Origin of the sequence: Brachybacterium sp., assembly GCF_052095815.1 — a bacterium.
Classification (GTDB): domain Bacteria; phylum Actinomycetota; class Actinomycetes; order Actinomycetales; family Dermabacteraceae; genus Brachybacterium.
The window spans coordinates 1-56,853 of sequence record NZ_JBQDLF010000001.1; the positions used below are offsets into that span (position 1 = coordinate 1).

At 70.3% G+C, this 56,853-nt stretch carries 49 protein-coding genes and 1 pseudogene (1 of these 50 only partly in view); 33 read left to right on the forward strand and 17 right to left on the reverse strand.

Features of this window, described 5'->3' with window-relative positions; genetic code table 11:
- Positions 1-128: 128 nt before the first annotated feature.
- Both ACTH43_RS00005 and ACTH43_RS00010 read right to left on the reverse strand, forming a co-directional pair.
- Positions 129-1,664 (reverse strand): UDP-N-acetylglucosamine 1-carboxyvinyltransferase, encoded by a 1,536-nt coding sequence (locus ACTH43_RS00005; protein WP_441442879.1) that lies wholly within the window; start codon positions 1,662-1,664, stop codon positions 129-131.
- A gap of 86 nt (positions 1,665-1,750) precedes the next feature.
- Positions 1,751-2,278 (reverse strand): HNH endonuclease, encoded by a 528-nt coding sequence (locus ACTH43_RS00010; RefSeq protein WP_441442880.1) that lies wholly within the window; start codon positions 2,276-2,278, stop codon positions 1,751-1,753.
- A 201-nt stretch (positions 2,279-2,479) separates the two neighbouring features.
- On the opposite strand from ACTH43_RS00010, the gene ACTH43_RS00015 reads away from it, so the two are divergent.
- Genes ACTH43_RS00015 through ACTH43_RS00030 form a run of 4 tightly spaced genes read left to right on the forward strand, consistent with a single transcriptional unit; the run spans position 2,480 to position 5,016 of the window.
- Positions 2,480-3,238: a hypothetical protein gene (locus ACTH43_RS00015; protein WP_441442881.1), complete on the forward strand. Its 759-nt coding sequence runs from the start codon at positions 2,480-2,482 to the stop codon at positions 3,236-3,238.
- 43 nt (positions 3,239-3,281) lie between these two features.
- Positions 3,282-4,577: a hypothetical protein gene (locus ACTH43_RS00020; protein WP_441442882.1), complete on the forward strand. Its 1,296-nt coding sequence runs from the start codon at positions 3,282-3,284 to the stop codon at positions 4,575-4,577.
- A 47-nt stretch (positions 4,578-4,624) separates the two neighbouring features.
- Complete coding sequence (locus ACTH43_RS00025; protein ID WP_441442883.1) at positions 4,625-4,840, forward strand: hypothetical protein; 216 nt, start codon at positions 4,625-4,627, stop codon at positions 4,838-4,840.
- On the forward strand, positions 4,837-5,016 hold the full coding sequence (locus tag ACTH43_RS00030; RefSeq protein WP_441442884.1) for a hypothetical protein: 180 nt from the start codon (positions 4,837-4,839) through the stop codon (positions 5,014-5,016). Before ACTH43_RS00025 ends, ACTH43_RS00030 begins: the two co-directional genes overlap by 4 nt.
- A gap of 10 nt (positions 5,017-5,026) precedes the next feature.
- On the opposite strand, the gene ACTH43_RS00035 is transcribed toward ACTH43_RS00030, so the two are convergent.
- Complete coding sequence (locus tag ACTH43_RS00035; protein ID WP_441442885.1) at positions 5,027-6,517, reverse strand: peptide MFS transporter; 1,491 nt, start codon at positions 6,515-6,517, stop codon at positions 5,027-5,029.
- 62 nt (positions 6,518-6,579) lie between these two features.
- Complete coding sequence (locus ACTH43_RS00040; RefSeq protein ID WP_441442886.1) at positions 6,580-8,103, reverse strand: phytoene desaturase family protein; 1,524 nt, start codon at positions 8,101-8,103, stop codon at positions 6,580-6,582.
- Positions 8,104-8,178: 75 nt separating this feature from the next.
- Between ACTH43_RS00040 and ACTH43_RS00045 the strand changes: the two genes are divergently transcribed.
- From ACTH43_RS00045 to ACTH43_RS00070, 6 genes are all read left to right on the forward strand, one after another.
- On the forward strand, positions 8,179-9,039 hold the full coding sequence (locus ACTH43_RS00045) for a siderophore-interacting protein (protein ID WP_441442887.1): 861 nt from the start codon (positions 8,179-8,181) through the stop codon (positions 9,037-9,039).
- 15 nt (positions 9,040-9,054) lie between these two features.
- Entirely contained in the window at positions 9,055-9,708 is a 654-nt protein-coding gene (locus ACTH43_RS00050) for a DNA-3-methyladenine glycosylase I (RefSeq protein ID WP_441442888.1), read from the forward strand.
- 68 nt (positions 9,709-9,776) lie between these two features.
- Positions 9,777-11,081, forward strand: coding sequence for an O-acetylhomoserine aminocarboxypropyltransferase/cysteine synthase family protein (locus tag ACTH43_RS00055; protein ID WP_441442889.1), 1,305 nt, complete (start codon positions 9,777-9,779; stop codon positions 11,079-11,081).
- A gap of 50 nt (positions 11,082-11,131) precedes the next feature.
- Positions 11,132-12,241 (forward strand): FAD-dependent oxidoreductase, encoded by a 1,110-nt coding sequence (locus ACTH43_RS00060; protein ID WP_441442890.1) that lies wholly within the window; start codon positions 11,132-11,134, stop codon positions 12,239-12,241.
- A 10-nt stretch (positions 12,242-12,251) separates the two neighbouring features.
- On the forward strand, positions 12,252-12,983 hold the full coding sequence (locus tag ACTH43_RS00065; RefSeq protein ID WP_441442891.1) for a PIG-L deacetylase family protein: 732 nt from the start codon (positions 12,252-12,254) through the stop codon (positions 12,981-12,983).
- Positions 12,984-13,104: 121 nt separating this feature from the next.
- Positions 13,105-14,973, forward strand: coding sequence for a transketolase (locus tag ACTH43_RS00070; protein WP_441442892.1), 1,869 nt, complete (start codon positions 13,105-13,107; stop codon positions 14,971-14,973).
- A 13-nt stretch (positions 14,974-14,986) separates the two neighbouring features.
- Here ACTH43_RS00070 and ACTH43_RS00075 read toward each other — a convergent pair whose 3' ends face one another.
- The 4 genes and pseudogenes from ACTH43_RS00075 to metG form a co-directional block, all read right to left on the reverse strand.
- Entirely contained in the window at positions 14,987-16,450 is a 1,464-nt protein-coding gene (locus tag ACTH43_RS00075) for a sugar porter family MFS transporter (protein WP_441442893.1), read from the reverse strand.
- A 70-nt stretch (positions 16,451-16,520) separates the two neighbouring features.
- Positions 16,521-16,667: a hypothetical protein gene (locus ACTH43_RS00080; RefSeq protein WP_441442894.1), complete on the reverse strand. Its 147-nt coding sequence runs from the start codon at positions 16,665-16,667 to the stop codon at positions 16,521-16,523.
- A 103-nt stretch (positions 16,668-16,770) separates the two neighbouring features.
- Positions 16,771-16,896, reverse strand: a pseudogene (locus tag ACTH43_RS00085) (hypothetical protein); the annotation flags it as partial.
- A 77-nt stretch (positions 16,897-16,973) separates the two neighbouring features.
- Entirely contained in the window at positions 16,974-18,773 is a 1,800-nt protein-coding gene (gene metG, locus ACTH43_RS00090; protein WP_441442895.1) for a methionine--tRNA ligase, read from the reverse strand.
- Positions 18,774-19,315: 542 nt separating this feature from the next.
- Between metG and ACTH43_RS00095 the strand changes: the two genes are divergently transcribed.
- From ACTH43_RS00095 to ACTH43_RS00105, 3 genes are all read left to right on the forward strand, one after another.
- Complete coding sequence (locus ACTH43_RS00095; protein WP_441442896.1) at positions 19,316-20,830, forward strand: ATP-binding cassette domain-containing protein; 1,515 nt, start codon at positions 19,316-19,318, stop codon at positions 20,828-20,830.
- Positions 20,831-20,890: 60 nt separating this feature from the next.
- Complete coding sequence (locus tag ACTH43_RS00100; RefSeq protein ID WP_441442897.1) at positions 20,891-22,279, forward strand: UTP--glucose-1-phosphate uridylyltransferase; 1,389 nt, start codon at positions 20,891-20,893, stop codon at positions 22,277-22,279.
- Between the two features lie 331 nt (positions 22,280-22,610).
- Positions 22,611-23,528, forward strand: coding sequence for a hypothetical protein (locus ACTH43_RS00105; RefSeq protein WP_441442898.1), 918 nt, complete (start codon positions 22,611-22,613; stop codon positions 23,526-23,528).
- A gap of 149 nt (positions 23,529-23,677) precedes the next feature.
- On the opposite strand, the gene ACTH43_RS00110 is transcribed toward ACTH43_RS00105, so the two are convergent.
- Positions 23,678-27,145 (reverse strand): bifunctional proline dehydrogenase/L-glutamate gamma-semialdehyde dehydrogenase, encoded by a 3,468-nt coding sequence (locus ACTH43_RS00110; RefSeq protein WP_441442899.1) that lies wholly within the window; start codon positions 27,143-27,145, stop codon positions 23,678-23,680.
- 264 nt (positions 27,146-27,409) lie between these two features.
- Between ACTH43_RS00110 and ACTH43_RS00115 the strand changes: the two genes are divergently transcribed.
- The gene (locus ACTH43_RS00115; protein WP_441442900.1) at positions 27,410-27,778 is read left to right on the forward strand and encodes a hypothetical protein; all 369 of its coding nucleotides are present in this window, start codon (positions 27,410-27,412) and stop codon (positions 27,776-27,778) included.
- A 43-nt stretch (positions 27,779-27,821) separates the two neighbouring features.
- Here ACTH43_RS00115 and ACTH43_RS00120 read toward each other — a convergent pair whose 3' ends face one another.
- Both ACTH43_RS00120 and ACTH43_RS00125 read right to left on the reverse strand, forming a co-directional pair.
- Positions 27,822-28,430: a thymidine kinase gene (locus ACTH43_RS00120; RefSeq protein WP_441442901.1), complete on the reverse strand. Its 609-nt coding sequence runs from the start codon at positions 28,428-28,430 to the stop codon at positions 27,822-27,824.
- 28 nt (positions 28,431-28,458) lie between these two features.
- Positions 28,459-29,691 carry a GNAT family N-acetyltransferase gene (locus ACTH43_RS00125; protein WP_441442902.1) on the reverse strand — a complete coding sequence of 411 codons (1,233 nt, stop codon included), beginning with the start codon at positions 29,689-29,691 and terminating at the stop codon, positions 28,459-28,461.
- Between the two features lie 66 nt (positions 29,692-29,757).
- Between ACTH43_RS00125 and ACTH43_RS00130 the strand changes: the two genes are divergently transcribed.
- The 8 genes from ACTH43_RS00130 to holA all read left to right on the forward strand — a co-directional run bounded on the left by ACTH43_RS00130 (position 29,758) and on the right by holA (position 40,650).
- Complete coding sequence (locus ACTH43_RS00130) at positions 29,758-30,732, forward strand: sugar phosphate isomerase/epimerase family protein (protein ID WP_441442903.1); 975 nt, start codon at positions 29,758-29,760, stop codon at positions 30,730-30,732.
- A 77-nt stretch (positions 30,733-30,809) separates the two neighbouring features.
- Complete coding sequence (locus ACTH43_RS00135) at positions 30,810-31,841, forward strand: 3-oxoacyl-ACP synthase III (protein ID WP_441442904.1); 1,032 nt, start codon at positions 30,810-30,812, stop codon at positions 31,839-31,841.
- 53 nt (positions 31,842-31,894) lie between these two features.
- Positions 31,895-34,528 carry an alpha/beta fold hydrolase gene (locus ACTH43_RS00140; RefSeq protein ID WP_441443053.1) on the forward strand — a complete coding sequence of 878 codons (2,634 nt, stop codon included), beginning with the start codon at positions 31,895-31,897 and terminating at the stop codon, positions 34,526-34,528.
- Positions 34,525-35,517, forward strand: coding sequence for an NAD-dependent epimerase/dehydratase family protein (locus ACTH43_RS00145; protein ID WP_441442905.1), 993 nt, complete (start codon positions 34,525-34,527; stop codon positions 35,515-35,517). The genes ACTH43_RS00140 and ACTH43_RS00145 overlap by 4 nt, the downstream gene beginning before the upstream one ends.
- 71 nt (positions 35,518-35,588) lie before the next feature.
- Positions 35,589-36,296: a vitamin K epoxide reductase family protein gene (locus ACTH43_RS00150; protein ID WP_441442906.1), complete on the forward strand. Its 708-nt coding sequence runs from the start codon at positions 35,589-35,591 to the stop codon at positions 36,294-36,296.
- A gap of 125 nt (positions 36,297-36,421) precedes the next feature.
- Positions 36,422-37,261, forward strand: a complete 840-nt coding sequence (locus ACTH43_RS00155; protein WP_441442907.1) for a helix-hairpin-helix domain-containing protein — start codon at positions 36,422-36,424, stop codon at positions 37,259-37,261.
- Positions 37,258-39,627 (forward strand): ComEC/Rec2 family competence protein, encoded by a 2,370-nt coding sequence (locus ACTH43_RS00160; protein WP_441442908.1) that lies wholly within the window; start codon positions 37,258-37,260, stop codon positions 39,625-39,627. Before ACTH43_RS00155 ends, ACTH43_RS00160 begins: the two co-directional genes overlap by 4 nt.
- A gap of 36 nt (positions 39,628-39,663) precedes the next feature.
- The gene (gene holA / locus ACTH43_RS00165) at positions 39,664-40,650 is read left to right on the forward strand and encodes a DNA polymerase III subunit delta (protein WP_441442909.1); all 987 of its coding nucleotides are present in this window, start codon (positions 39,664-39,666) and stop codon (positions 40,648-40,650) included.
- A gap of 138 nt (positions 40,651-40,788) precedes the next feature.
- Here holA and rpsT read toward each other — a convergent pair whose 3' ends face one another.
- Positions 40,789-41,055 (reverse strand): 30S ribosomal protein S20, encoded by a 267-nt coding sequence (gene rpsT / locus ACTH43_RS00170; protein WP_299303975.1) that lies wholly within the window; start codon positions 41,053-41,055, stop codon positions 40,789-40,791.
- A 272-nt stretch (positions 41,056-41,327) separates the two neighbouring features.
- Positions 41,328-42,014 carry a type II toxin-antitoxin system PemK/MazF family toxin gene (locus ACTH43_RS00175; RefSeq protein WP_441442910.1) on the reverse strand — a complete coding sequence of 229 codons (687 nt, stop codon included), beginning with the start codon at positions 42,012-42,014 and terminating at the stop codon, positions 41,328-41,330.
- 64 nt (positions 42,015-42,078) lie between these two features.
- On the opposite strand from ACTH43_RS00175, the gene ACTH43_RS00180 reads away from it, so the two are divergent.
- From ACTH43_RS00180 to ACTH43_RS00205, 6 genes are all read left to right on the forward strand, one after another.
- Entirely contained in the window at positions 42,079-43,737 is a 1,659-nt protein-coding gene (locus tag ACTH43_RS00180) for a circularly permuted type 2 ATP-grasp protein (RefSeq protein WP_441442911.1), read from the forward strand.
- Positions 43,724-44,641, forward strand: a complete 918-nt coding sequence (locus ACTH43_RS00185; RefSeq protein WP_441442912.1) for an alpha-E domain-containing protein — start codon at positions 43,724-43,726, stop codon at positions 44,639-44,641. Before ACTH43_RS00180 ends, ACTH43_RS00185 begins: the two co-directional genes overlap by 14 nt.
- A gap of 87 nt (positions 44,642-44,728) precedes the next feature.
- Positions 44,729-46,654 carry a translation elongation factor 4 gene (lepA, locus tag ACTH43_RS00190; protein WP_441442913.1) on the forward strand — a complete coding sequence of 642 codons (1,926 nt, stop codon included), beginning with the start codon at positions 44,729-44,731 and terminating at the stop codon, positions 46,652-46,654.
- A gap of 2 nt (positions 46,655-46,656) precedes the next feature.
- Positions 46,657-47,370, forward strand: a complete 714-nt coding sequence (locus ACTH43_RS00195) for an MOSC domain-containing protein (protein WP_441442914.1) — start codon at positions 46,657-46,659, stop codon at positions 47,368-47,370.
- Entirely contained in the window at positions 47,367-48,515 is a 1,149-nt protein-coding gene (gene hemW / locus ACTH43_RS00200; RefSeq protein ID WP_441442915.1) for a radical SAM family heme chaperone HemW, read from the forward strand. The genes ACTH43_RS00195 and hemW overlap by 4 nt, the downstream gene beginning before the upstream one ends.
- A 25-nt stretch (positions 48,516-48,540) precedes the next feature.
- Entirely contained in the window at positions 48,541-48,921 is a 381-nt protein-coding gene (locus tag ACTH43_RS00205) for an iron chaperone (protein ID WP_441442916.1), read from the forward strand.
- A 75-nt stretch (positions 48,922-48,996) separates the two neighbouring features.
- On the opposite strand, the gene ACTH43_RS00210 is transcribed toward ACTH43_RS00205, so the two are convergent.
- Both ACTH43_RS00210 and ACTH43_RS00215 read right to left on the reverse strand, forming a co-directional pair.
- A complete protein-coding gene (locus tag ACTH43_RS00210) occupies positions 48,997-49,698 on the reverse strand; it encodes a DUF4870 domain-containing protein (RefSeq protein WP_441442917.1) in 702 nt (233 codons plus the stop codon).
- A gap of 122 nt (positions 49,699-49,820) precedes the next feature.
- Positions 49,821-50,699: a DUF3097 domain-containing protein gene (locus ACTH43_RS00215; protein ID WP_441442918.1), complete on the reverse strand. Its 879-nt coding sequence runs from the start codon at positions 50,697-50,699 to the stop codon at positions 49,821-49,823.
- Between the two features lie 125 nt (positions 50,700-50,824).
- Here ACTH43_RS00215 and hrcA point away from each other — a divergent pair, with 125 nt between their 5' ends.
- The 3 genes from hrcA to ACTH43_RS00230 all read left to right on the forward strand — a co-directional run bounded on the left by hrcA (position 50,825) and on the right by ACTH43_RS00230 (position 53,874).
- A complete protein-coding gene (gene hrcA, locus ACTH43_RS00220; RefSeq protein ID WP_441442919.1) occupies positions 50,825-51,835 on the forward strand; it encodes a heat-inducible transcriptional repressor HrcA in 1,011 nt (336 codons plus the stop codon).
- Between the two features lie 105 nt (positions 51,836-51,940).
- Entirely contained in the window at positions 51,941-53,065 is a 1,125-nt protein-coding gene (gene dnaJ, locus ACTH43_RS00225; protein WP_441442920.1) for a molecular chaperone DnaJ, read from the forward strand.
- Positions 53,066-53,085: 20 nt separating this feature from the next.
- The gene (locus tag ACTH43_RS00230; protein WP_441442921.1) at positions 53,086-53,874 is read left to right on the forward strand and encodes a 16S rRNA (uracil(1498)-N(3))-methyltransferase; all 789 of its coding nucleotides are present in this window, start codon (positions 53,086-53,088) and stop codon (positions 53,872-53,874) included.
- Positions 53,875-53,878: 4 nt separating this feature from the next.
- Here ACTH43_RS00230 and ACTH43_RS00235 read toward each other — a convergent pair whose 3' ends face one another.
- Positions 53,879-54,607, reverse strand: a complete 729-nt coding sequence (locus tag ACTH43_RS00235) for a TetR/AcrR family transcriptional regulator (RefSeq protein WP_441442922.1) — start codon at positions 54,605-54,607, stop codon at positions 53,879-53,881.
- Positions 54,608-54,720: 113 nt separating this feature from the next.
- On the opposite strand from ACTH43_RS00235, the gene ACTH43_RS00240 reads away from it, so the two are divergent.
- Positions 54,721-54,867 (forward strand): hypothetical protein, encoded by a 147-nt coding sequence (locus tag ACTH43_RS00240; RefSeq protein WP_441442923.1) that lies wholly within the window; start codon positions 54,721-54,723, stop codon positions 54,865-54,867.
- Between the two features lie 15 nt (positions 54,868-54,882).
- Positions 54,883-56,394 (forward strand): GMC family oxidoreductase, encoded by a 1,512-nt coding sequence (locus ACTH43_RS00245; protein WP_441442924.1) that lies wholly within the window; start codon positions 54,883-54,885, stop codon positions 56,392-56,394.
- Between the two features lie 358 nt (positions 56,395-56,752).
- On the opposite strand, the gene ACTH43_RS00250 is transcribed toward ACTH43_RS00245, so the two are convergent.
- Positions 56,753-56,853 carry the final stretch of an NADPH-dependent FMN reductase gene (locus ACTH43_RS00250; protein WP_441442925.1) on the reverse strand. 442 nt of this gene lie beyond the right edge of the window, so the window shows 101 of its 543 coding nt (coding positions 443-543); the start codon falls outside the window, past its right edge; it ends in the stop codon at positions 56,753-56,755.

Below are 56,853 nucleotides of genomic sequence, written 5' to 3' on the forward strand. Positions count from 1 at the left end.
CCTACTCCCACCGCGGAGGACGCCGGATCATCCCACCCAACCCCACCCACGACGAGACCGAACCACCGTTCTAGCCCAGGCCCAGGCCCAGGTCAGGCCCAGGCCCATGCGCAGCAGCAGTCGCGGGCTCAGATGTCCCGGAACGTCTCGATCCGAGCTCCGAGCTTGTTGAGCCGGGCCGCCAGATCCTCGTAGCCACGGTTGATGACGTAGACGTTGCGCAGCACCGAGGTGCCCTTCGCGGAGAGCATCGCCAGCAGGATCACCACGGCCGGGCGCAGCGCCGGCGGGCAGACCAGCTCCGCGCCGCTCCACCGCGTCGGCCCCTCGATGAGCACTCGGTGCGGATCCATCAGCTTCACGTTCGCACCGAGCTTGGTGAGCTCGGTGAGGTAGATGGCGCGGTTCTCGTACACCCAGTCGTGGAGCATCGTCTGCCCCTCCGCGGTCGCGGCGATCACCGCGAAGAACGGAAGGTTGTCGATGTTCAAGCCGGGGAACGGCATGGGATGAATCTTGTCGATCGGTGCCTTCAGATCCGAGGCATGGGTGGTGATGTCCACCAGGCGGGTCTTCCCGTTCTCCGCCAGGTACTCCTCGGAGCGGTCGTACTGCAGGCCCATCTCCTCGAGCAGCGCGAGCTCGATCTCCATGAACTCGATCGGGACCCGGCGCACCGTGATGCTCGACCGGGTCACGATCGCGGCGGAGATGAGGCTCATCGCCTCGATCGGGTCCTCGCTGGGGGCGTAGTCGACGTCGGTGGAGATCGCGGACTTCCCCTGCACGCGCAGCGTGGTGGTGCCGATGCCCTCGATCGTCACACCGAGCTTCTCGAGGAAGAAGCACAGGTCCTGGACCATGTAGTTCGGGCTTGCGTTGCGGATGACGGTCTCGCCGTCGTAGAGCGCCGCGGCCAGCAGTGCGTTCTCGGTGACGGTGTCGCCGCGCTCGGTGAGCACGATCGGGCGCCGCGGCCCGGAGATCGGGGAGGTGCTGGCCTGGTAGTGGTGGTCGGTGGCCACCACCTCGAGACCGAAGTGGCGCAGCGCCGACATGTGCGGCTCGACCGTGCGGGTGCCCAGATCGCAGCCCCCCGCGTAGGGGAGCTGGAACTTCCCGGCGCGATGCAGCAGCGGACCCAGGAACATGATGATCGAGCGGGTGCGGCGGGCGGCGTCCGCGTCGATCGAGGAGAGGTCCAGGGTTGCCGGAACGCGCAGTTCGAGGTCGTTGTCCGCATTGAGCCAGGTGGCCTTCACGCCGATCGACGTGAGCACCTCGAGCAGCCGGTTGACCTCCTCGATGCGCGCGACCTTGCGCAGCACCGTGGTTCCCGTGTTCAGCAGCGACGCGCACAGCAGAGCAACGCCCGCGTTCTTCGACGACTTCACATCGATCACACCGGAGAGGGTGGTCTCGCCCTGCACGCGAAGGTGGCTCGGCCCGGAGGTCCCGAGGCCCACGAGCTCCGAGTCGAGCGCCGACCCGATCCTCGAAATGGTCTCCAGCGTGAGGTTCTGCTGACCCTTCTCGATGCGGTTCACGGCGCTCTGGCTCGTGCCGAGCTCGGTGGCGAGCTGGGCCTGGGTGAGGCCGGAGTGCTGACGGGCGTCACGGATCAGAGTGCCGATCCGTGCCAGGTAGTCCTCGTTCTCAGTCATCCAGCGACCGTAACTCACAGATGAGATATCTGCTGTTGAGTGGGGGTGCGGCGATGCTCACGTTGCCACATTGCGCCTGGTGGCGGTCACCCGCTGATCAGCAGCGGGAACCGGCCCCCGGCCAGGAGCACCCGCTGGGCGAGAGCCGGGTCATAGGGGCGCACCCGCAGTGGCATGCCCGCCTCCGCCGGAGTGCGGTCCGCCTTGCGGTTGTTGCACTCTTTGCAGGCGGAGACCAGATTCGTCCAGGACGACGGGCCTCCGCGAGAGACCGGGAGGATGTGGTCCACAGTGGCGAGCAGGCCCTCGCACGGTGGGCTCTTGGAGACGGGCCGCCCGCAGTACGCGCAGGTCCAGCGATCCCGCTCATGGATCGCCCGATAGGAGAAGCCGATCGAGCGCTGCCCAGCGCCCTCCACCCAGGCCCCGCTCAGCTCACGGGTGAGCTCGAGAGCAGTGGGGAGGATCCTGTCCTGGACGATCGTGAGCTCGACCGGGTTCGCGACCTCCCGCCGGATCATGCCGAAGGCGTGGCGCACGCTGGTGGTGTGCAGGAGCTCGCCGATCCCGGTCTCGGGGTCGAATCCGAGGTTGTAGACCCGCACCTGTGCCATCGAGTCACCTCCGATGTTCGGCTGCTGCGTGCAGCCCGGAACCGGTGTGCAGCTCGTGATGCTCGAGGCCCCGGGCATCTCCAGTGTTGTCGATCACAGCCTCCAGGGCCATCGAATTCTTGCGGACGGTCGGGTGGCCGCGGCCTGCACGGCAACCGAACACTGCGTGTCGCCCTGCGCGCCGCGGTCCTAGGATCAGGGGTGGGAGTCGAACAGCTCGAGCTCGTCGCCGTCGTCGGCGTGCTGCTGATCGTCGCGTCCTCCTACTTCGCCGGGAAGTTCGGAGTTGCCACTCCGATCGTGCTGGTGCTGCTCGGGCTGGGGCTGAGCTTCCTGCCCGGGATGCGGGTCCGCATCGAGCGCTGGTTGCAGCGGCATCATGCCGACTCCCGGTTCTACGCCGGCAATGGGCTGGGCCTGCGCGGCGGGGCCGTGATCGCATGGGCCGGGATGCGCGGTGTGGTCACCCTCGCCGCCGCCCAGTCGCTGCCCCTGGACTTCCCCTACCGTTCGCAGCTGGTCCTGCTCGCCTTCGTCGTGGCACTGGTGACCCTGGTGGGCCAGGGCGGGACCCTGCCGCTGCTGATCCGGGTGCTCGGCATCCGCGGCACCGATGAGGAGCAGGCCCAGCGCGAGCTCTCGCTGCTGCTGGGGGAGCTGCGGGAAGCCTCCGCTGTCCAAGTCCTCGACAACCCGGATCTGAAGCGGCGCGGCGGGGAGCCCTTCGACAGTGCAGTGCTGGAGAAGGTGCGGCAGCTCCACAACCGCTCCGCAGAGCCTGGTCGATCCGGTGCCCCGGAATCTCCGGAGGCGCAGCTGCCGGAGCTCACCCAGCTGCTGCTGGAAGTCCAGCAGGACGCCCTCAATGAGGCGCGCTCGATCGGGGCTTACGACTCCGGCACCATCGCCCGTGCTCAGCGGATGCTCGATGCGGGCGCCGCGCGGCGGGGCGGGCTGTGAGCGGTCGCTGGCATGAGGGGGCTCGTGGCGTCATGCTGGAGGGATGATGGACGAGCAGCAGGCACAGCAGCGCGAGCGGGAGCTGGTGCTGTCGGAGTACGGGACCTGGAGGGTCACGGCTGATGACGATGCCCCGGCCGTCGAAGAGGTCCGTACGCTCGAGACGCTGCTGCGGCTCAAGGCAGATCAGCTGAACAGCGCCGATCCCGGGCATTGGACCGAGGACCTCGTCGTCGAACTGCTCACCGAGGTGGTCCCGCGCACCGTGATCCAGCCACGTGAGCAGGTGATGGACATGGTGCCCACGCTGAAGCGGTTCTTCACCTATCTGCGTGAGACCGGGCGCTGGGATCCCGATTCGATGAGCGTCGACGCGGTGCCCGCGAAGCTCGCCGAGCTCGAGTTCGCGGCCCTCGAGGCGGCCGATGACCCCACCCGCCGCTCCTTCTCCACCAACATCCTGGGCTATGGGATGAGCCTCGGCATCGATCTCGAGGACGAGCAGGAGCTCGCCGCCTATATGCACTGGTACAACTCACTGGCCGACGAGGAGCGTGTCGCCTTGAGCGAGACCGGCCGGCTCGATGCTCCCGCACGGCCCTACGACCGCCTTGCCGCGCTGAGAGCTGTGCAGGAGGAGGCGGAGATACCGGCGGGCTGGCCCTGGTTCCTGCCGGAGCCTTCCGCCTCGCGCGAGGCGCTGATGTCGCTCGACCTCGAGCAGGACGCCGAGGACTATGCGACCAACAGCTTCGTGCGCTGCACCGTCGCACTGCTGGAGTTCGTGGGCCAGGGGAGGCGGGTGACCGCCACCGGTGCGCTCGGGCGGGCGGACGCCGCTGCGCTGTTGGCGCGGTGCGGGCTCGAGCGGAACGTCCGCAGCATGTGGGACCACCCGGAGATCGTCGGCCCCTGGGTGACTCTGCGAGACGGCGGCTGGCTCGAGGTCAGCGCCGGCCGGGTGCATCGGGAACGGGGCCCGATCCCCTTCGTCGCTGCTGCGGAGGATTCTGCCGGGTTCGTCGAGTTCGGCCATGCGGTGCTGACGGCGCTGCTGCTGGGAAGGGATGCCCGGGACGTCGAGGACGGCGGCTTCCGGGGGATGCCGGACACGCTGGCCGCCCTGATGATCGCCTGCCGCGAGGGTGGACTGCGGATGCAGGACCTCCGCAGCGCGGACCCGTCGGTACTCGAGGATCGTGAGGAGGTCGCGCGGTGGATGCGGGTGAGGCACGACCTGGAGGGCCTGGTGGCGCTCGGGGCGCTCGAGCAGGATCAGGACCTCTTCACCGGCTCGGAGGCGCTGCTCGTGGCGGTGGTGGCGCTGCTGCGCGACTGAACAGGTGACTCATTGGACACTTGTCCAAGTCCTCCTAGGGTGGGGAGATGGCATCCACCCCAGAGTCCGTCGCCGTCCCTCCGATCCGCCGCCTCCAGCTCATCGCCATCACCCTGGTCGGGCTGCTCGCCGTGCTGACCTTCCTGCTCTCGATCGCGATCGGCGGAGAGGCGGGAGCGACGCTGAACACGGTCGCCGGCGGGCTCGGGATCCTCTGCGCGGTGATCGGCGTCAGCTTCGCCGTCGTGGGGAATCGGCGATGATCGTCCTGCTCAGCGTCGTCGGCGCGATCGCGGTGCTCTGCTTCGTCCTCTTCCTGGCCCTCGGGCTGCTCAAGGGCTGGGGCGACCCCAGCGCCCGGCTGCTGCTGCGGGCAGCCGGGGGACTGGGCATCGTGTGCGCCGTGATCGGCGTCCTGCTCCCCGTGCTGGGGACCTGAGTCCGGACGCTCAGCGCACGCCGCGCATCGCGGTGCCCACGGGCTTGGCGATCAGCAGCATGAGCAGGCCGATCGCGATCGTGACCGCGCCCAGCGCGCCGAAGTACCCCACCTCGTTCTCCGCCGAGTAGAAGGTCGCCAGCGATCCGGACAGCGAGGTGCCCAGCGCGACCGAGAGGTTGTACAGCGCCATCATCATCACCGGGTAGGCACGCGGCGCCAGCTTGGTGGCGAGCGAGAGCCCGACAGGGGAGAGCCACAGCTCGCCGACGGTGGCGACCAGCATGATCAGCGCGATCCACATCACCGGCACCTTGACCACGGACGCCATCGGCAGGAACAGCAGGAACGCGGTGCCCATCAGGATGATGCCCACGCCGAACTTCCGCGGCGTGGAGGGCTGGCGCGGACCGAGCTTCGTCCAGACCGCCGCCAGCACCGGGGCCAGCGCGATGATGAAGAACGGGTTGAAGGACTGCACCCACGAGATCGGCATCGTCCAGCCGAAGATCTCGCGATCCAGGCGAGTGTCCGAGTACAGGGTGATCACGGTGAACTGCTGCTGGAACAGTGCGAAGAATGCGGCGGTGCCGATGAACAGCGGGATGAACGCGAGCACCCGGGAGTGCTCGTCGGCGTCGAGCTTCTTCGAGGCGAGCAGCAGAGCGAAGATGACGATCGCGCCGACCACCGCGAGGCCCGCGACGACGGTGGCGAGGTTCCCGGCGTTCAGCGTCCCGGTGAGTACCAGCACCAGCACCAGCGCCACGGTGCCCGCGGCGATCCCGGCCCACAGCGGGTACTGCGAGCGCGGCAGGGGATCGGGCACGGCATGGACGCTCTCGGGCAGGCCCTTGCGGGTCAGCGCGTACTGGAGCAGGCCCACGGCCATGCCCACGGCCGCGAGGGCGAAGCCCAGGTGGAAGCCCCACAGCTGCTGTGCGAAGCCGGTGATCAGCGGGCCCAGCAGGCCGCCGATGTTGATGCCCATGTAGTAGATCGAGAAGCCTGCGTCGCGTCGCGGATCATCACGCGAGTAGAGCGAACCCACCAGGGTCGCGGCAGTGGACTTCAGTCCGCCCGAGCCGACGCCCACCAGCAGCAGACCGGTGATCAATCCGGGGATCCCGGGCAGTGCGGCCAGGGCGATGTGCCCCAGCATGATCATCACGGCGCTGCCGAAGAGGGTCTTCTCCGGGCCCAGCAACCGGTCCGAGACCAGTGCGCCCAGGATCGAGAAGAGATACACCGAACCGCCGTAGGCGCCGACGATGCCGAGCGCGACGGTCTCGTCGATCCCGAGCCCGCCCTCGGTGGCGGCGAAATACATGTAGATCGCGAGGATGCCCTGCATCCCGTAGAAGCTGAAGCGCTCCCACAGCTCGACGCTGAACAGGTTCGCCAGCGGTCCCGGCTGACCCAGGAAGCTGCGGCCGGAGGGGTTGTGCGGATCCGCGCCGGGAGGGGTGGGATCCAGTGCAGGGCCGTCTGAAGAATTCACGGTGAGCCATCTTGTGACATGTGGTATCGCAATTCAACACAGGGGGCGGGCTGTGTGATCCGTCAGTCGCCGAGAACGGCAGAACCTCTCTGTGCCGGTGACGGGGAGAGGTCCGGCAGCTCCCGGATGCCGAACTCGTGCGCGAGGGCCCGGCGCGCGGCGTGCCAGCCGGACATGCCGTGCACCCCCGGTCCCGGCGGGGTCGCCTGTGAGCACAGGTACCAGCCGGTCTCCGCCAGGCGATAGGGATCCAGGCGCGCGGTGGGACGGGCGATCATCCCGGTCATCGTGACCCGGCCCATGGAGATGTCGCCGCCGACGAGGGCAGGGTTGTGGAGGGACATCTGCGAGGCGGGGATCCCCTGGGAAGCGACGATCAGGTCGCGGAAGCCGGGAGCGAAGCGCTCGATCTGGCGGGTCACCAGCTCCGTGGGGTCGGTGGTGTCCCCGGCGGGCATATGGGCGTAGGCCCAGAGCGGGCGCAGTCCGCCCTGGATCCGGGAGGGGTCCGCGATCGATGGATCACTGACCAGCGCCATCGGATGCTCGGGCACGCGCCCCGCGGCGACCTGCGCCTCGGCGTGCGCCATCTGCGCGCGAGTGCCGCCGAGGTGCTGGGTCCCGGCCTCACCCACCTCGGGATCCCGCCAGGGCACGGGGCCGGACAGCACGAAGTCGACCTTCGCCGCGGCATCGCCATGGGGGAAACGGCGCAGCGCCCGTTCGAGCGAGGCCGGCAGCCGGTTCGCGAGGATGTCCGCCGCGGCACCCGCCGGGGTGTCCAGCAGCACCGCCCGAGCGGGCGGCACATCACGCCAGGTGCGCACGTGATGGCCGGTGAGGATCTGCCCTCCATGGGCCTGCAGGTCCTCCACCAGGACATCGATGATCGACTGCGAGCCGCCGACGGGGATCGGCCAGCCGACCCCGTGGCCGATCGCGCTGAGCAGCCCCGCGGTCGCCGACAGCGCGAGCGAGGGCAGCGTGCCGATGGCATGGGCGGCCACGCCGCCCAGCAGGGCGCGGGCCCGCTCGGTGCGGAAGGGCAGATTCCACGCCGCGGTGCCCTGGAGGCCGATCAGGGCGCCGAAGACCGGCGCGGCCAGCAGCGTCCGTGGGGTCAGCAGCGCCGATGGGATCGAGCGCTTGTCCCCGAGGGCGATCTCGACGACCAGGTCCTGATGGCGGGCGAGAGTGCCGACGGTGGCGCGCCAGGCGGGGCCGTCGGCGCCGAGACCGTCCACGGTGCGCTCGAGGTCGTGCCAGGCGATCGCCGCGGGCTGATCGTCCAGGGGCTGGGCGTAGGAGGCGGTCGGGGCGATCGCCCGGACTCCGCGGGCCTGCACGTCGAAGGCCTCGAAGAAGGGGCTCGCCAGGGCCAGGGGGTGCGCGGCGGAGCAGATGTCGTGCACGATCCCGGTCGCCAGGCCGAGATCGAGGGTGCGGGCACCGCCACCGATCGTCGGCTGGGACTCGAGCACCTGCACCGAGAGCCCGGCCCGGGCGAGGGTGACGGCGGCGGCGAGGCCGTTGGGTCCTGAACCCACCACGACCGCGTCGACCTCTGGCAGGGACTGTGTGCTCATCGGCCCAGCCTAGAGGAGGTGCGATCTCCCTCCCCATTCATTTACGTAAGCGGCACGTAGCGTAAACTGGACCACATGCAGACCACCACTGAATCGCCTGCCCCCGCCGAGACTGCCGCGGAGCGCTCCGCGCGCCGTCCCCAGTCCCAGGCCGTGCTGGAGGTGCTGAGCAAGACCCGCATCTCGCCACGCCTGCTGCGCCTCACCCTCGGCGGCGAGGGCTACGCCGCGCTGAACCGCAACGAGCACACCGACGCCTACGTCAAGCTGCTCATCGCGGACCCGGCGTCCGGCCTGCAGCCCCCGTATGACATGGAGGCGCTTCGCGAGCACAGCCCGGAGCTGCTGCCTGCGCGCCGCACCTACACCGTGCGCCGCTGGGATGACGAGAACCAGCGTCTCGAGCTCGACGTCGTCCTCCACGGCGACGGGCAGGACAACGGCGTCGCCGCCCGCTGGGCCGACGAGGCACAGCCGGGGGAGCGCATCGCCATGTCCGGTGCCGGCGGTGGCTACACCCCGCAGCCGGAGACTCGCCGTCACCTGATGATCGGCGACCACGCCGCCGTCCCCGCGATCGCCGCCGCCCTTGAGACGATGGCCCCCGGTGCGGTCGGCACGGTGCTCATCCAGCTCGAGAGCGAGGAGGACCGCCTCACGCTCGAGCATCCCGCCGGGGTGGAGCTGAACTGGCTGATCGGCGAGCGCGAGCTGCTGGTCGATGCGGTCGCCGCGCTCGACCTCACCGACCACGACGGCCTGCAGGTGTTCTGCCACGTCGAACGGGGCATCACCAAGCAGCTGCGCCGGGTGCTGGTGAAGGAGTCCGGCATCCCTCGCGCGCAGATCTCGATCTCCGCCTACTGGGCTCTGGGACGCATCGAGGACCAGTTCCAGGCGGAGAAGCGCGAGCCGGTCGGCAGGATCGACGACTGAGACGGAGCACCCGTCATGGACCTGATCATCGGACCCGACGAGCTGGCCCGCCCTGCCTGGGCGTCCACGCACGATGACCTGCGCCTCTATTACGACACCGAGTGGGGGATGCCGGTGCGGGACGAGCGCGGCGTCTTCGAACGGCTCGCGCTCGAGGGCTTCCAGTCCGGGCTGAGCTGGGCCACGATCCTGCGCCGTCGGGAGGGCTTTCGGCGGGCCTTCGTGGGCTTCGACATCGAGGCCGTCGCGGGCTTCGGCTCCGAGGACGTCGAGCGTCTGCTGGGGGACGCGGGCATCATCCGGCACCGCGGGAAGATCGAGGCGACCATCTCCAATGCTCGCGCGACGATCGCGCTGCGGGACGAGCGAGGCCCGGGGACCACGCTCGCGGATCTGGTGTGGTCCTACCGGCCGGCGCGGACTCCGCTGCCCCGCACCCCGGCGGAGGTGCCCACCACGAGCGTCGAATCGGTGGCGCTGGCGAAGGAGCTCAAGCGCCGCGGCTTCCGGTTCGTCGGCCCCACCACCATGTTCGCGCTGATGGAGGCGCTGGGGGTGGTCGACACCCACCTGCTGGGCTCCCATCGCCGGGGCAGCTCGGGGATCTGGGCCGCCGACGGCACAGCAGTCGACGGCACAGTGGTCGCGGAGGGCCATAGTCCGTCATAGATCTCGCGCGCCGTCCCCGCGCCGTCCGACGATGATCCGGTGAGCACCGGAGACCTCGAGGAGGCGTCATGAGCACGGCAGGGATACACGCGGGATGGGCTCCCGCCGTCGACGGCCATCACGCGCTGACGCCGCCCGTCTACACCTCGAGCGCCTACGCTCAGACCTCCCACTCCGCGCTCAAGGCGCTGTTCGAGCGGCGCGCCGAGGGCTACGCGTACTCCCGCTCCGGGAATCCGACCACGGCGGTGCTCGAGCAGCGGATCAGCGCACTGGAGCACGGGATCGGCGCGATCGCCGTCGCCTCGGGCCAATCCGCGACCACGATCGCGCTGTGTGCGCTGGCCGCCCCCGGGGGGCACGTGGTCGCCTCCTCACGGCTCTACGGAGGCACCACCGAGCTCCTCGACGACACCCTCGCCGACTTCGGTGTCACCTGCACGGTCGCGGATCCGTGGGATCTCGTCGCCTGGGAGGCCGCCTTCACCGAGCGCACCCGGGCGGCGATCGTGGAGTCCATCGCGAATCCGGGCGCCCAGCTGGTGGACCTCGCCGCGCTGACCGCCATCGCCCATGCGCATGGCGTCCCCGTGGTCGTCGACTCCACGCTCGCCAGTCCCGCCCTCTACCGGCCCGGGGAACACGGCGCCGATCTGGTGGTGCACTCCGCCACCAAGTACCTGTGCGGGCACGGCACCACCATCGCCGGGCTGATCGTGGACACCGGCCGCTTCGATCCGCGCCGACGACCCGAGCGCTGGCAGCGGCTCACCACCCCGAACCGGCGCTTCGGCGTGACCTTCTCCGACGAGTACCGGCGCGGAGGTTCCGGCCTGCTGGCCTACGCCCGCGCCAAGTACGTCACCGACTTCGGCACCGCCCTGCCCGCCGCGAGCGCCCAGCAGATCCTGGTGGGCATCGAGACCCTCGACCTGCGGATGGGCAAGGTCAGCGCGGACGCCGCCTCGCTGGCGGGCAGGTTGCACGGGCTGCCGGGGGTGAGCGCAGTCGAGCACCCCAGCATCCCGGGTCGCCCGGATGCGCACCTCGCGCGGCGAGACTTCCCGCGGGGCACCTCCGGGGTGTTCTCCCTCGAGCTCGCAGGGGGAGAGGCGGCGGCCGCGGCCTTCTGCGATGCGCTCTCGCTGTGGACCATCGCGGTGAATCTCGGCGATGCCCGCTCCCTGGTCTGTCATCCCGGGACCACCACCCATTCGCACCTGAGCGAGGGTCAGCGCTCTGCCTGCGGAGTCGGGCCGGGGACCGTGCGGCTCAGCGTCGGGCTCGAGGACCTCGAGGATCTGTGGGCGGATCTCGTGCGGGGGCTCGAGGCGGCCCAGGCGGTGAGCACGGCGGTGCCGACGGAGGCGTGACTCCCGTCGCCTCGGGGAAGAACTCGTGAGCGGGTGCCGTTGTGCCCGGTATGGAGAGCTCAGCGCGCACCGCGGATGTGGTGGTGATCGGCGCCGGACAGGCGGGGCTCTCCGCCGCATATCACCTGCTGCGGCGAGGCGGGCTGGAGGTCGTGATCCTCGATGCGGAGGAGGGCCCGGGCGGGGCCTGGCGCCACCGCTGGGACAGCCTCACCATGGCGACGGTGAACGGAATCCGTGAGCTGCCGGGCATGCCCGTTGTCGAGGCGGCAGGACACCTGCCCTCGAACCTCGCTGTGCCGGCGTATTTCGAGGACTTCGAGCGGCGCTTCGAGGTGCCGATCGAGCGTCCGGTGCGAGTGACGCTGGTGGAGGACGATCCGTCGGCGGATCCTGATGTCGGCGGGCAGCTCCCGCTGCTGGTGCACTCCGTCGGAGCCGATGGCATGCGGCGGGCCCCGGTGCGGACGCGCGCCGTGTTCAACGCGACCGGTACCTGGACCCGGCCGTTCCGGCCCGCCTACCCGGGGGCGAAGGACTTCCGCGGCCGCCAGCTGCACACCGCCGACTACCGCAGCGCCGAGGACTTCACCGGGAAGCGGGTGGGGATCATCGGCGGTGGCATCAGCGCGCTGGGACATCTGCTCGAGATCGCCGAGGTGGGCGCGACTTTCTGGTACACCCGCCGGGAGCCTGTCCTCGCGGACCGACCCTTCACCGAAGAGGTGGGACGCGAGGTCATCGCCGGAGTGACCGAGAGGGTGCAGCAGGGACTGCCGGTGCGCAGCGTCGTCTCCGCGACCGGACTGGCCTGGACCCCGGAACTGCGAGAGGCTCAGCGCCGCGGGATCCTCGAGCGTCGGCCGATGTTCACGGCCATCACGCCGGACGGGGTGCAGGAGGCAGATGGTTCAGCGAGGTCGCTGGACGTGCTGCTGTGGGCGACCGGGTTCCGACACGAGCTGCGCCATCTGCGGCCGCTGTCCCTGCACAATCGTCGCGGAGGCATCATGATGGACGGCACCGCCGTGGCCCGTGATCCCCGGATCCATCTGATCGGCTACGGCCCCGGCGCCTCGACCATCGGTGCCAACCGTGCTGGCCGGGCCGCCGTGAAGCGCCTGGTCAAAGACCTCGCCGCCGAGCGCCAGCCCGCCTAGGGTGGAGGCCATGGACGAGACGCCGCAGACCCTGCCCCCACTGCCCGAGGATGGGGTGCGGCGCGTGCTGTGCATCGTCGCCCATCCCGACGACATGGAGTACGGGGCCTCGGCCGCCGTCGCCGCCTGGACTGCAGCCGGGGTCGAGGTGAGCTACCTGCTGCTCACCCGTGGTGAAGCCGGGATGGCCGAGGAACCGGATGTCGTCGGCCCTCTGCGGGAGCGGGAGCAGCGCCGGGCCTGCGAGATCGTCGGGGTCTCCGATCTGCGGTATCTCGATCACCCGGACGGGATGCTCGAGGGCTCTCTCGCCCTGCGCCGGGACATCGCCCGGGTGGTGCGGACAGTGCGGCCGGACCTGGTGCTGACGACGAACTTCGAGGTCGAGGCGTACGGCGGCCTCAACCAGGCCGACCACCGTGCGGCCGGTCTCGCCGCGGTGGACGGCACCCGCGACGCCGCGAACCCGTGGGTGTTCCGGGAGCTGGGTGAGGTCGAGGGGCTCGAGGCGTGGAGCGCCCGCGCCCTGCTCGTGGCCGGACATCCTGCGCCGACCCATGCCAAGAGCGTCGACGCCGGGCAGGTGCAGGCGGCGGTGGACTCGCTGCGCGCCCACGAGGCGTATCTCGCCCACGTTGCGGGGCACCCGCTGCCCGAGGAGTTCATCCCCGGGATCCTCACCGGTGGGGGAGAGGCCGCAGGGAGCGAGCACGCGGTGGTGCTGCGGGTGTTCGAGCTCTGACCTCCGACCGCTGAGCGCCACTGACGCGCCACCGACCGCTCGGTCGTCGTTGGTTGCCGGTCTCGGCGGCGGGCTCCTACGGTGGAGGCACCAGGCACGATCTGCCTCGAAAGGAGTCACGATGAGCACCCTGCACGACGGCCTCGCACTCGACCAGGTCCCAGAACTCGCCGCCCAGCTGCGCGTCGACTCGATCCGCGCCTCGACGAGCGCTGGGTCCGGCCACCCCACCTCCAGCCTCTCCGCCGCGGATCTGCTGGCCACCCTCATGGCGCGGCATCTGCGCTACGACTGGGACGCCCCCGAGGCTCCCGGCAACGACCATCTGATCTTCTCCAAGGGCCACGCCTCACCGCTGCTGTACTCGGTATACCGAGCCGCCGGAGTCATCAGCGATGAGGAACTGATGGAGGGCTACCGCCGCTTCGACCAGCGACTCGAGGGCCACCCCACCCCGGTGCTGCCCTGGGTGGACGTCGCCACCGGCTCGCTCGGGCAGGGACTGCCCGACGGGGTCGGCATCGCACTCGCCGGCAAGCACCTGGAGCAGGCCCCCTACCGGGTGTGGGTCCTCACCGGGGACAGCGAACTGGCCGAGGGCTCCATGTGGGAGGCCTTCGCCACCGCATCGCACTATCAGCTGACCAACCTGGTCACGATCGTGGACGTGAACCGGCTCGGCCAGCGCGGCGAGACCGCGCTCGGCTGGGACCTCGGCACCTACGCCGCCCGGGTCGAGGCCTTCGGCGCGAAGGCCGTGATCATCGACGGGCACGACGTCACGAAGATCGACGAGGCGCTGGCGCTGGCCGATGGCGAGCTCGAGAAGCCGCTGGTGATCCTCGCCCGCACGATCAAGGGCAAGGGCATCCCCGGCGTCGAGGACGAGAGCGGCTGGCACGGCAAGCCGATGCCCGAGGAGAAGTCCGAGGAGGCGATCGCGACGCTCGGCGGCGAGAGGTCCCTGCTGGTGCGCGGCCAGAAGCCGCCCGAGATCGAGCCGGCCGACCGCACCCTGCGCGGCACGGTGGAGCTGCCCACCTTCGAGAGGGGCGAGGAGGTCGCGACGCGGAAGGCCTACGGTCCGGCGCTGGTCGCCCTCGCGAAGGTCGATCCCCGGGTGGTCGCCCTGGATGGGGAGGTCTCGAACTCCACCGGTGTCGCCGACTTCGTCGAGGCCTATCCCGAGCGCTTCTTCGAGATGTTCATCGCGGAGCAGCAGATGGTCGCGGCGGCCACCGGGCTCTCCACCCGCGGATACCTCGCCTTCGCCTCGACCTTCGCCGCCTTCCTCACCCGTGCCGCCGACTTCCTCCGCATGGCCCCGGTCTCCCGGGTCGACCTGCGACTGGTCGGCTCCCACGCGGGGGTCGAGATCGGCGCCGACGGCCCCTCGCAGATGGGCCTCGAGGACCTCGCGATGATCGCCGCGACCCAGGGCTCGACCGTGCTCTACCCCAGCGACGCGACGTCCACGGCAGCACTGGTGGTGGAGATGGCCGACATCCCAGGGGTGAGCTACCTGCGCACCACACGCGGTGGATATCCCGTGCTCTACGGGCCCGAGGAGTCGTTCCCCGTCGGCGGGTCGAAGACCCTGCGCAGCTCCCCGGAGGATGCCGTCACGCTGGTCGGCGCCGGGGTGACGCTCCACGAGGCGCTGGCCGCCGCGGAGGCCCTCGCCTCGCAGGGGATCAGGGCCCGGGTGATCGACGCCTACTCGATCAAGCCGATCGACGCCGAGGGCCTGCGCGAGGCCGTCGCCGCGACCGGTGGGCGGATCGTGGTGGCCGAGGACCACCACGCCGAGGGCGGTCTGGGCGCGGCAGTGCTCGCGGCGCTGGCCGCCGAACCGCTCACCGACCTGCACCTCAAGCACCTCGCCGTCGACGGCGTGCCCGGTTCCGGCACGCCCGCGGAGCTGCTGGACTGGGCCGGGATCGACGCCGCGCACATCGCCGCGGCGGCGCGGGCCACCCTGGAGGGGTGAGCGCCCGGGCCGCTCAGCCGCCGTTCCGGCGGCGCCGCCCGAGCTCGAGGGAGTCCATGTCCTCCAGCTCGCGGTCCTTCGTCTCCGGCACCCAGAGGAACACGAAGACCAGGCTCAGCAGTGCGAAGGCCGCGTAGATGCCGTAGGCGAAGGTCAGCCCGATGTTCGACAGGGTCGGGAAGGAGGCCGAGACGGCCCAGTTCGCACCCCACTGCGCCGCCGCCGCGACGGCGAGGGCGGAGGCACGGATCTTGTTGGGGAAGATCTCGCCCAGCAGCACCCAGACCAGCGGGCCCCAGGTGGTGCCGAAGAACATCACGAAGGCGTTCGCGGAGATCAGGGCCACCGTGGACCACGGATCGGGCAGCGCGATCGTCTCGGTGCCCGGGGCGACCTCCCCGAACGAGAAGGCGAGCGCCATCAGCCCCAGCGACACGGTCATCCCGGCGGAGCCCACCAGCAGCATCAGGCGCCTGCCCACCCGGTCCACCAGCAGGATCGCGATGATCGTCGCCACGATGTTCATCACCGAGGTGATGGTGCTGGTCAGCAGGGCCTGGGATTCGTCGAAGCCGACGGACTGCCACAGCGTGGTGGAGTAGTAGAAGATGACGTTGATGCCCACCAGCTGCTGGAACAGCGACAGCAGGATGCCCAGCCAGACGATCGGCTTGAGGCCGAACCGCCCACCGAGCAGGTCACGAAGGCTCTCCTTGTCCTCCCGCTCGAGCGTCTTGCGGATCTGCTCGATCTTCAGGTTGACGTCGAGCTCACCGGTGTAGTCGTAGAGCACCTTCGAGGCGCGATCCAGTTCTCCCTTGCCAATCAGGTAACGCGGTGATTCCGGCAGGAACAGCGCCATGATCCCGTAGATCGCCGCCGGGACCGACTCGATCATGAACATCCAGCGCCAGGCGGCGACCCCGAACCAGAACGACTCCGCCGCGCCTCCGGCGGTGTTCGCGATCACGGCGTTGGACAGCAGGGCGACGAAGATGCCGAGCACGATCGCCAGCTGCTGCAGCGAGCCCAGCCGGCCGCGGAACTTCGCCGGGGCGACCTCCGCGATGTAAGCGGGGGCGATGACGCTCGCGGCACCGACGCCGAGACCGCCGACCACGCGCCAGATGATCAGGTCCCAGACCCCGAAGGCCAACCCGGAGCCGATCGCGGAGATGAAGAACAGGGTCGCCGCGATCACCATCACCGGGATCCGCCCGTAGCGGTTCGAGAGGGTGCCCGCGAACCAGGCGCCGACGGCACAGCCGAGCAGGGCGGAGGAGACGGCGAAGCCGGTCAGGCCCGCGCCGAGCGAGAACTCGTCGGAGAGGGCGTTGACGGCGCCGTTGATGACCGAGGTGTCGAAGCCGAACAGGAAGCCGCCGACGGCGGCCGCCACGCTGATGACGACGACCTTGGGGTTCAGGCTCTGGGACGGTGCCTGGCCGCCTCCGGACCGTGCTGCGGGTGTGGACATGATGCGTCGCCTCCCTGCCGAGGATGTGAGGTGCTCCACAGTATCCCCTCGTAGGGCGTCCCTTCATCAGTCAGCGGGAGCGGCGCACCTCGGCGGCATGGGCGTCCAGGATTCGGAGGATCCCGCGATGCTGCCAGACGCGGTTCCGCGAGCGGCCGGTCGCCTCCCGGAGCGCCCCGGACTCCGTGAGCTGAGCCAGCGCGCGCTGCGCGGTCATCGGCGGAGACCGGGGCGGTGGTGGTCAGCAGCCCTTTGCCGCTGAGCATCGCGTGGACCAGGGCGCGTCCGGCGCGGCCATTGCCGTCGGTGAAGGGGTGGAGGGTCTCGAACTGTGCATGGGCGATCGCGGAGTGGAGCAGGATCGGCAGGTCATCCCGTGCGATGAAGGCCAGGAGGTCCTGCAGGGCGGCGGCCGACGGGAGGCACGGACACCGGGGTCGCCGGATATGTGCTCACACACGCACTGCAGTAGCACTTTGGTGAGAAAGTGTGACTACAGAAGGCTGGGAGTCACATGTCGGGCTCAGGCCTCTGCCGCGGCCTCGAGGCGCTCGAGCTCCGCCGCGGCCGTCTCCGGGTCGAGCTTGGTGAAGATCGGGGTGGGCTTGACGACCTGCTGGCCGACGCCGACGGGATGGTGCCCCCAGGCGGGCACGTCCGTGTAATCCCCGGTGATGATCGGGTAGCCGGGCCCGCCGTCGAGATCCTCGACCTCGTCGATGCGCGGCATCGGTGCGATCTGGCGCGTCCCACCGAGCGCCTTCTCGACCGCATTCGCGGACTGCGGCAGGAAGGGGGCCAGCATGGTGTTCAGGTCGGTGACGGCCTGGGCGAGCACATGCAGCACGGTGAGCAGGCGGGGACGCTGCTCCTCCGCCTTCATCTTGAACGGCTCGGTGCGGGAGACGTACGCATTCGCCTCGCCCACCAGGCGCATGATCTCGGCGATCGCCGCCCGCTGACGGTGCGCCTCGATGAGACCGCCGACGGTCGTGAAGCCCTCGCGGATCTGGTCCAGCAGCGCGGTGTCGATCTCCTCGAACTCCCCGGCGGCCGGGATCTCGCCGACGTTCTTCGCGATCATCGCGGCGGTGCGGTTGACGAGGTTGCCCCAGCCGGCGACCAGCTCGTTGTTGGTGCGGGAGACGAAGTCGACCCAGGTGAAGTCCGCGTCATGGGTCTCCGGCCCTGCTGCGGAGATGAAGTAGCGCAGGGCATCGGGCTGGTAGCGCTCGAGCACATCGCGGACGTAGATGACGATCCCCTTGGAGGAGGAGAACTTCTTCCCCTCCATGGTGAGGAACTCGCTGGAGACCACCTCGGTGGGCAGCTTCAGCTCGCCGAACTTCCCCGGCGCGCCGCCCTTGTCGCCCTTCCCGTTCTGGGCGAGCATCTCCGCCGGCCAGATCTGGGAATGGAAGACGATGTTGTCCTTGCCCATGAAGTAGTAGGCGAGGGTCTCGGGGTCGTTCCACCACGTCCGCCACGCCTCCGGGTCACCGGACCGGCGCGCCCACTCGATCGAGGCGGAGAGATAGCCGATCACCGCGTCGAACCAGACGTACAGACGCTTGTTCGGCTGGTCCTCCCAGCCGGGCACAGGGATGCCCCAGTCGATGTCTCGGGTCATCGCCCGCGGCCGGATGTCCTCGAGGATGTTCTGGCTGAAGCGGATCACGTTCGGGCGCCACAGCCCGGTGGCCTCACGCTCGTCCAGCCAGTGGCCCAGCTCCCCGGCCAGGGCCGGGAGGTCGAGGAACCAGTGGGAGGTCTCGATGAACTTCGGGGTCTCGCCGTTGATGCGCGAGACCGGGTCGATGAGATCCGTGGGGTCCAGCTGGTTGCCACAGGTGTCGCACTGGTCGCCGCGCGCTCCGCCGGCACCGCAGATCGGGCAGGTGCCCTCGATGTAGCGGTCCGGCAGGGTGCGTCCTGTCGAGGGGGAGATCGCGCCGGAGGTGACCTGCTCGACCATGTAGCCGTTGTCCCGCACCGTGACGAACATGTCCTGCACCACCTGGTAGTGGTTGCGGGTGGTGGTGCGCGTGAACAGGTCATAGGACAGGCCCAGTGCCACCAGATCCTCGACGATCAGGCGGTTGTTGCGATCGGCGAGCTCGCGAGCGCTGATGCCCTCGGAGTCGGCGGCGACCAGGATCGGGGTGCCGTGCTCATCGGTGCCGGAGACCATGAGCACGTCGTGGCCGGCCATCCGCATGTAGCGGGAAAAGACATCGGAGGGGACGCCGAAGCCGGCGACGTGGCCGATGTGGCGGGGACCATTGGCATACGGCCAGGCGACTGCGGACAGGACTGTGCTCATAGCAGTCGATTCTAGAGGAGGGGCGGGCGCCCCTTAGCCCGCGCGATGCAGGATTGCCTGCCAGCCGACTGACTCGGCACCGCGCACGTGTCCCTCGGAGTCGTCGAGCAGCACGATCTGCGAGGGAAGCATCTCCGTGCCGAGGACCCGTCGAGCCCGAGCTCGCGCAGTTCCGCAGGGACCCGGTCAGTGCCGTTGGCCAACACGAATACTGCCGTTCCCCCGGTCGCGGAATCTCCGCAGCTCGGCGAGCACCCGGCGCTCGATCTGCGCTGGTCGACCAACTCGCGCAACTGCTGCAGGGAGGGAGTCATGACCGTCAACGTAGGGGTGACACAGGGAGGAGATATTCCCGTGACGCTTTCGGTCGGGTGTGCCTAGGATGGAATCATGTGCTGCCGAATCTCCAGCGCGATGCTGATCGCGCGTCCCCGCGCCCGCCGCTGACGGCGGCGCCCCACCACACCCTCACGCCGTCGTCCGGACCTCCACCGGGCGGTACTTCGCCATGCCCGGTGCACCCCACCACCGGAAGGCACCACATGACTCAGCACACCCACCCGCTGCCGAGCACCGGCACCGCGCACCTGCGCGCCCGCGATCTGCGCCTGGCCCGCGGCGGCCGCGTGCTCCTGGACCACGTCGATCTCACCCTGGCCCCCGGCGAACGGCTCGCCGTGGTCGGCGAGAACGGGCGCGGCAAGACCACCCTGCTCGAGGCCCTCGCCGGGATACTCGAGCCCGACGCCGGGACCGTCGAGCGCCACGGCACGCTCGGGATCGTCCGGCAGGAGCTCGCCACCGGCGCGGACGACGGCGAGGCCCTGCGTACCGTCGGTGACCTGTTTGACGAGCTGCTCGCCCGCCCGTTGGAAGCCCTGGGCGAGCTCGATGACGCCGCCGCGGCGCTCACCGAGGACACCGTGGCGGCGGCGCAACGCTACGACGAGGCGCTCGCCCTGGTCACCGCGCTGGATGCCTGGGACGCACTGCGTCGATTGGAGGTCGCGCTCGAGGAGGTCGGGGCCGTCACCGACCGTGCCCGCCCGCTCGCAGCGCTGTCGGTCGGGCAGCGCTACCGCGTGCGCCTGGCCGGGGTCATCGCCGCCCGCGACGACCTCCTGCTGCTGGACGAGCCCACCAACCACCTCGACTCGCGAGGACTCGAGCACCTCGCCCGCGCCGTGCGCGAGCATCCCGGCGCCGCCGCGCTCGTCTCCCACGACCGGACGCTGCTGGAAGACGTGGCCACCGCGTTCCTCGACCTGGATCCCACCCGCGATGCCCGGCCCCTGCTGGTCAGCGGCGGTCTCGAGGCATGGCAGGAGGCGAGGAGACGCCACCGCACCGCCTGGGAGGACGCCTACCGTGCCCAGCAGGAGCAACAGGACCGGCTGCGCTCGCAGGCTGACGCCGCCCGCTCGCGCCTCTCCACGCGGTGGCGGCCGGACAAGGGCACCGGGAGACACCAGCGGCAGTCCCGCGCCCCGGGCATCGTGCGCGCGATGAACGAACGCATCGACCGGCTCGAGGAGCACCGCCTCGACGTGCCGCCGCCCCCGCCGCGACTGCACCTCTCGGCAGCGGGGACCGCTGCCGGCACGCCGCTGCTGCGGGCCGACGCGGTGCGTGTCGATGACCGGCTGGGGGAGACCACGCTGCGGCTCGAGGGCGGGGACCGTCTGCTGGTCGTCGGCCCCAATGGCGCCGGCAAGACGACGCTGCTGCGGGTGCTCGCGGGAGAGCTCGCGCCGACCTCGGGATCCGTGCGGGTGCTCGGCCGGACGCGACTCGGGCTGCTCGCCCAGGAGGATGCACCCCTCGGGGTCCATCGCGGCAGTCCGGGGGAGCGGCGTCGTCGAGCGCTGGCCGGGCTGTTCCGTGAGCGTCCCGATGTGCTGCTGCTGGACGAGCCCACCAACCACCTCGGCATCAGCGGGGTCGACGACCTGCTCGAGGGTCTCGAGGCCTCCCCGTCGGCCGTCGTGGTCGCGACCCACGACCGCTCCGTGCTGCGGGCGCTGGCGCACTGGCCGCGGCTCGAGCTCGGGAGCTGAGGCTGCCGGTGATCGGGGTGGACGCAGCAGAGAGGGTGTCCGCCCCGATACGCTGGTGCCATGAGCAACGAAGGACTCGCCGCCGCGCAGCAGAAGATGGCCGATGAAGGGGTCGCACAGACTGCGATCGACGTCTTCTCCCACTATTACGAACAGCTCGCGCAGGGCGTCACGGGCACCATCCCTGAGGACACGATCGACCCCTATCTCGATCCCCCGCTGCTCGAGGACGTGAAGATCGACGTCGGTCACGCCAAGCAGGTCTTCGACCAGCTGGCGATCATCAACCTCAACGGCGGGCTCGGCACCTCGATGGGCCTGGACCAGGCGAAGTCGCTGCTGCCCGTGCGCGATGGCAAGAGCTTCCTCGACATCATCGTCGAACAGGTCCTCGCCGCGCGTCGCGGCACCGGCTCCCGCCTGCCGCTGATCTTCATGAACTCCTTCCGCACCCGCGAGGACACCCTCGAGGTGCTCGCGAAGTATCCCGACCTGCCCGTCGGCGACCTGCCCCTGGACTTCCTGCAGAACAAGGAGCCGAAGCTGCGGAAGGACGATCTCACCCCCGTGGACTGGGAGGCGGACCCCTCGCTCGAGTGGTGCCCGCCCGGCCACGGCGACATCTACACCGCGCTGCAGACCTCCGGCCTGCTCCAGCAGCTGCTGGACGCCGGCTTCAAGTACGCCTCCGTCTCGAACTCGGACAACCTCGGCACCGTGCCGAGCCCCGTGATCGCCTCCTGGTTCGCCTCCACCGGCGCGCCCTATGCCGCAGAGCTGTGCCGTCGCACCCCCGCCGATCGCAAGGGCGGTCACCTCGCGGTGCGGAAGTCCGACGGCCGACTCATCCTGCGCGATACCGCGCAGACACCCGAGGAGGAGATGGACTTCTTCACCGATGAGCATCGCCACCCGTTCTTCCACACCAACAACCTCTGGTTCGACCTCGAGCAGATGGCCGCGGTGCTCGCAGAACGCGACGGCATCATGGGCCTGCCCCTGATCCGCAACGAGAAGACGGTGGATCCGGCCGACAAAGCCAGCACCCCCGTCTACCAGATCGAATCCGCGATGGGAGCGGCGATCGAGGTGTTCGACGGCGCGACCGCGATCGTTGTCGGCCGCGACCGCTTCCTGCCGGTCAAGGCGACCAGCGATCTGCTGCTGGTGCGCTCGGACGCCTACACTCTCGACGAGCGGGCCGCGCTCGTGCAGCAGGTGGACACGGTGCCCGCGGTCTCGCTGCACAGCGGTGCCTACAAGCTGATCCAGGACTTCGAGCCGCGCTTCCCGCACGGGGTGCCCTCGCTCAAGGAGGCCAGCAGCCTGGATGTGCAGGGCGACTGGACCTTCGGAGCCGATGTCTCTGTGATCGGGGACGCCGTGCTCGGCGAAGAGGGCGGCGAGGTCCCCGAAGGGGCCCGCGTCGGCACCGCCACTGCTGGCTGACCCCTCCGGGCCCTGCCGCGAGATCGACGTTCGGACCATATTCGGTCAGCGAAGTTGTACCGAACGTCGATCTCGCCGAGCACTGGGACCTCGGTGAGCGTTGTGCCTGATGATCAGCGGCACCAGCGCTCTCTCCTTGTGGAGGATCCGCCACGTCCTGCCGCTCACCTGCGGGTTGTGGAGCGTCATAGGGTCTACGGCGTCGGGGGCCGATGCTGTGGAGATGACCGGCAGACCACGTCCGCTCCCACCTGCTCTTCCCTTCCCTGTTTTCACGACCGCCGAAGCACGGGACGCGGGCGTGTCCGCGTCTCGCCTCCGGGCAGCGGATGTGAGATCACTGGACCGAGGACTCTGGGCACTGGCGGAGCGGCCAATCACCGAGGCGGACATCGTCGCCGCGTTCTGTCGGCGGGATCGAGACACCTTCGCAGCGGGCCTCACCGCCGCGCGACTCTGGGGCATCCCGCTGCCTGGAGTCCTGGCGGATGAGGTGGTCTGCGTCCCGCTCACCTCGCGACGCGTGAATGGCCGATCGGTGCCCCGGCCCCGGGGCCGCACGGTGGACATCCGGATCCATCTGGCATCCTCGGCACCGCCACGGCGAGGTTCCGCGCTGGTGCGGTGGAGTCGTCTCGAGATCACCCCGATGTCGCTGGATCATCAGCCGGCAGTGCAGGTCACGAGTCGGATCCGCACCCTTGTCGACCTCTCCGGGGTGCTTCGCCACGAGGCGCTCGTCGCGATCGGAGATCACCTGGTCCGCCAGCCGCGGCCAGAGTACGAGGGGCGGTCGGTCCCCTATGCGGCCCTCGAGGAGCTGCTCGAGGCGGCCAGCTCCTTCCACGGAAGGGGTGCCCGCAGGCTCCAGGCGGCGGTAGCGCAGGTGCGTCGCGACAGCGATTCGCCCGCCGAGACCACGCTGCGGCTCGCCCTGGTCAGGGCCGGGCTCCCGGAACCGCTGGCGAATGTGCGCCCGGTCGGTGGAGTCGACAGGCTCGGGGCCGGGATCGATCTCGGCCAGCCCGATCTGCACTGGCCGACGTGGCGGGTCGCGCTCGAGCACGACGGGCCCACTCATCTCACTCCGGAGCAGCAGGCGAAGGACATCGCCAGGGGCGAGCGGCGGGCCCGGGCAGGATGGGTCGAGGTGCGCACCACGGCTGAGGATCTTCAGTACGGCTGTCGCAAGGCCGTGGACCGTGTCCGCGACGCCTTGCTTCGGCAGGGCTGGACGGCGTCGGCGTGACCTCGGCGAAGCACCGAGATCGACGTACGGACCAGGATGCTTGTTGCAATCTGTACCGAACGTCGATCTCGACGCGAGCCGGGGCCGGAGGGGGCCGAATCGGCGCGAGACGACGCGAGCCGGGTGCGAGCTGCGTGCTGAGGCGGGGCTCAGTCCCGGCCGCGGGCCCAGCCCTGGCCGCCGGTGAGATCCAGCGGGTGGGGCAGCGGGTTGCCGTAGCGGTGATCCGTGGCGCTGATCGCCTGCTCGTGCAGGAACGGGAGCAGCTCGATCCGTCCGCTGGAGACCACCACTCCGGTGAACAGTGCCACCTCGATGTGCTCCGCGATCGCCCGGCGCAGCGCCGCGTCGGGCTCGCCGATCAGACGGATGCGGGACTGGGTGAGGGCGGGGATGCGACCTGCGAAGGCGACGCTGTCCTCGAGCGTGACCGCGGTACCCGCCGCTTCGGCGACGGAGACCAGCTCATGGTCCGCGACGGAGACCTCCACCTCGGCGCCGACGGTCGCTGCGGCATGCAGCACCCGCTCGAGCTCCTGCGGGGCTGCGCCGGAGGCGGCGCGGATCAGCACCGGGAGCGGCAGGTAGCGCAGCACGTTGATCTCCCCGTGCAGCTCCTGCACGTCGCGGGGAGCGAAAGTGCTCGAGAAGTGCTCGCGGTCGCTGTGTCGTGCCGAGGCCAGCCAGGTCTCTGGGTCGGACAGCGCGTCGGAGGTGGCGGGGGCGTCGGCCCAGTCCATCAGGTGGACCAGATAGTTCGGCCCGCCCGCCTTCGCGGTCTGGCCGATGGCCGAGCGCTTCCAGCCGCCGAAGGGCTGCCGTTCCACGATCGCCCCGGTGATACCCCGGTTCACGTAGAGGTTCCCGGCCTCGACGTGCTCCGTCCACCAGGCGACCTCGGCGGGCTCGAGCGAATGGAGCCCGGCGGTGAGCCCGAAGGCGGTGCCGTTCTGGATCCGCACCGCCTCCTCGAGGGACTCGGCGTGGATGACCCCGAGCACCGGTCCGAAGTATTCGGTGAGGTGGAAGGCGGAGCCCTCCTCGACACCGGTGCGCACGCCCGGGGAGAACAGGGTGCCGGAGTCATCCAGCTGGCGGGGTCGGGAGAGCCAGGCCTCACCGTCCGCGAGCTCGGTCAGCCCCGAGCGGAGCTTCTCACCGGGGGCCTCGACCACGGGGCCCATCTGTGCGGTCGGGTCGGTGGGCCGGCCCACGTGCAGGCTCAGCACCGCGTCGGCGAGCTGTGCGGTGAAGCGCCGCGAGGTGGTCACGGATCCTACGGTGATCACCAGGGAAGCGGCGGAGCACTTCTGGCCGGCGTGGCCGAAGGCGCTGGCTGCGACATCGCGGGCTGCCAGGTCGAGATCCGCCTGCGGGCTGACGATGATCGAGTTCTTGCCGCTGGTCTCGGCGAGGATCCGCAGCTCGGGCCGCCAGGAGGCGAACAGTGTGGCGGTGTCTGAGGCACCGGTGAGGATCAGCTGATCGATCCGCGGGTCCGAGATCAGCGCTCGGCCCACCTCGTCCTCCGGCACATCGACCAGGGTGAAGACGTCCTGGGGGACACCGGCCTCGTGGAGAAGCCTGCCTATCAGTGCGCCGCAGCGACGAGCCTGCGGAGCGGGCTTCATGATCACGCTGCTGCCGGTCACGAGTGCGGCGAGAGCGCCGCCGGTGGGGATCGCGACCGGGAAGTTCCAGGGCGGGGTGATCAGTGTCAGCGGCCGGGCCGTGGCCTGCAGATCGCCCTGCCGGGCGAGCTGCTCGGCCTGTTCGGCGTAATAGAGCGCGAAGTCGATCGCTTCGCTGACCTCAGGATCGCCCTGCTCGAGGGTCTTGCCGGTCTCCGCCGCCATCACCTCGAGCAGCTCGGCCCGATGCGCGGCGAGGGTGCCCGCCACTCGGCGCAGGATCCCGGCGCGCTTCTCCACTCCCAGACCCGCCCAGGAAGGCTGCGCGGTCAGGGCGCGGGAGATGGTCGACGCGACGGCCTCCACGGTGGTGAGTCGCGCGGCGCGGGCTTCCTCGTCGCCGATCTCAGAGCCGCGGATGCGATGGGTGAGCTGCGCGGCCCACTGCTGGTTCGCGGGGGTCGAGAGGTCGGTGTCGGGCGTGTTGCGGAAGGCGCCGGGCACCGCCGGCAGGCCGGGGGAGCCCAGCTGCAGCACACCGCGACTCCCCACGACCTCGGCGATGCGGTCCTGGTCCCGATGGGTGGGCAGGGAGGTCTCCCGCAGCGCCCGCTCCAGGGCGCCGGCGAACCGCGTCTGCTCGCGCTCGAAGAGCTCGGCGGAGGTGTCCAGCTCGAACGCGGCGGAGAGGAAGTTCTGCGAGGAGGCGTTCTCCTCGAGACGGCGCACCAGGTAGGAGACGGCGACGTCGAAGTGGCGCGGGTGCACGATCGGCACGTACAGGCGCATCGTGCCGGTGGCCTCGCGCACCACGGCCTGCTGCCCGGGGGCCATCCCGGCGAGCATCTCGAACTCCACGCCGTGGCCGGGACCGGCACCGATGTCTCGCTCGCGCATCAGCAGGTGCGCGAAGGCGACGTCGAAGAGGTTGTGGCCGGCGATGCCCAGGTGGACCGCGTCCAGGCGGCTGGGGTGCAGCGCCTCGAGCAGCATCCGCTTGTACTGCGCGTCGGTCTCCTCCTTCGACAGCAGCGGCGCCTGCCTCCAGCCGTGCACCGAAGCCTCGACCTGCTCCATCGCCAGGTTCGCGCCCTTGACCAGGCGCACCTTGATCGGAGCACCCCCGGCCGCCACCCGCCGCTCGGCGAAGCGCCGCACCCGGGCCATCGCGGAGGGCGCATCGGGCAGGTAGGCCTGCAGCACGATGCCCGCGTGGAGGTGCTCGAGCTCGGGACGGTCCAGGAGCTTCTCGAAGACCTGCAGGGTCAGCTCGAGATCCCGGTACTCCTCCATGTCCATGTTCAGGAAGGTGGGCTGCTCCCGGCGGGCGGCATCGAGGTAGAGGGGAAGCAGTGTCTCGACCGTGTGGTCGACCGTCTCGGCGGTGGCCCAGAGCGGCAGATGGTCCACGAGCGAGGAGACCTTGATCGAGACGTAGTCGATGTCCGGGCGGGCCACCAGCTCACGGAGCCCCTGCATCCGGCGGGAGGCCTCCTGCGCGCCGAGCACCGCTTCGCCGAGCAGATTGATGTTGAGCTCGGTGCCGTCGGCGGTGAGGCGTGCGATCGAGGCTCCCAGCTGGCGGGGGCGGGCATCGAGGATGAGGTGGCCGACCATGCGACGCATCGCGGCCTGAGCGGTGGGCACCACCACGCTCGGAGCGAGGGAGGAGGCGACGCCGCCGAGCCCCAGCACCCGGCGCAGCGGCGCCGGCAGGAAGGCCGGCGGGTCCTGGGCGAGGCGGCGGAGCTCCACGGCTGCGGCGCGCGGATCCTCGGGCCGGATCACGCGATCGACGAAGGCGAGGGTGAAATCCAGCCCTTTCGGGTCTCTCAGCAGATCGGAGAGCATCCTCGCGGGCCCCGGCACCTGGCGGAGCGCTGCCGCATGCACCCAGCTGTGGACCTGCGCGGCGACCTCCTCCACGGTCAACGAGGTGGTGGGGGAGTCGTCGAGCGGGGACTGCGAGGTGGGTACGGGGGACAACGAAGTCTCCTTCTCGTTACTGATCAACGCGGCATTGCGATCCTCTGATCGTAAGTCCTCGCCGAGCCTACGGGAGGGGCCGCGGAGACTCGGAGGTGGAGGTTCTGTGACCGAAAGGGAACCGAAGTGGGACGAGCGCGTCAGGACTGAGGACAGGCCCGCTCACGGAGCTGCAATGGACCGCTCGGTCGGTGAAGTCCTTTCCCGACGCGCCTCCTGTGGCACGATGCGGGGCACAGACACCGGACGATGCTGGAGGCAGTGATGAAGAAGTTCATTTTCCTGGCCGGACTCGCGATCGGCTTCGTGGTCGGATCCCGTGCAGGTCGCGGACCCTATGAGTCGCTCGAGCGCACCGCACGGCAGGTGGCCGACGATCCTGAGGTGCAGCGGCGAGCCGCGCAGGCGAAGGACACCGCGAACAGGGTCGCCCATGACACCGCCGACGCAGTCAAGGAGAAGACCCCCGAGGTCGCCTCGAACGTCCAGGGTGCGGTGGCCGACGCGGCCGGCAGCGCCAAGGAGCGGATCGGCAGCGCTCGTGAGGATCACAAGAGCGGCGACGAGAGCTCCACCAGCCCCCATGCCGGTGGCGACGCCGAGGTGGGCGAGGACAAGCCGCTCAGCTCCTGAACAGTTCAGCTCCCGAGCAGCGCAGCTCCCGAACGCGCCGGTGTCACCCCAGGACGGTGACGCCGGCGCGTTCCTGCTCCTGCATGAAGCAGGGCCCGCACAGCGATATATAGGTCACCTCCGCACCGTCGATCGCCACCTGCTCCCCTTCGAAGACGAAGCGGCCGTCGACCATGCGGCAGTTGAACTCGGCCTGCGAACCGCAGCGGCACATCGTGGGCAGCTTCTCGATGTTGTCGGCGAGCTCGAAGAGCCGGCTCGCACCGGGGAACATCGCGGTGCGGAAGTCAGCGCGCAGCCCGTAGCAGATCACCGAGATCCCATCCTGCTTGGCGATCTTGAACAGGTCGCCGATCTGCGAGGGCTCGAGGAACTGCGCCTCGTCCACCAGCACGCAGTGCAGCGGGCGCAGCCCGCGCTCGTCGGCCGTCGCATTGACCCGGGCGCGCACATCGTCACCGGCGGCGGCGAGCACATCGACCAGGCGCCTGGCACCGCCGCGGGCCACCACCCAGTCCTCGCCCTTGGTGTCCAGCGCGGGCTTCACGGTGAGCGTGGCCAGCCCGCGCTCGTCGTAGTTGTACGCGGTCTTGATCAGTGTGTCGGACTTGCCGGAGTTCATCGCTCCGTACTTGAAATGCAGCTTGGCCATGCGGGTGCTCCGGAGTTCGAGGTCGGGATCAGAAGGCGTCCATGACGCTCGGCCGCGGACCGGCCAGCAGAGCATCCAGGAAGGTCTCGGCGGCCGGGTCGGCCGCTGCGGTGAGGTCGAGGCGACGGGCATCGGCGAGGGAACGCCCGCCCATCAGCAGCAAGGAGGCGGCATGGATGTCGAGGCGGACGGTGCCGAGGACCTCCGGCACCCTGGCACTCTCCGGCTCCGCCGCGATCGTGCCGCTGTCCGCGGAGACCAGGAAGGTGCCGGCGGCGCGGCAGGTGCCTGCAGGGACAGTCCCGTCCTCGACGACCAGGCGGATGCGGCCGCTCAGCTGCTCCGGTGCGCGGCGGGCGCGGAGGGTCGCGGCGGTGTCGATCACCCGCATCATCACCAGCGGCACCGGTTCCGGGCTGGGGCGGGTCCCGGCGCCGGGGAGCACATCGAGCACGGGGTCCTCGGTGCGCACCCGCAGCCGGACCAGCTCCGTGACCGTGGACCAGGAGCCCAGGGATCGCAGCAGGGCCAGCCGATCGGAACGGGTGCGGCCCATCAGCTCGTGCACGTCGAGGCCGACGCCGCGGGGGTCCTGGCCGTGCCGGGTCCAGGACAGGTAGCCGTGATCGGTGCCGAACTCGTCCTGGAGCAGCAGCGCGGACCAGCCCGCACCGGGCAGGCCCTCGGCGAACAGGGGAGGCTCTCGGCGGAGCATCGCGTTGTCGCCCGCGCTCAGGCGGTGGTAGAGCTCCCGCAGGCGGGGCATCGTGGCCGCCGTGACCGGGACCAGGCGCCGGTCCGGCACGGCGGGGATCCGCTGCAGCTCCACCAGCGGCACGATCAGCGACTGGCCCCGCGCGACCACCTGGTAGCCGTACCGGCGGTAGAGCGCGGGATGGGAGGGATAGAGCATCGAGACCGGGAGGCTCTCCGCATCGCAGCGCGCGATCACCGCGGTGAGCAGCGTCTTGAACAGCCCGTCGCCGCGGTGGGCGGGGTGGACGACGAGACCGGCCACGCCGCCGCAGCGCACCAGGCCACCGCCGAGAGTGATCTGGTCATGGCGGATCCGGGCGCCTGCGGCGAGGACCCCGTCCAGACCGCCCGGCAGCCCGGACGCATCGATGCCGAGCGCGGTCTCACCAGGGGAGAAGTCCTGCGGAGCGGCCGCGGAGGAGGGATCGTAGGACCCTCCGAAGGCACCGGAGCTCATCGTCTTGTAGGTGACGAAGTCCTGGGCGGTGAGATCTCGAACAGGCATGCTGAGGAGTCTAGGCGCGCTCGCTGTTGCATACTGACGAGGCCCGCTCAGCCCCGAGGAGATGCCGTGAGCCCACGCCAGGACCGTCCGTCGACGGACGCTTCGCCGGGCAAGGCCCGTAAGCCCTACACCCGGCCCAGCACCGCCCAGCGCACCGCCCGCGAGAAGCTGTCCAAGCGGCTCACGGCGGGTGACCCTCGCAGCGACCAGGATCCGCAGCGCCGGATCCCGGTGGGTCTGTCGACCTCCTCGGTGTTCCCTGCCGGGGTCGAGGAGGGATTCCGGCTCGCGCACGAGATCGGGTACGACGGGATGGAGGTGATGGTCTCCTATCCCAAGGACAGCCAGGACCCGACGCTCCTGCGCGAATACTCCGAGCGGTACGAGCAGCCGATCCTCTCCCTCCACGCTCCCACCCTGTTCCTGCTCCAGGGCCTGTGGGGCCGGGACGCCTGGGTCAAGATCGAACGCACGATCGAGATCGCGAAGGAGCTCGAGGTGCCCACGATCGTGGCGCACCCGCCCTTCCGCTGGCAGGGGAAGTACGCGAAAGGCTTCGTCGAGGGGGTCGCCGCGCTCGAGGAGGAGCACGGGATCGCCATCGCGGTGGAGAACATGTACCCGTGGCGGCTCGGGGTGCGGGAGCTGCTGAACTATCTGCCCGATCACGACCCCACCGACGAGGACTACGCCCACGTCACCGTCGACCTCTCGCATGCTGCGACCGCCGGCGACGATGCGCTCGAGATGATCGAGCGGCTCGGTGACCGGCTCACCCATCTGCATCTCGCCGACGGTTCCGGGAATTCGACGAAGGACGAGCACCTCCCGCCCGGCGAGGGCAACCAGCCCTGCGCCGAGGTGCTGCGACGCCTGGCCAACCGTGGCTGGGAAGGATCAGTGCTGCTCGAGGTGACCACCAGCAACAAGCCGGAGATCCGCGAGCGCACCCTGCGACAGAGCCTCGCCTTCGCCCGCCACCACCTCGGGCATCTGCTGGAGGACGGGAACGAGGGCGACGTGGGATCGGCCACCCCTTGAGCGTCTCCCCAGGCATGGGTGGGAGAATGACACGATCTGGCAACGACACACACAGACGGACGAGGTAGCGCACGCTGATGGGGAACGGGAACACAGGGATCGTCCACAGGAACACCAGCCTGCTCGCGATCGAGATGAGCCTTCCGCAGGTCACGGTCACCTCGGACGAGATCGACGAGATGCTCTCGCCGGCACGCAAGCGGCTGCGCCTGCCCAAGGGCGTGCTGCAGCGGGTCGCGGGGGTCTATGAGCGCCGCTGGTGGCGCGACACCGAGAACGGCTGGAAGCAGGGCGTGGTGCTCGCCGCCGAGCGCGCCATGGCCAAGGCCGGGATCATGCGCGACCAGGTCGGCCTGCTGATCAATGCGTCCGTCTCCCGCCAGCACCTCGAACCCGCAGTCTCCACCGGGATCCACCACTCCCTGGGACTGCCCACCAGCGCGATGAACTTCGACATCACCAACGCCTGCCTCGGCTTCGTCAACGCGATGACGATGGCCTCGGCCATGATCGACTCCGGACAGATCAAGTACGCCCTGGTCGTCGGCGCGGAGGATGTCGAGCAGGTGCAGCGAGGCACCGTCGAGCGTCTGAACTCCAAGACCTCCACCCGCGCGGACTTCAACAACCAGTTCGCCTCGCTGACCCTGGGTTCCGGCGCCGCCGCCGCCGTTCTCGGCCCGGCCGACGAGCACCCCGAGGGCCACCGTATGAAGCACACCCAGGCCCGGGCCGGGACCGAGCATCACGAGCTGTGCGTGGCGGACATGCACGACATGCGCACGGACTCCGCCGGCCTGCTCGAGAACGGCATCCAGCTCATCCTGGACACCTGGAAGGGCGCCAATGAGGCGGGGCACGATTTCAAGAACCTCGATCTCGTGATCCCCCATCAGGTCTCCACGGTGTACATCCGGAACTTCTCGAAGATCACCGGAGTGGGAATGGACCGCATCCCGATGACTCTCGGGGATTGGGGCAACGTCGCCGCCGAAGCGGTGCCGATGACGCTCGCGCACATCCAGAACGACATCCAGCGCGGACAGCGCGTGCTGCTGATGGGGGTCGGCTCAGGTCTGAACACGGCGATGATGGAGGTCGAGTGGTGAACACCGCCCGCAGCACGGGGCGCCGACGCGCGTCCACTGAGGAGATTCCGGCGATGCCCGGGGTCGATCCCCGGCTCAGCCGCACCCTCCAGGTGCGCGACCACTCGGGCGAGCAGCGTCGCTGGCACCTGCTGGACTCCGGCCCGCTGCTGGCCGAGCGCGGGATCACGCCGCGCGGCACGCTGCTGGCCGTCCATGGCAACCCCACCTACTCCTTCCTGTTCCGTTCGCTGGTGCGCGCGGACATCCCCTGGCGCCTGATCGCGGTCGACCAGCTGGAGATGGGATGGTCCGAGCGGACCGGCCTGAAGCGTCGCTATCAGGACCGCATCACGGACCTGTCCCTGCTCACCGACGCGCTGTCGCTGCGCGGCCCGGTGGTGACCGTCGGCCATGACTGGGGCGGCCTGATCTCCGCCGGGTGGGCGCTGGACAACCGCCACGACGTGATCGGGATGATCCTCACCAACACCGGTGTCCACCAGAAGCTCGAGGAGGCGCTCCCCAAGGCGCTGCAGCTCGCGACCGCGCCGTGGTTCCGCACCCCGTCGACCTCGGTGACCGACACCTTCCTGCGCACCACCCTGGCGCTGTCCAAGCCGGCGCTGCCGCGCGAGGTGCAGGACGCCTACCTCGCCCCGTATCGCGGCCGCACGCGCCGTCTCGGGATCGACCAGTTCGTCGCCGACATCCCGGCCGCCGAACACCCCCCCTCCCGGCCCACCCTCGAGCGGGTCGCCGCCGGGATCCAGGAGCTGAAGGTCCCGACCCTGTTCGCCTGGGGGCCGAAGGACATCACCTTCAACGACCGCTTCCTGCGCGACCTCATCCAGCGGGTCCCGCACGCTGATGTGCACCGCTTCGAGAAGGCCTCCCACCTGGTGTGGGAGGACGCAGACGTCGCCGGACTGGTCGCGGAGTGGCTCGAGACCACCTTCGGCACCGCCGAGGAGCCCCGCACCGAGGCACCCGCCTGGCGCGCCGTCTCCTCCTACGCCGAGGCCGCCCCCGAGCGGCACATCGGCGCACCCATCGCCGAGCTCGCCGGCGACCCCCGCCACGCCCACCGCCCCGCCGTGGTGGAGCTGGGCGGCGAGGACGGCGAGACCCGGGAGATCTCCTGGTCCCTGCTGAACCGCAGGGTCGACGACATCGCCGCCGGCCTGCTCGGCCACGGGGTGCGCCCCGGGGACCGGGTGAGCCTGCTGATCACCCCCGGCGCAGATCTGACCGGCGTGCTCTACGCCTGCTTCCGCATCGGCGCCGTCGCCGTGGTGGCCGACGCCGGGCTGGGCATGGCGGGCCTGACCCGTGCGGTCATCGGCTCCCACCCCGACTGGTTCATCGGCATCAAGAAGGCGCTCGTCGGCGCCCGCGCCCTGGGCTGGCCCGGCCGCCGGCTCTCGGTCGAGCAGCTGCCGACCGTGGACCGGGTGGCACTCGGCGTGGAGACCTCCATCGCCGAGCTCGCCCGTTCCGGCTCGCTGCAGCGCGAGCTCGGCGCTCCGCTGGATGCCGCCTGGCCCGCACCCGACGCGGATGCCGCGATCCTGTTCACCTCCGGATCCACCGGCCCCGCCAAGGGCGCGGTGCTCACCCACCGCCAGCTCGGCGCGATGTTCACCGCCGTGGGGGACACCCTGCAGCTCGCCCCCGAGCGCGGCCTGGTCGCGGGCTTCGCGACCTTCGCGCTGCTGGGCCCCGCGCTCGGCGCCCCGACGGTGGTGCCGGACATGGACATCACCCGACCCGGTGAGCTGACCGCTCCGGCGCTGGCCGCGGCGATCGACGCCCTCGGCGAGCCGGCCGTGTTCACGGCTCCGGCCGCGCTGCGGAACATCATCGACACCGCCGACCAGCTCGATGCGGACGGCCGCGCCGCGATGGCCCGCGCCGCGAGCTTCTTCTCCGCCGGCGCTCCGATCCCCGCGCAGCTGCTGCGCGAGCTGCGCACCCTGATGCCGAACGCGCGCGCGCTGACGCCCTACGGCATGACGGAATGCCTCGCGGTGGCCGCGATCGACCTCGAGGGCATCGAAGCGGCAGGCGAGGGCGCCGGCGTCTGCGTCGGCCGCCCCGTGCCCCGGGTCGAGATCGCGATCGCCGTGATGGACGAGCTGGGTCGTACCACCGGAGAGATCACCTCGGACGCCGGGAAGACCGGAGAGATCCTGGTCTGCGGCCCGCACGTGAGGGACCGTTACCTGATGCTCTGGCGCACCACCCACACCTCGATGCGCTTCGAGGGCTGGCACGCCACGGGCGATGTGGGCCATCTCGACGCCGATGGACGGCTGTGGGTCGAGGGCCGTGCGGATCATGTGCTGGCCACAGCAGAGGGCATGTTCACCCCGGTCCAGGTCGAGGACGCCGCCGAATCGGTGCCGACCGTGCGCCGCGCCGGCGCCGCCGTCGTGGGCCCCCGCGGCACCCAGCAGGTGGTCGTGATCCTCGAGACCGAGGACGGCTACCGTCCCGGCAGGGCAGGCCGGCCCCACCCGGCGGAACCGTCCCTGCAGGAGGCGGTGCGGCGCGCGGTGCGCGAGCGCTCCGGCGCCGAGGTGGTCGCGGTGTTCACCACCCGTTCGCTGCCCACGGATATCCGCCACAACTCGAAGATCGACCGTGCGGCCCTGTCCCGCTGGTCCGAGCAGACCCTGCGCGGCGAGAAGGCAGACGCCCTGTGAGTGCGCCGACGGTCTTGGTCACCGGTGCCTCCGGGATGCTGGGCGGAGCGGTTGCGACCGCTCTGCGGGATCGCGGGGCCACCGTGCGCGCCTTCCAGCGCCGCCCTGCCGGGATCGACGGCGTCGAGGACGTGCGCGGCTCGCTCACCGAGGCGGAGGACGTGCGCCGTGCGGTGAAGGGCGCCGACGCGGTGATCCACCTCGCCGCGAAGGTCTCCATCTCCGGCCCGGAGAACGAGTACCGCGCGATCAACATCGAGGGCACCCGCAACGTGCTGGACGCGCTGCGCGCGAACGGCGGCGGCGCCCTGGTGAACATCTCCTCGCCGTCGGTCGCGCATCTCGGCCGCGCGATCGTGGGCCTCGATGCGACCCCCGCGGATCCCGCGCAGGCCCGCGGCCCCTATGCCCGCACCAAAGCGGCCGCCGAGCTGTTGGCGATGGAGGCCGACGGCACCGATGGGCTGCTGGTCACCTCGATCCGCCCCCACGTGGTGTGGGGCCCGGGCGACACCCAGCTGGTGGGCAGGATCGTGGATCGTGCCCGCAGCGGCCGCCTGCCGCTGCTGGACCAGGGCATGGCACTGATCGACACCACCTATGTCACCAACGCCGCGGAGGCGATCGTCGCCGCGCATGATCGCATTCAGGACGTGCACGGAGAGAGCTTCGTGGTCTCCAACGGCGAGCCCCGCACGGTGCGCGACGTGTTCGGCGGCTGGTGCGAGGCCGCCGGAGTCCCGGCACCGACCCTCAAGGTCCCCGGCTCCGCGGCCCGCTTCGCCGGCCGGGTGATCGAGCGGATCTGGGAGAAACGGCCCGGACATGACGAGCCACCGATGACCGAGTTCCTCGCCGAGCAGATGTCCACCGCACACTGGTTCGACCAGCGCCGCACCCGGGAGCGCCTGCAGTGGACGCCGCGGGTGAGCATGGACGAAGGCAACGAGCACCTCGCCGCCTGGTTCCGCGAGCACCCGGTCGCCTGAGAACCCGTTGATCGCCTGAGATTCCCCGATCTGAAGACCTGATCCCTCGCACGGAAGAGCACGGTCCTGCCATGAACGATGAGCCCGCCCTGGACCCCGCAGACCCCGCAGACCCCGCTGCTGACGGCGCCGACGACGCGGCGATGCTCGCCGAGATCGACGCCGAGCTGGCCGCGGAACGCTCCGCGAAGAGCCGCGCCGGGCAGCGGCTCGTCGGCCTGGTGCTCCTGATCGGCGGGCTCGTCGGCTGGATCGCCTCCCTCGAGCTGCAGGTCGGCAAGGAGTTCCTGCTCGCCAACCCCGGCGGCAGCCTCTCCTGCGATGTGAACCCCTTCATCTCCTGCGGCAACGTGATGATGACCTGGCAGTCCTCAGCGCTGGGGATCCCCAACATGGCGATCGGGCTGGGCGGCTTCGCGATCATGGGCGCCCTCGGCGCACTGATGGCCTCCGGAACAGCGCTGCCCACCTGGTTCCGCTGGGCTCGCCTGGGCGGGATGAGCTTCGCCTTCGGGTACGTGCACTTCCTGGCGATCTCCGCGATCTTCCTGATCAAGGCGCTGTGCCCCTGGTGCATGGTGATCTGGACCGTCACGGCCCCGATGTTCTTCGCGACCCTCGCCCGCACCATCGAGAGCGGCGACCTGCGGCTGCCTGCACCACTCGGCAACCTGCTGCGCCACTGGGTGGTGCTGACCCTGCTGTGGTACCTGCTGGTGATCGTCGTGATCGCGATCGTCTTCTGGAACCAGTGGCTGGTGATGCTCGGCCTCTACTGAGGCTGGGCCACTGAGGCTGAGCTACTGAGGCTGGGCGCGGGGGACCGTTCCTCCACAGGGGCTCCCCATCCCCAGAACCGGCCCGTGCCTGGCTGGACGTTGCCTGCCCGCCTAGGTTCGCGGGCATGGGAGCACACGCCGGATCCGACGGACCGACGCAGCGCCGCGCCGGGACGCATCGCCGCACCGGCCAGGCGCTGATCGAGCGCCGGGACCACACTGCCGAGACGCCGCGCCGCCGAACTTCGCTGCCCGCACCGTCCCCCTCGGCCCTGGTGGGGATCGCGGTGCTCGTGCTGATCGGGGTCGGGGTGATCCACCTCTCCGGCTCCGCGGTGCCGCTCGAGACGCAGCCGACGGTGCAGGTGCAGTCGGAGTCTGGCGGTAGCAGTGGCAGCAGTGGCAGCGATGGCGGCAGTGGCAGCGATGGCGCGCCCTCGGATTCCGCGGCGCCGCCTGCTGCGGAGGATGCATCCCCCTCGGACGGCGCGTCCTCGAGCGACGGGCAGGAGCTCGTGGTCCATGTCTCCGGGGCCGTGGCTGCGCCCGGGGTGGTGCATCTGCCCGCAGGGGCCAGGGTCGACGACGCGCTGGAGGCCGCGGGCGGACCCACCGACGATGCGGATCTGTCTGCCGTGAACCTCGCCCGTCCGGTAGGCGATGGCGAACAGATCCATCTGCCGGTGCCGGGGGAGGAGCCGAGGGCGGCGGATCCTCCGGCAGCAGGTCCCGGAGCGTCCGCGGCAGCGGAGGCGCCCGCTGCGGGCGCCTCCGGCGTGATCAACCTGAACACCGCGAGCGCCGCGGAGCTCGAGGAGCTGCCCGGAGTGGGGCCCGCGATCGCCCAGCGGATCATCGAGCATCGGGAGAAGAACGGGCCCTTCCGCAGCGTCGATGACCTGCTCGAGGTGTCCGGGATCGGCCCGTCCACCCTGGAGAAGATCCGCGCCCAGGCCACCACATGAGCCGTGCCGACCTGCGACTGCTCCCCGCAGCTACCTGCATCTGGGCCCTCGCCGTGCTCGGCGTGACCGTCGGCACCGCCGCCGCCGTCGCCGGTGGCGCCGTGCTGGTGGCCCTGGCGCTGACCGTGATCACGGTGACCGGCGGCACCCGCACCGCGAGCGGGATCTTCGCCCACCTGGGAATCGTGGTGCTGGCCGGGGTGCTCCTGTTCCCGGCCCTCCAGCGCCATGGCAGCACCGACGAGCTGCTCGAGGACGCCGCCGCCCGAGGACTGATCGTGGAGCTGGCCGTGGTGGCCGCCGCGGACCCCGCCGCCCCCGCCAGCGGCCCGGAATGGTCCCGAGACGGACTGCAGATGCGAGCACGGACCATCCGCGGCCCCGCGCGCATCGGACGCGAGGATGCTGCCCTGCCCGCCTCGCTGCCGCTGCTGGTACGCGCCTCAGGTGATGCGGAGAGGGGCCTGGCCCAGGTGCGGGACGGTGACACCGTGCAGCTGCGCGGCACCGTCACGATCAGTGGCTCCCTGGTGATCCTGCGCGCTACCGAGGCGAGTGCGGTGCCCACGGCCGGGATGGCCGGCCGGGCACAGGCCGCCCGGCACTCCCTGCGACAGCTGGCGCGAGCGGCCACCGCGCATCTCCCCGCGGATGAGGCCGCGCTGGTGCGCGGCATGACCACCGGCGACACCCGCGGCATGAGCGAACGCACCGAGGAGATCATGCGCCGTGCAGGGATCTCTCACCTGGTCGCGGTCTCGGGCGCGAACATCGCCCTGGTGCTCGCCGCAATGCTGGTGCCGCTGCTGCTGGCCGGGGTGCGCCGCCGGCCCCGGCTGCTGGCCGCCGGGATCGTGGTGGCCGGCTATGTGTGGCTGGTGGGCGATGAGCCCAGCGTCCAGCGGGCCGCGACGATGGCCGTCCCGCTGCTGGCCGCCCGCTTCGCCGGGGTGCGCGCCTCCCCGGTGGCGGCGCTCGCTCTCACCGTGGCCCTGTGGTCGGTGCTGGATCCCGTCACCGCAGCCTCCATCGGATTCCTGCTCTCGGCCCTCGCGACCGCTGCGATCCTGGTGGCAGCCCCGCCGCTGGCCGCAGCACTCTCGGAGCTCACCGGGGGCAGGCTGGGCCGTACCGCCGCGCTCGTGCTCGCGGTCCCGCTGGTCGCGCAGCTCGCCTGCACCCCGATCCTGATCCTGCTCGCCCCGGAGATCTCGATCTGGGCGGTGCCGGTGAATATGATCGTCGGCCCGCTGGTGGGCCCGGCGACGGTGATGGGACTGCTCGCCCTCGTGCTCGGCATCCTCTGGCCGCCGGCAGCCGTGGTGCTGTACACCGCGGCCGCCGGCGGGGCGCACCTCGTGCTCCTGATCGCCCGCGCCGCCGATGCGCTGCCCGGCTCGCGCATCGCCGTGCCCGAGGGCGCCACCGGGGTGCTGCTCACGATCGCCGTGATGCTGGTGGCCGCGATCGCGCTGGCCGCCCGGCGCCTCCCCCTGGTGCGCTGGACGATGGCGGCGCTGCTGGTCGTCGTCCTCGCTCCAGGGGTCGGTCGCCTGCTGCCGCTCAGCACCGCCCCGGGCTGGACCCTCGCGATGTGCGCAGTGGGCCAGGGGGATGCGCTCCTGCTGCGTCCCGGTGACGCCGCCGGTGACGGTGACGGACCCACCGTGCTCATCGACACCGGCCCGGACCCCGCCGCGCTGGGCCAATGCCTGGACCGGCTGCGGGTGCAACGGATCGACCTCCTGGTGCTCACCCACCCCCACAGCGACCACACCGGCGGCCGGGAGGCGCTCACCGGGCAGCGAGCACCCGCCCTGCAGTGGGTGTGCCCGCTGCCGGAAGCACGCCGCGACGTGGTCCCCGGCGCCCCCGTGGTCGCGGCATCCACGGGGGAGACCTGGCAGCGGCCCGGCCTGTCCCTGCGGGTGCTGTGGCCCGGCTCCGCCGAGGACGCGCTGCGGGCGACCGCCGCCGAGCAGGGGTCAGGGGAGGGGGACGCGGCCAACGACTGCTCGCTCGCTCTCGAGGTGGTCTGGACGGACGGCACCCGCCTGGTCGCGCTCGGCGATCTGGAACCCGCAGCGCAGGCGGAGCTCGCCGCGCTCGCCCCCGGGCCGGCGGAGATCGTGAAGGTGGCGCATCATGGATCCCGCTTCCAGCACGCTCCGCTCTACCAGCAGCTGGACCCCGGCCTCGCCCTGGTGCCGGTGGGACGGGAGAACAGCTTCGGGCACCCCACCGAGGAGCTCTTGACACTGATGGACGAGATCGGCGCGCAGGTGCTGCGCACGGATGTCCACGGCACCGTGGTGCTGCCGGTCGATCAGCAGTCGCCGCCGCGCAGCGTCGGCCCGGCCCGCTAAGATCGACCAGTCCCTCCCCAGCAGTCAGGAGCCCCCGTGAGCGATGTCGAGTGGCACAGCGTCGCCCTCGCACCGATCGTGCTGATCCATGGCACCGAGACCCTGATCGCCGATCGTGCCGTCCAGCGGCTGCGCGGCCTGGCCCGCGAGGCGGATCCCTCGGTCGCAGTCCATGACCTCTCCGGTGACGCGCTCGGTCCGGGTGCCCTCACCCAGGTGGCGAGCCCGTCGCTGTTCGGCGAGCCTCGCTTCATCGTCGTCCCCGAGCTGCAGGCCGCGCCGGATGTTCTGGTCGTCGAGCTGCTCGACTACGTGAAGACCCCTGAGCAGGACGTCACCCTCGTGCTCGTCCACCGCGGCGGCAACCGCGGCAAGAAGCTGCTGGACACCCTCAAGAAGGCCGGGGTGCCGCGAGTCGATGCCAGCCCCGTCAAACGGGCGGGGGACAAGCAGGCCTTCGTCGCCGCGGAGTTCGCCCGCGCCCAGCGCCGCATCCAGCCCGAGGCACTGGTCGCCCTCGTGGACGCCTTCGGCACCGATCTCGCCGAACTCGCCGCCATCAGCCATCAGCTCATCGAGGACACCACCGCCGACCCCGGCGAGCAGGCCACCCAGGTGACCCTCGCGGAGGTGCACGCACTGACTGCGGGCCGGGTGGAGTCCACCGCCTTCGCCGTCGCAGACGCCGCGATTGCCGGCCGCGAACAGGAGGCGCTCCAGCTGCTCCAGCAGGCCCAGCTGGCCGGCGCCGATCCGGTGCCGATCGTCGCCGCGATCGCCTCCAAGATGCGCTCCCTGGCCAAGGTCAGCGCTCCCGGCGCCAGCGCCCGCAGCCTGGGGATGCCGGACTGGATGCTGCGCAACCTCTCCCGCGAGGCGAGGAACTGGAACGACCGCTCCCTGGCGCGGGCCCTGGAGGCCATCGCCCGCGCAGACCATGAGGTCAAGGGGGCAGGACGTGACCCGCGCTGGTCCGTGCAGCGGATGGTGATGGGCATCTGCCGCGCCCGTCGCGCTGGCTGACCCGTCGCGCCGGCTGATCCGTCGCGCTGGCTGACCAGCCTCGGCACGACGACGCCCGGCAGATCCCCGGTACGACGACGAGGCCCCGCACACCATCGTGGTGTGCGGGGCCTCGTCACAAACGAGAGCGGGTGAGGCTCAGGCGCTCACCGCGGCGACCAGCTTCGCGAGACCGGACTTGCGGTTCGCGGCCTGGTTCTGGTGGATGACGCCCTTGGAGACGGCCTTGTCGAGCTTGCGAGAGGCGGTCTTGAGCGCCTCGCCAGCAACCTCGGCGTCGCCGGTGGAGACGGCGGCCTTCACCTTGCGGGTGTAGGTGCGGAGCTCGGACTTGACGGCGCGATTGCGAAGGCGCGCCTTCTCGTTCGTCTTGTTCCGCTTGATCTGGGACTTGATGTTTGCCACGAAGACTCTTCTCTTGTGCTGCTGCGGTGGATCTTCCGCGACGGCCGAGGATCGGAGCCGACAGGGACGGCGGTGGGGATTCGCCTGAAGACGTCGGTACCGGGTCGCTGCCACGGGTACTCGCCCGGTTCGCACGAATCGTCGCCCCTGACACGTCGGGACTATCATGCGCACATCGAACGGTATGTCACACATACGAGGCAAGAGATTACCAGAGCAGCGGCTCCCGGGCGCACCCGGTGTGCGGCGTGTCTCTCGGAAATCCCACCGCTTCAGCGCCAGCCGTGCACCGACCGGACCGTGGCGGAGACCCGATCGTAGCGCGCGCGATCCAGCCGCCCGCCCTCCCGGCGCACCGCCCCGGGTGCCAGGCGCAGCAGCCTGTCCGCCCGCACCTCGGAGGGGCGCCCCTCCCGGTCCCACTCGCCGGTGCCGATGTCCACCCAGGTCGAGCCGTGCTGATCGGTGGTGACCTCGCCGTCGCCGGCGCGGTCGCGGGAGGTGAGCATGAGCGCCACCAGCACCTCGCCGGACCCGTCGGACCCTCCCGCATCGGCCGCTTCCTCGGCGATGACCAGCACGGGACGGTCCTTGCCCTGGGAGAGATCCTCCTCGTAGGGCACCCATGCCCACACGACCTCGCCGGGATCCGGGTGGTCGTCCTGGCGCGGGGCGTAGTCGAGGGCCAGGGGGGTGGAACCGCGGCGGTCGGCGAGCGCGAGGGCGCCCTCCCCACCGGCGTGACCACCGGCACCGGCCCCGGCAGAGGTGGGCCGCCGTGTCGTCGCGGACGGAGTCGCCGCGGAAGGCGTGGACTTGGAGGGTGTCGCGGGCTCGGCCCGACGCTGCTCCCTGACCGCCCGGACCGCGGACCGGCCCAGCGCGCGGGCTCCTCGGCGGAGTGCGGGATCGCGCGCCGCGGAGCGGAGGAAGGAGGTCAGTCGGGAGACCAGGGACATCAGGCTCTCGCTTCCTGGGCGGAGTGCGCCGCAGAGAGGGTGGGACGGTGTGAGAATGGTAGGCATGTCTGCCACCCCGCTGTTCCACAGTGCGCGGACCGGTTCCGGCGGCGATGAGATGTTCGCCCCCGACGGGACGGTGCACCCCACCTACCAGGCGCTGCATGATGCCCTGTCCGGGCTCGGCACAGAGGAGTTCCGCAGCCGGTCCGACTCCCTGGCCCGCAGCTACCTCGACCAGGGGATCACCTTCGACTATGCGGGGGAGGAGCGACCCTTCCCGATCGACGCGATCCCGCGAGTGGTCGCGGCCGAGGAGTGGACCCGGGTCTCGGCCGGGGTCGGCCAGCGGGTGCGCGCCCTCGAGCGGTTCCTCGATGACCTCTACAACGACCAGGCCGCGATCACCGACGGGGTGATCCCCGCGGAGCTGGTCACCTCGTCCACCTATGTGGTCGAGGCGATGCGTGGCTACACACCGCCCAACGGCGTGCGGATCCACATCTCCGGGATCGACCTGGTGCGGGACGGAGCCGGCGACTTCCGGGTGCTCGAGGACAACGTGCGCACCCCCAGCGGCGTCAGCTACGTGCTCTCGAATCGGCGCGCGATGGCGCAGGGCTTCCCGGAGCTGTTCGCGCACCGGCCGGTGCGGCGGGTGGGCGAGTACCCGGGCCGGCTGCTCTCGGCGCTGCAGGCCGCCGCGCCGAACACCGCGGGGGAGGAGACCACCGTCGTGGTCCTGACCCCTGGCCGCTACAACAGCGCCTACTTCGAGCACTCCCTGCTGGCCCGCACCATGGGCGTGGATCTGGTCGAGGCGTCGGACCTGGTCGAACGGGGTGAGCGCATCTACATGCGCACCACCGCCGGACTGCGCCGCGTGGACGTGATCTACAAGCGCACCGACGACGACTTCCTGGACCCCGAGGTGTTCCGTCCCGACTCCGCGCTCGGAGTGCCGGGCCTGGTGCGCGCGATCCTCGCCGGCAACGTGGTGGTCGCCAACGCCATCGGCAACGGGATCGGCGACGACAAGCTCACCTACACCTATGTTCCCGACCTGATCCGCTACTACCTCTCCGAGGAGCCGATCCTGCCCAACGTCGACACCTGGCGGCTGGAGGAGCCCGACTCCCTGGCCGAGGTGCTCGACCGGCTCGACGAGCTGGTGGTCAAGCCGGTCGACGGCTCCGGAGGCAAGGGCATCGTGATCGGTCCCGCCGCCTCCCGCGAGGAGCTCGATGCGCTGCGGGAGCGGCTGCTCGCGGATCCGCGCGGCTGGATCGCCCAGCCCGTGGTCCAGCTCTCCACCATCCCCACCCTCGTCGAGGAGGGACCCGAGCCGCGTCACGTGGACCTGCGTCCCTTCGCTCTGAACAGCGGCGATGACGTCTGGGTGCTGCCCGGAGGGCTCACCCGGGTGGCCCTGCCGCGCGGTGAGATGATCGTGAACTCCTCCCGCGGCGGCGGGTCGAAGGACACCTGGGTGCTCGCCCCCGAGCGGACGACCGAAGGGTCTGCGCATCAGTCCCAGGCGCAGTCGCAGGCGCAGTCCCAGGAGTTCGAGGTGGAAGGGATCGAAGATCCGACGGATGACAGCTACGACGAGTTCGAGGACCCGCGTGAAGAGCAGATCGAGGAACGGGCACCCGAGCCCGACCCGGTGACCTCCGCGATCCCGATCATCGACGTCGAGGAGGCACCCCATGATGCTGAGTAGGATCGCCGACGCGATGTTCTGGATCGGCAGGTATGTCGAACGTGCGGACCAGACGGCCCGGATACTCGATGTGAAGCTGCAGTCGATCACCGAGGACACCCCGGAGGACTTCGCCGAGGCCTGCCGCGACGTCTACCAGATCTTCGGGCTCGAGCAGACCGACGAGTCCGACCACAGCGTGCAGCGGGTGCTGGACCGCCTGCTCACCGATCGAGGGAATCCGTCCTCGGTGGCCGGCGCGCTGCTGGCCGCCCGGGAGAACGCCCGGGGCGTGCGCGAGGTGCTCTCGACCGAGGTGTGGGAGTCGCTGAACACCACCACCCTGGGCCTGCCGCGCGGGGTGCGTCCCTCACGCATGCACGGCGCCTTCCAGTTCGCCAAGGACCGCTGTGCGGTGGTGAACGGACTGGTGGACTCCTCGATGACCCGTGACGAGGCATGGCTGTTCCTGCGGATCGGGCAGCTGCTCGAGCGGGTAGACATGCTGGCCCGCAACCTGCAGGATCACGACCTCGAGGATTCCTCGCCTGCCGCGACGGTGATGTTACTGCGCTCCTGCAGCGCGCACGAAGCCTATATCCGCTCCTACCGCGGGCGGGTCCGCGCCGCACGGGCGATCGAATTCCTGCTGCTGGACTCGATCTTCCCGCGCTCTGCGGTGCACTGCCTCGGGGAGATCGAGGAGGCGCTCGAGACCCTCGCGAAGCTGCACGGCAACAGCTTCGACCGGCTCGGCACCGCCGAGCCCGGCAGGCGGATCGTCGGCCGGGCGCTGGCGAGCCTGCGCTTCCGCTCCCTGGATGACATCGTCGAGAACTTCGACGAGGAGATGGAGCAGCTGCAGATGGTCACCGGCGCCGTCACGCGGACGCTCGGCGCGACCTACTTCCATCCCGCGCACTGAGGCGGCGGGCAGCACGTCCCCTGTGACCTCTGTCCGGGAGCACCGCGGGATCAGGGACGGGAGCGTTCCCCATGAGACGATGGGCCGATGCCCGGCGCGAGAGCGCCCGGCCCGTTATCGACGAGAGGACGTAAGCCGGTGACCCCGAAGATCGCGGCCGACGAGGCGCGGGACATCCTTCCCGCCTCGACCCCCCAGGAGCGGCTCCGCAACTTCTGCATCATCGCGCACATCGACCACGGCAAGTCCACGCTGGCCGACCGCATGCTGCAGATCACCGGGATCGTCAACTCCCGTGACATGCGCGCCCAGTACCTCGACCGGATGGACATCGAGCGCGAGCGCGGCATCACCGTGAAGAGCCAGGCTGTGCGCATGCCGTGGCAGGTCGACGGCGTGAACTACGCACTGAACATGATCGACACCCCCGGGCATGTGGACTTCACCTACGAGGTCTCCCGCTCGCTGGCAGCGTGTGAAGGCGCGATCCTGCTGGTCGACGCCGCGCAGGGCATCGAGGCGCAGACGCTCGCGAACCTCTACTTGGCGATGGAGAACGACCTCACCATCATCCCGGTGCTGAACAAGATCGACCTGCCCGGAGCGGACCCCGAGAAGTACGCCGCCGAGATCGGGCAGCTCGTCGGGGTGGAGCCCGATGACGTGCTGCGCGTCTCCGGCAAGACCGGGGTCGGCGTCGAGGACCTCCTGGACCACGTGGTCCGGACCCTCCCGGCCCCGCTGGGCGACCCCGAGGCCCCCTGCCGCGCGATGATCTTCGACTCCGTCTACGACACCTACCGCGGCGTGATCACCTACATACGCATGATCGACGGATCGCTGAAGTCCCGCGACCGCATCGACATGATGTCCACCGGAGCACACCACGAGCTGCTCGAGATCGGCGTGAGCTCCCCGGAGCCCCACCCCACTCAGGGCATCGGTCCCGGCGAGGTCGGCTACCTGATCACGGGCGTGAAGGACGTGCGCCAGTCGAAGGTCGGCGATACCATCACCACCTCGATCCGTGGTGCGACGGAGGCCCTCGAGGGCTACGCTGATCCCAAGCCGATGGTGTACTCGGGCTTGTTCCCGATCGACGGCTCCGACTACCCGGTGCTGCGCGACGCACTGGACAAGCTCAAGCTCAACGACGCCGCCCTGAACTACGAGCCGGAGACCTCCACGGCCCTCGGCTTCGGATTCCGGGTCGGCTTCCTGGGCCTGCTGCACCTGGAGATCATTCGCGAGCGCCTCGAGCGCGAGTTCAACCTCGAGCTGATCTCGACTGCCCCGAGCGTCGTCTACCACGTGGTCATGGAGGACGGCACCGAGATCGAGGTGCTCAACCCGTCGGACTTCCCGAGCGGCAAGGTCCGCGAGATCAGCGAGCCGATGACCAACGCCACGATCCTGGTCCCCAGCGAGTTCATCGGCGCCGTCATGGAGCTGTGCCAGTCGAAGCGCGGGAATCTCGGCGGCATGGACTATCTCAGCGAGGACCGTGTCGAGCTGCGCTATACGCTGCCGCTCGCGGAGATCATCTTCGACTTCTTCGATCAGCTGAAGTCCAAGACCCGCGGCTATGCCTCCCTTGACTACGACATCTCCGGCTCCCAGGTCGCAGATCTCGTCAAGGTCGACATCCTGCTGCAGGGTGAGCCGGTGGATGCGTTCAGTGCCATCGTGCACCGGGACAAGTCCTACAACTACGGCGTCGAGATGGCCGGGAAGCTGCAGAAGCTCATCCCGCGCCAGCAGTTCGAGGTGCCGATCCAGGCCGCCATCGGCGCCCGCATCATCGCCCGCGAGAACATCCGCGCGATGCGCAAGGACGTGCTGTCCAAGTGCTACGGCGGCGACATCTCCCGTAAGCGCAAGCTGCTGGAGAAGCAGAAGGAGGGCAAGAAGCGTATGAAGAACATCGGATCCGTCGAGGTCCCGCAGGAGGCCTTCATCGCCGCGCTCTCCTCCGACGAGGGCGATATGCCCAAGGACAGCAAGAAGAAGTGACCATGGAGACCGGACGCATCGCGGCGGTCTGCACCGTCGCCCAGCTGTTCCCGGTCGCGGCGAGCGGCCTGATGAGCGGCATCGACAAACGGCCGGTCGACGGGCCGGTGCGGCTGCTCACCCACGGGGTGCTCGGCGACGTCCAGGGCGATCGCGAGCACCACGGCGGGATCTTCAAGGCGGTCTACGCCTTCTCGCGGGAGACGCGTGCGGCCCACGCCGCCGAGCGCGAGCTCGACCTGCCCGACGGGTCTTTCGGGGAGAACCTCGTGACCACCGGGCAGGACACCGACGAGACGGTGATCGGAGAGCGCTGGAGAGTCGGCACCGCCGAGCTCGAGGCCACCTGCCCCCGCAACCCCTGCGGCACCTTCTCGGCCTGGATCGGGGACCGTCGCTGGGGCCGCCACTTCACCGCTGCAGGCCGCTGCGGTGCCTACTTCCGGGTGCTGGTGGAGGGCGAGACCTCCGCCGGTGACGGGATCGAGGTGCTCCATCGTCCAGAGCACGGGGTCACCGTCGGCGACGCCTTCCGCGGTCTCGACGCCGCGCGGGCCCGTGCGCTGCTGGACTGGGCCCGGGAGACCGACACCGTGTTGTACGACTCGCTCGTGGACAGCGCCCAGAATGCGCTGCGGCGCGCCGATCAGGACTCCGAGTTCCCGGACCGCCTGCGCTCCACCGGGCGAGGACTGGGATTGGGGATGGGCCTGTGAACCCGCTGTCCGTCTACATCCACGTCCCCTTCTGCGCCGTGCGCTGCGGGTACTGCGACTTCAACACCTACACCGCGACCGAGCTCGGCGGGGGCGGCTCCCAGGCCGAATACGCGCAGAACTCCATGCGTGAGATGGATCTGACCCTCGCCGCGGACCGCGAGGCCGGCTACGACTACGAGCAGGTCTCGACCGTCTTCTTCGGCGGCGGCACCCCGACCCTGCTGCCCGCTGATGACCTCGTCGCGATGCTCGACCATCTGCGCACGCTGATCCCGTTGGCCGAGGGCGCCGAGATCACCACCGAGGCGAACCCGGACTCCGTCACCCGGGCCTCGCTCTCGCGCCTCGCCGACGGGGGCATCACCCGCGTCTCGATCGGTATGCAGTCCGCGGTGCCCTCGGTGCTGGCCACGCTGGATCGCACCCACGACCCCGAGAAGGTCCCGCAGGCAGTGGCCTGGGCCCGCGAGGCCGGGTTGGATGTCAGCCTCGACCTCATCTACGGCACCCCGGGGGAGACCCTCGCCGACGTCGAGACGTCCGTGAAGGCAGCGCTGGCCTGCGGTGTCGACCATATGTCGGCGTACTCGCTGATCATCGAGGGCAACACCGCGATGGCACGGCAGCTGCGCCGCGGTGAGCTCGAAGCCCCCGATCCCGACGACATGGCCGACAAGTACGAGCTGGTCGATGACCTCGCACGCGCCGATGGGCTCTCCTGGTACGAGGTCTCCAATTGGGCCCGCACTGAGCAGCAGCGCTCCCGCCACAACCTCGCCTACTGGCGCGGCACCGACTGGTGGGGGATCGGCCCCGGCGCGCACCGCCACCGAGACGGGCTGCGCTCCTGGAACGTGAAGCACCCCAGCCGCTACGCCCGGATGCTCGCCGCGGGCGAGATGCCGGTGGCGGACTCCGAGCTGGTCGCCGCCGAGGACCGGCTGGTCGAGAGGATCATGCTCGAGCTGCGGATCGCCGACGGGCTCGCCGTCGAGGTGGTCCCCGCAGAGCGTCGGGAGATGCTCGCCGTGCACCGTGATCGTGGCCATCTCGACGCCGATGCCCTTGCCGCCGGACGAGCGGTCCTGACCCGGCAGGGGCGGCTGCTGGCCGATGCCGTCATCCGGGACCTGGTGCCCTGAGACGCTTTCGGGGCAGACTGCGGGAATGACTCCGTCAGCGAAGCCCACCACGGTCGACGAGTACATCGCGGCGTTCGACGGCCCGGCTCGCGCCCGCCTGCACGAGCTGCGGGCGCTGGCTCAGGAGGCCGTGCCCGAGGCGAGCGAGGCCCTCAAGTGGGGCTCTCCCGCGTACCTGCATCCACGGGGCACGATCCTGTTCGTCTGCAGCGCCCACCGTCATCACGCGAACTTCACGGTCACCCCCAGCACTCGGGAGGCCTTCGCGGCGGAGCTCACCGCGTACGAGACCGGCAAGGGGAGCGTCAAGCTGCCCTATACGACGCCGGTGCCCACGGACCTGCTGCGACGGATGATCGCCCACCGCGTCCGCGAGTTCGAGCACGACGGCGTGAACTGGATGTGAGGGCAGCGGAAGAGCCCCCGGGATCGTGGGATCCCGAGGGCTCTCGTGCTCATGGTGCAGTGGACGCCGGGCCGGTCACTTCACCAGGCGGAGGTTGAACGGGTAGGCCCAGTACTCGCCCTGGTTGGCCTTGACCGCGCCGACGATCGAGAACACCAGCTGAAGAAGTGCGGGGAGCCCGACCAGCGGGTACAGGATCGAGCCGACGCCGAGAGTGAAGATGGTCAGGATCGTGATCACGATGGTGAGGGCAACCTGAGCGATGAGCACGGCGATCGCGCCGTTGAGCGCTTCGGTGGCGTGGAAGCGCACGAAGCGATCGCGGTCCTTGTACATCAGGAAGATGATCAGCGGGCCGACCCAGCCGAGGAAGCCCCAGCTGATCACGTGCCCGAGGACCACGGCGAGCTGCGAGAACATCCCCCACATGCGGGAGTCGGAGCGATTCAGCGGCTGACCGCTCAGGGGCCCCTCGTAGACACCCTTGGTGCCGGGAGCCGGCTGGTCCGTCTGCTCCCCGCCCGGCGCCCCACCCGGTGCGCCACCCTGCGCGCGATATGCGCTGTGGCCCGCAGGAGCGGGAGCCGGCGCGGCGAGATGGGGGGCCTGCGCCGCGGGCTCACCGGCGCTCGGCGGCGACGGGACGCGAGAGGCGTCGGGACCGTAGGCGAAGGGGTCGTGCGGATGCAGCGAGGGATCCGAGGTGGGGGCGGCCTGCTCGGCGGGGGTGCCGGGCTCGATGCCGAACGGATCATGCGGATGCGGAGTCTGGCTCATGGTTCCTTCTTCGGGACGGGCCGGCTCTCACGCCGGCGACGGGCTGATGCAGCCAGCCTATAGAGCATCGCCTGCGGCGTCCGCGTGGCGTGCCGCCGTATCGACCGGGGGTTAACCCCCAGTCAGGAGTGGTCCACGGTCACGAAGTCGATGAGCTCCTCGATGCGGCCCGAGAGCGTCGGCTCGACGTCGGCGTAGGAGCGGACGGTCGACAGGATCCGCTTCCAGCCGAGTCCGATATCGGACTTGTCCGCATGGGGCCAGCCGAGCGCGGCGAGGGAGCCGACCTTGATGTCGGTGCCCTTGGGGATGTGCGGCCATGCCGTGAGCCCCACCCGGGCGGGTTTGACCGCCTGCCAGACATCGACGTACGGGTGTCCGACCACCGTGACATTGCCTCGGGCGCCAGGCAGCGCCATGACCTCGGCGGCGATGCGGGACTCCTTCGAACCCTTCACAAGATGATCCACGAGGATCCCGAGCCGGCGCCCGGGAGAAGGTCCGAACTCACGCACGCGCTCGGCGAGGTTGTCCGCGCCCTCGAGCTGTTCGACGACGATGCCCTCGATGCGCAGGTCGTGGCCCCACACCTTCTGCACCAGCTCCGCATCATGGGTGCCCTCGACCCAGATCCGGGAGGCGCGGGCGGTGCGTGCCTTCGCCCCTTCGACGAAGACGGACCCGGAGGCGGAGCGCCGGCGCACGGGTGCGGAGGCAGTCGCGACGGCGCGGGTGAGCACCACGGGCTGTCCATCGATCATGAAGCCGGGGCCCAGTGGGAACGTCCGGCGGACGCCGCGGCCGTCCTCCAGCTCGACCACGAGCTCTCCGGCGATCTTCTCCACGCGGGTCACCGCGCCGGTGAACCCCGTGGAGGCCTCCTCGGCGACCAGGCCCCGCTGAGCGGGGACCTCGCGGGCCACGGGACGGCGACGATGATGGGCGGGCGGACCGGAGGACAGCACGTCGCGGCCGTACCGGTCGGGGAAGTCAGCAGGCACGCGCGACACCGTACACCCGTGGCGAACGCCTCCCCGCGCAGCGCGCCGGGGCGCGTAGGATTGGCACCTGGCATGAGAGAGTGCCAAATGAGAGACCACGACTTTGGACGCACGCAGCGCAGGAGGTGAGCGAGACGGACGCCCGCAAGCTCCAGATCCTCGGCGCGATCGTCGAGGACTACGTCTCCACCCGCGAGCCCGTCGGCTCCAAGTCGCTCCTGGAACGCCACGAGCTCGGGGTCTCCGCTGCGACAGTGCGCAACGACATGTCGCTGCTCGAGGAGGAGGGGCTGATCCATCAGCCGCATACCTCGGCGGGGCGTGTCCCCACCGACAAGGGCTACCGCACCTTCGTCGACCACGTCGCCACCATCAAGCCGCTCTCCGCCCCCGAACGCCGGGCGATCCGTACGCTGCTCGAGGACTCGGGCGATGTCGAGGAGCTGCTGGCTCGGACCGTGCGGGTGCTGGCGCAGCTCACCCAGCAGGTCGCGATGGTGCAGTACCCGGCCCGCAGGCAGGCCCGGATCCGGCATGTCGAACTGGTCAAGGTCGCCGACTCCCTGCTGCTGGTGGTGCTGATCACCGAGTCCGGCCGGGTGGATCAGCGCACCGTGCCTATCAACGCCGGCAAACCTGCCGAGTACTACGCGGTGCTGCGCGACCAGCTCAATCGTGTCGTCGCAGGCCGCGAGGTCACCGACCTCGCCACGCCGCTGGAGGACTTCCTCGAAGCGCTCACGCCCCCGGAGCGACCGGCCGCCGCCGAGGTGTCCGAGGCTCTCGCCGCGCTCGCAGCGACTCGTGCCGAGGGCCGGATCATGATGGCCGGCACCGCGAACATCGCGCGATCGGCTGAGGACTTCGCCCGTGACGTCGAGCCGTTGCTGGACGTGCTCGAGGAGCAGCTGGTGCTGCTGCGCCTGTTCACCGAGATGCACGCCTCGCCGGGCGCCGTCGAGGTGCGCATCGGGACCGAGCTCCAGGACCGGGCGCTGCATCAGGCCGCGGTCGTCGGCGCCGGGTACGGTGTCGGCTCGCATGTCGCGATCCTGGGACCCAGCCGGATGGATTACGTCACCGGCATCTCGACCGTCCAGGCCATCGCCCGTTACGTCTCCCGCTTTCTCGAATAGCCTCGGGCGGGCTCCGCGGGCTCACCCCCGCCCGGCCGCCCATGCCACTCGACGCCCCGTGCCCGCCGCCCGCGGCACCGACTCCCCGGTAAGGACCCCACTGCAGTGAACGACGATTACTACGACCTCCTCGGCGTCTCCCGCGAAGCGACGACTGATGAGATCAAGAAGGCGTACCGCAAGCTCGCCCGCACGCTCCACCCGGACGTCAATCCGGACCCCGAGGCGGCCGAGAAGTTCAAGCGGGTCTCCCAGGCCTACGAGACCCTCTCCCATGCGGACAAGCGCCGGCAGTACGACATGGGTGGCGGCCCGGGCATGGGCGGCTTCCCCGGTGGCGGCGGTGGCGGCTTCGACTTCAACGACATCTTCGACATGTTCGCCGGCGCCTCCGGCATGCGCGGCCGCAACCAGGGCCCCGTGCCCCGCCAGCGACGTGGCGGAGATGTGCTGCGCCGTGTGAAGATCGACCTGCGTGACGTGGTCTTCGGCACCGAGGAGAAGGTCACCTTCCGCACCGCAGTGCTGTGCGAGCGCTGCACCGGTTCCTGCTGCGAGCCCGGCACCAGCCCCACCCGCTGCACCGCCTGCAACGGCTCCGGCCACGTCCAGCGCGTCGCCCAGTCGCTGCTGGGCCAGATGGTCACCATGGCACCCTGCCCCACCTGCGAGGGCCACGGCGATGTGATCGAGAGCCCCTGCACCGGCTGCTCCGGTCATGGCCGCACCGCCTCCGAGCGCACGGTGACCGTGCGGATCCCCTCCGGTGTCGAGAACGGCACTCGGATCCAGCTGCGCGGAGAGGGCGAGACGGGCGAGGCGGGCGGGCCCTCCGGCGACCTCTTCGTCGAGCTGGCCGTCACCGACCACGAGATGTTCGAGCGGTCGGGCGACGACCTGGTCACCACGATCGCGGTCCCCATGACCACCGCCGCGCTCGGCGCCACCATCCCGCTGGATACCTTCGACGGCCCTCAGGATCTCGATGTGCGCCCCGGCTCGCAGCCCGGTGAGGAGATCGTCCTGAAGGGGCTCGGCGTCACCCCGCTGCGCCGCGAACGCCGCGGTGACATCCGCGTGGTGCTCGATGTGGATGTCCCCACCTCGCTCACCGAGGAGGAGCGGGATCTGCTCCAGCAGCTCGCCGCGCTGCGCGGCGACGAGACCACACGCCGCACCAAGGGCCACGGCCCGTTCGCGAAGCTCCGCGAGCGCCTGCGCGACTTCTGAGACCGACGGGAGAGCACCTGATGCCCACCACGCCGCCGAGCTTCCTGATCCTCGACGACACCCTGGCCGCCGTCGTCGCGGGCGATGCCCTGGTACTGGCGGGCGACGAGGGCCGACACGCCGCGAAGGTGGCGCGGATCGGCGTGGGGGAGCAGGTGCTGCTCACCGACGCCCCCGGCCGTCAGGTCCTCGCCGAGGTGACCGCCGCCCGCAAGGAGGCGCTGGACCTGTGCCTTCTCGCGGACCCCTCACCGGCCGTGCAGCGCCTGCCTCGCCTCACCCTGGTGCAGGCCCTGGCCACCGGCGGGCGCGACGAGCAGGCCGTGGAATCGGCCACCGAGCTCGGGGTCGACCGGGTGGTGCCGTGGATCGCGCGGCGCTCGGTGTCCGTCTGGCGCGGGGAGAAGCTGCGTAAGGGACGCACCAAGTGGGAGGCGACCGTGCGCGCTGCGGTCAAGCAGTGCCGTCGGCCCGGCATCCCCGCGGTCGGCGAGCCCGTGACCACGCCGCAGCTGGTCGCTGACCTGCGAGGACGAGAGGTCGAGGGGACGCTGGTGCTGGTGCTCCACGAGCAGGAGTCCGTGGGCCTGATGAGCCTCGCCGAGGATCTGCGCTCCGCGAGCGAGGACGGTCTCGAGGAGATCCTCGTGATCGTCGGCCCCGAGGGCGGCATCGATCCTGAGGAGCTCGCTCAGCTGCGCGAGACCGGCGCCCGCTCTGTGCTGCTCGGTCCCGAGGTGCTGCGCTCCTCGACCGCCGGCCCCGCCGCGATCGCTGTGCTCAGCGCCCTGGTGGGGCGCTGGGGCTGAGGCCTCACCTGCGGTCCGCCGCCGTCGGCGGGGTCGCAGGATCCATCAACCAGGCCGGCATCAGTACGGTCAGGTGCGCCATCACATCGTCCACCGTCGCCTCGAGCTCCCCGCGCACCCACATGCCGAGCAGGTGCGTGTATGCGGCAGCGAGGGCGGAGCTGATGGCCTCGGCGCTGATCCCCTCCGGCGGCGTGGCGACCTTCTCCAGCCGCGCCTGCAGTGCATCGGCCATCACGCGGGAGACCCGCCGACGCACCTCGGCGCCGGTGGGGAGCTCGAAGATCGTGGCGTAGAGCTCGCGATGCTGGTCCACGTACTCGGCGAAACGGCGGAAGGACTCCTGCTGCGCGTCCGGCTCGCTCCAGTGCTCAGGACCCTCGAGAGCTCGCTGCTGCCAGCTCGCGACCTCGGCGAGCGCCTGCTCGTGGATCATCACGATCACATCGTCGAGGTCGGCGAAATGCGTGTAGAACGTCGGACGGCTGACGCCCGCCTCCCGCACCACGGCGCTGACCGTCAGAGGCTTGCCGGCGGTGCTGAGCGACACCACGGCGGAGGCGATAGCGCTGCGCGTGGTCGTGGCACGTCCCACGGTCGAGGCGCGACGTCCCTCCCGCAGCCGGCGCATGGTCCCTGCGGCGATGTCGCCGTCGGCCATCCCGGAACGTGCGCGGGAGACGTGCACAGGCTCGGCGGGCTCGGAGGCGTCGGCCGCGGAAGCAGTGGTCATCCCTCGAGCTTAGGCACCTCAACCCTTTGACCTCCACCCCGCGCCGAACAGTTCTGTGCGTTGGGCGCCGCCACCGGCCACGAACGGCAACCCCTCGCACCGGGAATAGACGGGTGACTATTCTTGTTGGATGGGGCAAGCCCCCAATTTTTCGACGGAACAGTGAGGTATCCCAGATGACGACGATCCCCCAGGACTACGACTACGTGGTGGTCGGCGGCGGGTCCGCCGGAGCCATCGTGGCGGCGCGGCTCGCCTAGGACCCGGACAGCCGCGTGCTCGTCCTCGAGGCCGGCCCCGAGAACACCAGCTATTGGTCGCGCGTGCCCCTGGGCTTCGCGAAGATCCTCTTCAAGCCGAAGTTCATGTGGCTGGACTGGACCACGCAGCCGGACGAATCGCTCGGAGGGACCGTCTACGCCCTGCCCCACGAGAAGCTGCTGGGAGGCTCCAGCGCGATCAACGGCATGGTGCACGTGCGCGGCAACCCCTCCGACTACGACGCGTGGGCCGACAGCGGCGCCACCGGCTGGGACTACCGCTCCCTGCTGCCCTACTTCAAGAAGTCCGAGACGGACCACCGCGGGGCCACCGAGTTCCACGGCGGCGACGGGCCGTTCCGGGTCGAGCGCGCCCGCTGGCAGAACCCCCTGGCCGACGCCTTCATCGAGACGGCGGCGACCGTGCTGGACATCGGGAAGAACGACGACTTCAACCGCGACCGCATCGAGGGCGCGGGCTACTGGGATCTGGAGACCTGGAACGGGAAGCGGTCCAGCACCGACCTCGCCTACCTCAAGCCGATGCGCAAGCAGCCGAACCTCGAGATCACCACCGAGGCCACCGTCACCGGGATCGACTTCGACGGCAAGCGCGCCACCGGTGTGCGCTATCGCAAGGATGGTCACGAGTTCCAGGTCTCCGCACGGCGGGACGTGATCCTCAGCGCCGGGGCTCTGCACACCCCGCAGCTGCTCCAGGTCAGCGGCGTGGGCCCCGGAGCCCTGCTGCAGCAGCACGGGATCGACGTCGTCCACGACCTGCCGGGCGTCGGCGAGAACCTCATGGACCACGTCCAGTACGGCATCAAGTTCCGCACCAGCAGCCCGTACACGTTCAACAACGCCGCCGGGACGCTCGTGAAGCAGGGCCTGCAGGGGATGAAGCACTACCTGCTTCCCCGCAACGGACCGCTGAACATCGGCGCCTCGCTCGCGGGCGCGTTTCTCCGCACCGGCGAGCAGGCGCAGGACCCGGACCTCCAGCTGCACTTCCTGCCCTTCATGCCGGGCGAGAAGGGCTGGGACCTCGCGGACTTCTCGGGCTTCCGCCTCGGGATGTACCAGGGCCGCCCGCACTCGCGCGGCCACGCACGCATCTCCGGGCCCAGCGTGGACGATCAGCCCGACTTCGTGTTCAACCATCTCTCCGACGAGCGCGACGTCGCCGTCGCGGTCGCAGGACTGCGCGCCGCGATGAAGGTCGGCGCGGCGATGCCGTCCGAATTCGAGGTCGAGCAGATCGACCCGGGCATGAACCCGAGCGACGAGGAGCTGGTGACGTGGCTGAAGGCGAACTCCGACACCGCCTTCCACTTCGCCGGCACCGCACGCATGGGCACCGACGAGCAGGCCGTCGTGGATCCGACCACCATGCGGGTGCGGGGCATCGACGGGCTGCGCGTGGTCGACGCCTCTGTCATGCCCGGTGAGGTCACCGCCAACATCCACCCGGCGGTCATTGCGATCGCCGAGAAGGCCGCGGACCTCATCAAGCAGAGCCGCTGACGCAGACGTCAGCGATGTAGGTGCGGCCCCGGCGGTGACGAGAGCATCGCCGGGGCCGGTCCGGTCTGCCTGGTCCGGTCTGGTCTGCTCGTTCCGCTCAGCCGGCCCGCCCGGCCGCCCGCCGCGCCGATAGCGGAACGCCGAGAACACTGATTCCGTTCAGAAATGCGTGGAATCAGTGTTCTCGGCGTTCATGGTCCGGCGTGTCCCGAGCGATCCGGGACGTTTCCGACGGTCCGGCGCGTCCCGGGCGTCCGGCGTGTCCCAGGGAGCTTCCGATGGCCCGGCGTGTCCCGGGGGGTTTCCGGTGGTCCGACGTGTCCCGGTCTCCCGGTCGCACGGAACGCTCGCGGAAGGGTCAGCCGACGTTCGAGAGCGCGCGCTGAGTGATCGCGTTGAGATGCTCACCGAGCGCGGCGGTCTTCTCCTCGGCGACGAACAGCTCGCCCTCGACGGAGA

Bases quoted from the DNA above. Each gene is read 5' to 3' on its own strand.
- ACTH43_RS00005 (WP_441442879.1), bottom strand. From the start codon at position 1,664: ATGACTGAGAACGAGGACTACCTGGCACGGATCGGCACTCTGATCCGT.
- ACTH43_RS00010 (WP_441442880.1), bottom strand. From the start codon at position 2,278: ATGGCACAGGTGCGGGTCTACAACCTCGGATTCGACCCCGAGACCGGG.
- ACTH43_RS00020 (WP_441442882.1), top strand. From the start codon at position 3,282: ATGATGGACGAGCAGCAGGCACAGCAGCGCGAGCGGGAGCTGGTGCTG.
- ACTH43_RS00025 (WP_441442883.1), top strand. From the start codon at position 4,625: ATGGCATCCACCCCAGAGTCCGTCGCCGTCCCTCCGATCCGCCGCCTC.
- ACTH43_RS00030 (WP_441442884.1), top strand. From the start codon at position 4,837: ATGATCGTCCTGCTCAGCGTCGTCGGCGCGATCGCGGTGCTCTGCTTC.
- ACTH43_RS00040 (WP_441442886.1), bottom strand. From the start codon at position 8,103: ATGAGCACACAGTCCCTGCCAGAGGTCGACGCGGTCGTGGTGGGTTCA.
- ACTH43_RS00045 (WP_441442887.1), top strand. From the start codon at position 8,179: ATGCAGACCACCACTGAATCGCCTGCCCCCGCCGAGACTGCCGCGGAG.
- ACTH43_RS00050 (WP_441442888.1), top strand. From the start codon at position 9,055: ATGGACCTGATCATCGGACCCGACGAGCTGGCCCGCCCTGCCTGGGCG.
- ACTH43_RS00055 (WP_441442889.1), top strand. From the start codon at position 9,777: ATGAGCACGGCAGGGATACACGCGGGATGGGCTCCCGCCGTCGACGGC.
- ACTH43_RS00060 (WP_441442890.1), top strand. From the start codon at position 11,132: ATGGAGAGCTCAGCGCGCACCGCGGATGTGGTGGTGATCGGCGCCGGA.
- ACTH43_RS00065 (WP_441442891.1), top strand. From the start codon at position 12,252: ATGGACGAGACGCCGCAGACCCTGCCCCCACTGCCCGAGGATGGGGTG.
- ACTH43_RS00070 (WP_441442892.1), top strand. From the start codon at position 13,105: ATGAGCACCCTGCACGACGGCCTCGCACTCGACCAGGTCCCAGAACTC.
- ACTH43_RS00075 (WP_441442893.1), bottom strand. From the start codon at position 16,450: ATGTCCACACCCGCAGCACGGTCCGGAGGCGGCCAGGCACCGTCCCAG.
- ACTH43_RS00080 (WP_441442894.1), bottom strand. From the start codon at position 16,667: ATGACCGCGCAGCGCGCGCTGGCTCAGCTCACGGAGTCCGGGGCGCTC.
- metG (WP_441442895.1), bottom strand. From the start codon at position 18,773: ATGAGCACAGTCCTGTCCGCAGTCGCCTGGCCGTATGCCAATGGTCCC.
- ACTH43_RS00095 (WP_441442896.1), top strand. From the start codon at position 19,316: ATGACTCAGCACACCCACCCGCTGCCGAGCACCGGCACCGCGCACCTG.
- ACTH43_RS00100 (WP_441442897.1), top strand. From the start codon at position 20,891: ATGAGCAACGAAGGACTCGCCGCCGCGCAGCAGAAGATGGCCGATGAA.
- ACTH43_RS00115 (WP_441442900.1), top strand. From the start codon at position 27,410: ATGAAGAAGTTCATTTTCCTGGCCGGACTCGCGATCGGCTTCGTGGTC.
- ACTH43_RS00120 (WP_441442901.1), bottom strand. From the start codon at position 28,430: ATGGCCAAGCTGCATTTCAAGTACGGAGCGATGAACTCCGGCAAGTCC.
- ACTH43_RS00125 (WP_441442902.1), bottom strand. From the start codon at position 29,691: ATGCCTGTTCGAGATCTCACCGCCCAGGACTTCGTCACCTACAAGACG.
- ACTH43_RS00135 (WP_441442904.1), top strand. From the start codon at position 30,810: ATGGGGAACGGGAACACAGGGATCGTCCACAGGAACACCAGCCTGCTC.
- ACTH43_RS00140 (WP_441443053.1), top strand. From the start codon at position 31,895: ATGCCCGGGGTCGATCCCCGGCTCAGCCGCACCCTCCAGGTGCGCGAC.
- ACTH43_RS00150 (WP_441442906.1), top strand. From the start codon at position 35,589: ATGAACGATGAGCCCGCCCTGGACCCCGCAGACCCCGCAGACCCCGCT.
- ACTH43_RS00155 (WP_441442907.1), top strand. From the start codon at position 36,422: ATGGGAGCACACGCCGGATCCGACGGACCGACGCAGCGCCGCGCCGGG.
- ACTH43_RS00160 (WP_441442908.1), top strand. From the start codon at position 37,258: ATGAGCCGTGCCGACCTGCGACTGCTCCCCGCAGCTACCTGCATCTGG.
- ACTH43_RS00175 (WP_441442910.1), bottom strand. From the start codon at position 42,014: ATGTCCCTGGTCTCCCGACTGACCTCCTTCCTCCGCTCCGCGGCGCGC.
- ACTH43_RS00180 (WP_441442911.1), top strand. From the start codon at position 42,079: ATGTCTGCCACCCCGCTGTTCCACAGTGCGCGGACCGGTTCCGGCGGC.
- ACTH43_RS00185 (WP_441442912.1), top strand. From the start codon at position 43,724: ATGATGCTGAGTAGGATCGCCGACGCGATGTTCTGGATCGGCAGGTAT.
- lepA (WP_441442913.1), top strand. From the start codon at position 44,729: ATGCCCGGCGCGAGAGCGCCCGGCCCGTTATCGACGAGAGGACGTAAG.
- ACTH43_RS00195 (WP_441442914.1), top strand. From the start codon at position 46,657: ATGGAGACCGGACGCATCGCGGCGGTCTGCACCGTCGCCCAGCTGTTC.
- ACTH43_RS00205 (WP_441442916.1), top strand. From the start codon at position 48,541: ATGACTCCGTCAGCGAAGCCCACCACGGTCGACGAGTACATCGCGGCG.
- ACTH43_RS00210 (WP_441442917.1), bottom strand. From the start codon at position 49,698: ATGAGCCAGACTCCGCATCCGCATGATCCGTTCGGCATCGAGCCCGGC.
- ACTH43_RS00230 (WP_441442921.1), top strand. From the start codon at position 53,086: ATGCCCACCACGCCGCCGAGCTTCCTGATCCTCGACGACACCCTGGCC.
- ACTH43_RS00235 (WP_441442922.1), bottom strand. From the start codon at position 54,607: ATGACCACTGCTTCCGCGGCCGACGCCTCCGAGCCCGCCGAGCCTGTG.